At 56.6% G+C, this 57,671-nt stretch carries 52 protein-coding genes, 1 rRNA gene and 1 riboswitch (1 of these 54 running past the window's edge); of the genes, 33 read left to right on the forward strand and 20 right to left on the reverse strand.

Features of this window, described 5'->3' with window-relative positions:
• Positions 1 to 180: 180 nt before the first annotated feature.
• The 5 genes from rrf (at position 181) to BM205_RS10785 (ending at position 3,731) form a co-directional block, all read left to right on the forward strand.
• A 5S ribosomal RNA gene (gene rrf / locus BM205_RS10765) occupies positions 181 to 293 on the forward strand.
• Between the two features lie 167 nt (positions 294 to 460).
• Positions 461 to 1,039, forward strand: a complete 579-nt coding sequence (gene ruvA / locus BM205_RS10770; RefSeq protein WP_092414512.1) for a Holliday junction branch migration protein RuvA — start codon at positions 461 to 463, stop codon at positions 1,037 to 1,039.
• Between the two features lie 142 nt (positions 1,040 to 1,181).
• The gene (ruvB, locus tag BM205_RS10775; RefSeq protein WP_092414513.1) at positions 1,182 to 2,240 is read left to right on the forward strand and encodes a Holliday junction branch migration DNA helicase RuvB; all 1,059 of its coding nucleotides are present in this window, start codon (positions 1,182 to 1,184) and stop codon (positions 2,238 to 2,240) included.
• 55 nt (positions 2,241 to 2,295) lie between these two features.
• Positions 2,296 to 2,748 carry a YaiI/YqxD family protein gene (locus BM205_RS10780; RefSeq protein ID WP_092414689.1) on the forward strand — a complete coding sequence of 151 codons (453 nt, stop codon included), beginning with the start codon at positions 2,296 to 2,298 and terminating at the stop codon, positions 2,746 to 2,748.
• Positions 2,749 to 2,888: 140 nt separating this feature from the next.
• Positions 2,889 to 3,731 (forward strand): 2-keto-4-pentenoate hydratase, encoded by an 843-nt coding sequence (locus BM205_RS10785; protein ID WP_092414514.1) that lies wholly within the window; start codon positions 2,889 to 2,891, stop codon positions 3,729 to 3,731.
• A gap of 102 nt (positions 3,732 to 3,833) precedes the next feature.
• Here the strand turns inward: BM205_RS10785 and BM205_RS10790 are convergent, their stop codons facing one another.
• Both BM205_RS10790 and BM205_RS10795 read right to left on the reverse strand, forming a co-directional pair.
• The gene (locus BM205_RS10790) at positions 3,834 to 4,295 is read right to left on the reverse strand and encodes a DUF2147 domain-containing protein (protein WP_092414515.1); all 462 of its coding nucleotides are present in this window, start codon (positions 4,293 to 4,295) and stop codon (positions 3,834 to 3,836) included.
• A 68-nt stretch (positions 4,296 to 4,363) separates the two neighbouring features.
• Positions 4,364 to 7,198, reverse strand: a complete 2,835-nt coding sequence (locus BM205_RS10795; RefSeq protein ID WP_092414516.1) for a valine--tRNA ligase — start codon at positions 7,196 to 7,198, stop codon at positions 4,364 to 4,366.
• A 259-nt stretch (positions 7,199 to 7,457) separates the two neighbouring features.
• Positions 7,458 to 7,565, forward strand: a riboswitch (TPP riboswitch).
• A 100-nt stretch (positions 7,566 to 7,665) separates the two neighbouring features.
• Between BM205_RS10795 and thiC the strand changes: the two genes are divergently transcribed.
• The 5 genes from thiC (at position 7,666) to thiE (ending at position 12,473) form a co-directional block, all read left to right on the forward strand.
• Positions 7,666 to 9,579 carry a phosphomethylpyrimidine synthase ThiC gene (gene thiC, locus BM205_RS10800; protein ID WP_092414517.1) on the forward strand — a complete coding sequence of 638 codons (1,914 nt, stop codon included), beginning with the start codon at positions 7,666 to 7,668 and terminating at the stop codon, positions 9,577 to 9,579.
• Positions 9,580 to 9,824: 245 nt separating this feature from the next.
• Positions 9,825 to 10,025 carry a sulfur carrier protein ThiS gene (gene thiS / locus BM205_RS10810; protein WP_038485558.1) on the forward strand — a complete coding sequence of 67 codons (201 nt, stop codon included), beginning with the start codon at positions 9,825 to 9,827 and terminating at the stop codon, positions 10,023 to 10,025.
• A gap of 183 nt (positions 10,026 to 10,208) precedes the next feature.
• Positions 10,209 to 11,021: a thiazole synthase gene (locus tag BM205_RS10815; protein WP_092414519.1), complete on the forward strand. Its 813-nt coding sequence runs from the start codon at positions 10,209 to 10,211 to the stop codon at positions 11,019 to 11,021.
• Positions 11,022 to 11,035: 14 nt separating this feature from the next.
• Positions 11,036 to 11,854: a bifunctional hydroxymethylpyrimidine kinase/phosphomethylpyrimidine kinase gene (locus tag BM205_RS10820; RefSeq protein WP_092414690.1), complete on the forward strand. Its 819-nt coding sequence runs from the start codon at positions 11,036 to 11,038 to the stop codon at positions 11,852 to 11,854.
• Positions 11,855 to 11,858: 4 nt separating this feature from the next.
• Positions 11,859 to 12,473, forward strand: a complete 615-nt coding sequence (gene thiE, locus BM205_RS10825; RefSeq protein ID WP_092414520.1) for a thiamine phosphate synthase — start codon at positions 11,859 to 11,861, stop codon at positions 12,471 to 12,473.
• Between the two features lie 49 nt (positions 12,474 to 12,522).
• Here thiE and BM205_RS10830 read toward each other — a convergent pair whose 3' ends face one another.
• Both BM205_RS10830 and BM205_RS10835 read right to left on the reverse strand, forming a co-directional pair.
• Positions 12,523 to 13,011: a Dps family protein gene (locus BM205_RS10830; RefSeq protein ID WP_092414521.1), complete on the reverse strand. Its 489-nt coding sequence runs from the start codon at positions 13,009 to 13,011 to the stop codon at positions 12,523 to 12,525.
• Positions 13,012 to 13,119: 108 nt separating this feature from the next.
• Complete coding sequence (locus tag BM205_RS10835; protein WP_092414522.1) at positions 13,120 to 14,373, reverse strand: MFS transporter; 1,254 nt, start codon at positions 14,371 to 14,373, stop codon at positions 13,120 to 13,122.
• A 199-nt stretch (positions 14,374 to 14,572) separates the two neighbouring features.
• Between BM205_RS10835 and BM205_RS10840 the strand changes: the two genes are divergently transcribed.
• Complete coding sequence (locus BM205_RS10840) at positions 14,573 to 16,852, forward strand: UvrD-helicase domain-containing protein (protein ID WP_092414523.1); 2,280 nt, start codon at positions 14,573 to 14,575, stop codon at positions 16,850 to 16,852.
• Between the two features lie 34 nt (positions 16,853 to 16,886).
• Here BM205_RS10840 and BM205_RS10845 read toward each other — a convergent pair whose 3' ends face one another.
• From BM205_RS10845 to BM205_RS10860, 4 genes are all read right to left on the reverse strand, one after another.
• Entirely contained in the window at positions 16,887 to 17,687 is an 801-nt protein-coding gene (locus BM205_RS10845) for a BPSS1780 family membrane protein (RefSeq protein WP_092414524.1), read from the reverse strand.
• Positions 17,688 to 17,721: 34 nt separating this feature from the next.
• Positions 17,722 to 18,678, reverse strand: a complete 957-nt coding sequence (locus BM205_RS10850; RefSeq protein ID WP_092414525.1) for a homoserine kinase — start codon at positions 18,676 to 18,678, stop codon at positions 17,722 to 17,724.
• Between the two features lie 125 nt (positions 18,679 to 18,803).
• The gene (locus tag BM205_RS10855) at positions 18,804 to 19,241 is read right to left on the reverse strand and encodes a hypothetical protein (RefSeq protein WP_175511240.1); all 438 of its coding nucleotides are present in this window, start codon (positions 19,239 to 19,241) and stop codon (positions 18,804 to 18,806) included.
• Between the two features lie 114 nt (positions 19,242 to 19,355).
• On the reverse strand, positions 19,356 to 20,093 hold the full coding sequence (locus BM205_RS10860) for an LOG family protein (protein ID WP_092414526.1): 738 nt from the start codon (positions 20,091 to 20,093) through the stop codon (positions 19,356 to 19,358).
• On the opposite strand from BM205_RS10860, the gene polA reads away from it, so the two are divergent.
• On the forward strand, positions 20,094 to 22,889 hold the full coding sequence (gene polA / locus BM205_RS10865; protein ID WP_092414527.1) for a DNA polymerase I: 2,796 nt from the start codon (positions 20,094 to 20,096) through the stop codon (positions 22,887 to 22,889). It abuts the gene before it with no gap.
• A 64-nt stretch (positions 22,890 to 22,953) separates the two neighbouring features.
• Positions 22,954 to 23,838, forward strand: a complete 885-nt coding sequence (locus BM205_RS10870; protein WP_092414528.1) for a dienelactone hydrolase family protein — start codon at positions 22,954 to 22,956, stop codon at positions 23,836 to 23,838.
• A 26-nt stretch (positions 23,839 to 23,864) separates the two neighbouring features.
• On the opposite strand, the gene BM205_RS24555 is transcribed toward BM205_RS10870, so the two are convergent.
• Positions 23,865 to 24,095 (reverse strand): hypothetical protein, encoded by a 231-nt coding sequence (locus BM205_RS24555; protein WP_254783861.1) that lies wholly within the window; start codon positions 24,093 to 24,095, stop codon positions 23,865 to 23,867.
• On the opposite strand from BM205_RS24555, the gene BM205_RS10875 reads away from it, so the two are divergent.
• Entirely contained in the window at positions 23,998 to 24,741 is a 744-nt protein-coding gene (locus BM205_RS10875; protein WP_244544896.1) for a ZIP family metal transporter, read from the forward strand. The two genes, BM205_RS24555 and BM205_RS10875, sit on opposite strands and share 98 nt — an antisense overlap.
• Before the next feature lie 47 nt (positions 24,742 to 24,788).
• On the opposite strand, the gene BM205_RS10880 is transcribed toward BM205_RS10875, so the two are convergent.
• From BM205_RS10880 to BM205_RS10890, 3 genes are all read right to left on the reverse strand, one after another.
• On the reverse strand, positions 24,789 to 25,655 hold the full coding sequence (locus BM205_RS10880; RefSeq protein WP_092414529.1) for a sulfurtransferase: 867 nt from the start codon (positions 25,653 to 25,655) through the stop codon (positions 24,789 to 24,791).
• Between the two features lie 45 nt (positions 25,656 to 25,700).
• Positions 25,701 to 26,648: a DMT family transporter gene (locus BM205_RS10885; RefSeq protein WP_092414530.1), complete on the reverse strand. Its 948-nt coding sequence runs from the start codon at positions 26,646 to 26,648 to the stop codon at positions 25,701 to 25,703.
• A 186-nt stretch (positions 26,649 to 26,834) separates the two neighbouring features.
• Entirely contained in the window at positions 26,835 to 27,938 is a 1,104-nt protein-coding gene (locus tag BM205_RS10890) for an aromatic ring-hydroxylating oxygenase subunit alpha (RefSeq protein ID WP_092414531.1), read from the reverse strand.
• Positions 27,939 to 28,181: 243 nt separating this feature from the next.
• On the opposite strand from BM205_RS10890, the gene BM205_RS10895 reads away from it, so the two are divergent.
• From BM205_RS10895 to folE2, 4 genes are all read left to right on the forward strand, one after another.
• Positions 28,182 to 28,448 (forward strand): exodeoxyribonuclease VII small subunit, encoded by a 267-nt coding sequence (locus BM205_RS10895; protein ID WP_092414692.1) that lies wholly within the window; start codon positions 28,182 to 28,184, stop codon positions 28,446 to 28,448.
• Positions 28,445 to 29,380, forward strand: coding sequence for a polyprenyl synthetase family protein (locus tag BM205_RS10900; RefSeq protein WP_092414532.1), 936 nt, complete (start codon positions 28,445 to 28,447; stop codon positions 29,378 to 29,380). The genes BM205_RS10895 and BM205_RS10900 overlap by 4 nt, the downstream gene beginning before the upstream one ends.
• Positions 29,381 to 29,392: 12 nt before the next feature.
• Entirely contained in the window at positions 29,393 to 31,264 is a 1,872-nt protein-coding gene (gene dxs, locus BM205_RS10905) for a 1-deoxy-D-xylulose-5-phosphate synthase (protein ID WP_092414533.1), read from the forward strand.
• 117 nt (positions 31,265 to 31,381) lie between these two features.
• Complete coding sequence (gene folE2 / locus BM205_RS10910; RefSeq protein WP_092414534.1) at positions 31,382 to 32,185, forward strand: GTP cyclohydrolase FolE2; 804 nt, start codon at positions 31,382 to 31,384, stop codon at positions 32,183 to 32,185.
• A gap of 57 nt (positions 32,186 to 32,242) precedes the next feature.
• Here folE2 and BM205_RS10915 read toward each other — a convergent pair whose 3' ends face one another.
• Positions 32,243 to 32,800, reverse strand: a complete 558-nt coding sequence (locus BM205_RS10915) for a cob(I)yrinic acid a,c-diamide adenosyltransferase (RefSeq protein WP_092414535.1) — start codon at positions 32,798 to 32,800, stop codon at positions 32,243 to 32,245.
• A gap of 109 nt (positions 32,801 to 32,909) precedes the next feature.
• On the opposite strand from BM205_RS10915, the gene BM205_RS10920 reads away from it, so the two are divergent.
• The 9 genes from BM205_RS10920 to BM205_RS10960 all read left to right on the forward strand — a co-directional run bounded on the left by BM205_RS10920 (position 32,910) and on the right by BM205_RS10960 (position 44,731).
• Positions 32,910 to 34,319, forward strand: coding sequence for an FAD-binding oxidoreductase (locus BM205_RS10920; RefSeq protein WP_092414536.1), 1,410 nt, complete (start codon positions 32,910 to 32,912; stop codon positions 34,317 to 34,319).
• A gap of 51 nt (positions 34,320 to 34,370) precedes the next feature.
• Positions 34,371 to 35,258, forward strand: coding sequence for a LysR substrate-binding domain-containing protein (locus tag BM205_RS10925; RefSeq protein ID WP_092414693.1), 888 nt, complete (start codon positions 34,371 to 34,373; stop codon positions 35,256 to 35,258).
• 156 nt (positions 35,259 to 35,414) lie between these two features.
• Entirely contained in the window at positions 35,415 to 36,926 is a 1,512-nt protein-coding gene (locus BM205_RS10930) for an FAD-linked oxidase C-terminal domain-containing protein (RefSeq protein WP_092414537.1), read from the forward strand.
• A 19-nt stretch (positions 36,927 to 36,945) separates the two neighbouring features.
• Positions 36,946 to 38,028: a glycolate oxidase subunit GlcE gene (glcE, locus tag BM205_RS10935; RefSeq protein ID WP_092414538.1), complete on the forward strand. Its 1,083-nt coding sequence runs from the start codon at positions 36,946 to 36,948 to the stop codon at positions 38,026 to 38,028.
• Between the two features lie 22 nt (positions 38,029 to 38,050).
• Complete coding sequence (gene glcF / locus BM205_RS10940) at positions 38,051 to 39,286, forward strand: glycolate oxidase subunit GlcF (RefSeq protein WP_092414539.1); 1,236 nt, start codon at positions 38,051 to 38,053, stop codon at positions 39,284 to 39,286.
• A gap of 100 nt (positions 39,287 to 39,386) precedes the next feature.
• Positions 39,387 to 40,184, forward strand: coding sequence for a DeoR/GlpR family DNA-binding transcription regulator (locus BM205_RS10945; protein WP_092414540.1), 798 nt, complete (start codon positions 39,387 to 39,389; stop codon positions 40,182 to 40,184).
• 560 nt (positions 40,185 to 40,744) lie between these two features.
• A complete protein-coding gene (gene glpD / locus BM205_RS10950) occupies positions 40,745 to 42,274 on the forward strand; it encodes a glycerol-3-phosphate dehydrogenase (protein ID WP_254783850.1) in 1,530 nt (509 codons plus the stop codon).
• Between the two features lie 150 nt (positions 42,275 to 42,424).
• Positions 42,425 to 43,921, forward strand: a complete 1,497-nt coding sequence (gene glpK / locus BM205_RS10955; RefSeq protein WP_092414542.1) for a glycerol kinase GlpK — start codon at positions 42,425 to 42,427, stop codon at positions 43,919 to 43,921.
• A 96-nt stretch (positions 43,922 to 44,017) separates the two neighbouring features.
• The gene (locus BM205_RS10960) at positions 44,018 to 44,731 is read left to right on the forward strand and encodes an MIP/aquaporin family protein (RefSeq protein ID WP_092414543.1); all 714 of its coding nucleotides are present in this window, start codon (positions 44,018 to 44,020) and stop codon (positions 44,729 to 44,731) included.
• Between the two features lie 39 nt (positions 44,732 to 44,770).
• Here BM205_RS10960 and BM205_RS10965 read toward each other — a convergent pair whose 3' ends face one another.
• The 3 genes from BM205_RS10965 to BM205_RS10975 are packed head-to-tail and all read right to left on the reverse strand — an operon-like array spanning position 44,771 to position 47,474.
• Complete coding sequence (locus BM205_RS10965) at positions 44,771 to 45,265, reverse strand: glutathione peroxidase (RefSeq protein WP_092414544.1); 495 nt, start codon at positions 45,263 to 45,265, stop codon at positions 44,771 to 44,773.
• Positions 45,262 to 46,398, reverse strand: a complete 1,137-nt coding sequence (locus BM205_RS10970; RefSeq protein WP_092414545.1) for a PilT/PilU family type 4a pilus ATPase — start codon at positions 46,396 to 46,398, stop codon at positions 45,262 to 45,264. Before BM205_RS10970 ends, BM205_RS10965 begins: the two co-directional genes overlap by 4 nt.
• 32 nt (positions 46,399 to 46,430) lie before the next feature.
• Positions 46,431 to 47,474, reverse strand: coding sequence for a type IV pilus twitching motility protein PilT (locus BM205_RS10975; protein ID WP_092414546.1), 1,044 nt, complete (start codon positions 47,472 to 47,474; stop codon positions 46,431 to 46,433).
• Positions 47,475 to 47,598: 124 nt separating this feature from the next.
• Between BM205_RS10975 and BM205_RS10980 the strand changes: the two genes are divergently transcribed.
• Both BM205_RS10980 and proC read left to right on the forward strand, forming a co-directional pair.
• Complete coding sequence (locus BM205_RS10980; protein ID WP_092414547.1) at positions 47,599 to 48,336, forward strand: YggS family pyridoxal phosphate-dependent enzyme; 738 nt, start codon at positions 47,599 to 47,601, stop codon at positions 48,334 to 48,336.
• Positions 48,333 to 49,157 (forward strand): pyrroline-5-carboxylate reductase, encoded by an 825-nt coding sequence (gene proC / locus BM205_RS10985; protein ID WP_092414548.1) that lies wholly within the window; start codon positions 48,333 to 48,335, stop codon positions 49,155 to 49,157. The genes BM205_RS10980 and proC overlap by 4 nt, the downstream gene beginning before the upstream one ends.
• A gap of 92 nt (positions 49,158 to 49,249) precedes the next feature.
• Here the strand turns inward: proC and BM205_RS10990 are convergent, their stop codons facing one another.
• The 4 genes from BM205_RS10990 to recG all read right to left on the reverse strand — a co-directional run bounded on the left by BM205_RS10990 (position 49,250) and on the right by recG (position 53,816).
• Positions 49,250 to 49,573: an ElaB/YgaM/YqjD family protein gene (locus BM205_RS10990; protein WP_092414549.1), complete on the reverse strand. Its 324-nt coding sequence runs from the start codon at positions 49,571 to 49,573 to the stop codon at positions 49,250 to 49,252.
• Between the two features lie 78 nt (positions 49,574 to 49,651).
• Positions 49,652 to 50,506 carry a 4-hydroxybenzoate octaprenyltransferase gene (gene ubiA, locus BM205_RS10995; protein WP_092414550.1) on the reverse strand — a complete coding sequence of 285 codons (855 nt, stop codon included), beginning with the start codon at positions 50,504 to 50,506 and terminating at the stop codon, positions 49,652 to 49,654.
• A 146-nt stretch (positions 50,507 to 50,652) separates the two neighbouring features.
• Complete coding sequence (locus tag BM205_RS11000) at positions 50,653 to 51,600, reverse strand: LysR substrate-binding domain-containing protein (RefSeq protein ID WP_092414551.1); 948 nt, start codon at positions 51,598 to 51,600, stop codon at positions 50,653 to 50,655.
• A gap of 92 nt (positions 51,601 to 51,692) precedes the next feature.
• On the reverse strand, positions 51,693 to 53,816 hold the full coding sequence (gene recG / locus BM205_RS11005) for an ATP-dependent DNA helicase RecG (protein WP_092414552.1): 2,124 nt from the start codon (positions 53,814 to 53,816) through the stop codon (positions 51,693 to 51,695).
• Positions 53,817 to 54,012: 196 nt separating this feature from the next.
• On the opposite strand from recG, the gene queA reads away from it, so the two are divergent.
• From queA to secD, 4 genes are all read left to right on the forward strand, one after another.
• A complete protein-coding gene (gene queA, locus BM205_RS11010; RefSeq protein WP_092414694.1) occupies positions 54,013 to 55,032 on the forward strand; it encodes a tRNA preQ1(34) S-adenosylmethionine ribosyltransferase-isomerase QueA in 1,020 nt (339 codons plus the stop codon).
• A gap of 28 nt (positions 55,033 to 55,060) precedes the next feature.
• Complete coding sequence (tgt, locus tag BM205_RS11015) at positions 55,061 to 56,188, forward strand: tRNA guanosine(34) transglycosylase Tgt (protein ID WP_092414553.1); 1,128 nt, start codon at positions 55,061 to 55,063, stop codon at positions 56,186 to 56,188.
• Between the two features lie 260 nt (positions 56,189 to 56,448).
• Entirely contained in the window at positions 56,449 to 56,802 is a 354-nt protein-coding gene (yajC, locus tag BM205_RS11020; protein ID WP_092414554.1) for a preprotein translocase subunit YajC, read from the forward strand.
• A 176-nt stretch (positions 56,803 to 56,978) separates the two neighbouring features.
• A protein-coding gene (gene secD / locus BM205_RS11025; protein WP_092414555.1) for a protein translocase subunit SecD crosses the window boundary here: on the forward strand, positions 56,979 to 57,671 show its beginning. Its footprint extends 1,173 nt past the window's final position; only the first 693 of its 1,866 coding nucleotides appear in the window; it begins with the start codon at positions 56,979 to 56,981; its stop codon lies beyond the right edge, outside the window.

Here is a 57,671-nt window from a genome sequence, read left to right on the forward strand (position 1 = left end):
CCTATAACCTTAGCAGGTTATATGATGAGCTTATTTGTTTGCCAAGGTGTAACACACCATTTGGACATTCATACCCAACCGGGTTCACTCACCCTAGTGAACCCGGGTTAAAAAACTACTTCTTCTAGATTGCGTTGTGCGTTGCTCCACCTGGAGAACGAACAGCGGTTACAAGTTATGCCTGATGACCATAGCGATTTGGTACCACCCCTTCCCATCCCGAACAGGACCGTGAAACGAATTTGCGCCGATGATAGTGCTGCAACCAGTGTGAAAGTAGGTCATCGTCAGGCTTTTATTAAAAAACCCTCTGAGCTTATCCTCAGAGGGTTTTTGCTTTGCGTTTTCGATTCATGCAATAGCATCATTTCCTGCAATTTCAGCTTTGCGGCAACAAAACCACTGTGTTTTTAACCAGTTGTCCTGTATGATTCATTGATTCACATAAAGGCCAACTGCGATGATAGGTCGTCTTTCCGGAATTCTGCTTGAAAAAAATCCTCCCCAATTATTGATTGATTGCAACGGCGTCGGCTATGAAGTCGGTGTGCCGATGAGTACTTTCTATAATCTGCCTGGGCTGGGTGAAAAGGTGGCCTTGCTGACGCATCTGGCGATACGCGAAGATGCGCATGTTTTATATGGTTTTGGCACCGCTGAAGAGCGTAATGTATTCAAGCAGTTGATAAAGATCAGTGGCGTTGGCGCCCGTACCGCATTGTCCATCCTGTCCGGCATGTCGGTGCAAGATCTGGCGCAGGCGATCACCATGCAGGAAGCTGGACGGCTCACCAAGGTACCCGGTATCGGCAAGAAAACAGCCGAACGTCTGTTGCTCGAATTAAAAGGTAAGCTAGGTGCCGACCTGGGACCCGTCGGCAGCCATCATGCCAGCGATGTCAGCGGCGACATCCTGAATGCCCTGATTGCGCTTGGCTATTCGGACAAGGAAGCCATGTTGGCGCTCAAGCAGCTACCGCCAGATACCACCGTGTCAGATGGGATCAAATTGGCATTGAAAGCATTGTCCAAGCTATAAGTGAATTGCTGCAATAAGTTGCAGCAGCAAGTTGTGGCACTAAGTTGTTGCAGGACAGCACAAAGCTGATCATTATTGCTTTATTGGTGGGGCGGATGTCTTTTTTTATATCTAATCGCTGCAGTCTGGCTACAATCCGACCATGAGTATCCAAACCGACGATTTCACCGAGCAACGCATTATCGCTCCTACGCCTGCTTCGCCGAACGAAGAGGCGATCGAGCGCGCGTTACGGCCCAAGCAACTGGACGAATACGTCGGCCAGGAAAAAATACGCGACCAGCTGCAAATATTCATTACCGCCGCCAGGCAACGGCGCGAAGCATTGGATCACACTTTACTGTTCGGTCCGCCGGGCTTGGGCAAGACAACGCTGGCACATATCATTGCGCGCGAAATGGGCGTCAATCTGCGCCAGACTTCAGGCCCGGTGCTGGAACGCGCCGGAGATCTGGCCGCATTGCTGACCAATCTCGAAGCCAATGACGTGTTGTTCATAGATGAAATCCATCGTTTGTCGCCAGTGGTGGAAGAAATCCTGTATCCGGCGCTGGAGGATTATCAGATCGATATCATGATCGGCGAAGGTCCGGCAGCGCGCTCAGTGCGCCTGGATCTGCAACCGTTCACGCTGGTAGGTGCAACCACCAGGGCCGGAATGCTGACCAATCCGCTGCGTGACCGCTTCGGAATCGTCGCTCGCCTTGAATTTTATACGCCGCAACAGTTAGGCAAGATCGTGACCCGTAGCGCTTCCTTGCTGGGTGCGCCGATAGTGGATGATGGCGCCTTTGAAATTGCCAAGCGCAGCCGCGGTACGCCGCGTATCGCCAACCGCCTGTTACGCCGGGTGCGCGATTATGCCGAAGTCAAAGGCAATGGTGAAATCACCAAGGCGATGGCAGATGCTGCGCTGGTCATGCTGGATGTCGATCCGGTCGGTTTCGACGTCATGGATAGAAAATTGCTGGAAGCAGTGTTGTTCAAATTCGGTGGCGGCCCGGTCGGTCTGGACAATCTTGCCGCTGCTATCGGCGAAGAACGCGACACGATCGAAGATGTACTCGAACCGTACCTGATTCAGCAAGGATATTTGCAGCGTACGCCGCGCGGCCGTATTGCTACTCCGCTGGCCTATACGCATTTTGGCGTAGCACCGCCACGTACCGGTCCGAATGGTGAGTTATGGGGGCAAAATTAATCCGCCTGCAGGTGGCGATGCTGGTGCTGACGTGACACCGCAGCCGCCAGCAGCAATGCAAATCTGGGTTGATGCCGATGCATGTCCGAACGTCATCAAGGAAATTCTGTTTCGAGTCGCTGATCGATTGCAAATCGTTGTAGTTCTGGTGGCTAACAAGTTGTTGAGAGTGCCACCGTCCCGCTTCATCAAGGCAGTTCAAGTACCGTCCGGCTTTGATGTTGCCGACCGTGAAATTGTTCGATTGCTGCAAGCGGGAGATCTGGTGATCACCGCTGATATTCCACTTGCTGCCGATGTGCTTGAAAAGGGCGGCAAGGCATTGAATCCACGTGGTGAGTTTTATACCAATGACAACATCCAGCAGCATCTGACGATGCGTAATTTCATGGATGAGTTACGAGGTAGCGGTGTGGAAACCGGTGGTCCGGCAGCATTTAGCCAGAGCGACCGGCATTTGTTCGCATCACAGCTGGATCAGTTTTTACAAAAATCGCGCATGCGATGAATGTTTCTAATCAACGAAGAACCGCGGGCCCAGTGTCGTCCCGCAATATAAGTGTCTGAATGTCAATATTTCTGCGCTTGTGTAAAAATTAAACGTCACAGACAATACGATAGCCTTCACTAATAGTGTGCAAGCCAACCATGCTTATGTCTACCAAAGCTAACCGTTACGCCAACCAGCTTCTGGATGCGCGAGCGTGTGCCAAATTGATGCCGCTGTTGTCGGCTACTGACGTCCTGTCGCCGATGGATGGATACGACATCAGCAAACGCATTCTCGACGCCAGTATCGGACAAGGTGCTACGCCGATCGGCCGCAAGGTCGGATTCAGCAATCGCACCATCTGGCCAAAATACGGCATTACCGAAACGATCAACGCCCCTATCTGGGCGCATGTTTTCGACAATACCGTGCGCTACGCCGAAGATAACCGCGGGATTCAAAGCCTGGAGGGCGCGGTGCAGCCACGCATCGAACCCGAAGTGGTGTTCAGCCTGGGAAAAACGCCGGCGCCGGATGCGGATCTGGAAGAAATCGCCGAGTGCATCGAATGGATGGCGCACGCTTTCGAAATTGTCGTGTGTCCTTTCCCGGACTGGAAATTCGAAGCGGTCGATGCCATCGCGGCGTTCGGCCTGCACGGCACGCTGATTGTCGGCGAGCCGCATATGTTGTCGGCCGCTACCCGTCGCAACCTTGCCAGCATGCTGGCCAATGCTAGTGTCTCGTTATCGTGCTGCACCGAAGACTCGGTTACCTTGTGTGGCGCCGGTTTCGGTAGCGATGTACTGGACAGCCCGGTGCACGCTTTGTGGCATTTGCACCAGGTGCTGAATGCGCAGCAGCAGTTCGCGCCTCTGCAAGCCGGCGAGATCGTTACTACCGGTACCTGGACAGATGCCTATCCGGTGCAGGCAGGGCAGACCTGGGTCACTGCTTTTTCAGGGATTGCGTTACCGGGCCTGACTGTATCGTTCGTCTAAACTGCTAACGCTAACAAATAGCGCGGGCAAGAAAAATGCCGTTCAGCTAACAGCTTGAACGGCATTTTTTTTGCGAAACAGCTTGCATTGCCGGCAAACGAATTATTCTTCGCGTATCCAGGTCTGGGTACGGCCCAGCAAAGGTACGCCGATATAACCGCGCACATTCAATTTCTTGCCATCGTCGACCACCACCATTTTGCTTTTGTAGACCTTGCCGTTATCCGGATCAAGGATGGTGCCGCCATTGTATTCGTTACCATCTTTTTTCATGCCATTGATAATGGTCATGCCGAGGATAGGCTGGTCTTTCAGCTCACCTTCGCATTTGAGGCATTTCGGATTTTGATCCTGGCTCGGATCGCGTAACAGTTTCTCGATTTTGCCATGCAGGACACCATTGGCTTCGCTAATACGGATCAATGCCTTAGGTTTGCCGGTATGGTCATCGATATTTTTCCACAGGCCGACTGCTGAGCTTGTGTCTTGTGCGAACGCACCGCCAGCCAGCAAGGCGCTGCTGGCGATTGCCGCTGTCAAAAGTCGTATTAAAAGTTTATTCATGCTCTGTCTCCTGTTTCTGTCGTACCAGCCGCATTGCTGCCGACTGGCGCAACATTGTTATTGAGGAATCAAGATACTTTTAATTTTGCAAACTGTTCGCGCAACTTCTCAAGGGTACCCGAAAAGTTGGCCAGACGTTCCTGCTCCTGTGCAACCACCTGTGCCGGTGCTCTTGCCACAAAGCTCTCGTTGCCCAGCTTGGCCTGGGCTTTGACGATTTCACCCTCGATACGGGTGATTTCCTTGCCCAGCCGTTCACGCTCAGCTGCAACATCAATTTCTACTTTGAGCAGCAGCTTAGCATCACCGACTATCGATACCGGTGCTGGCGATTCGGGTAGAGTCTCTACTACTTGCACTTCTGATAATTTTGCCAGTGCCTGCAGATACGGTGCAAACGACAGCAGCGTGCTTTGCTGCTCTGCCGAACCGGCAATGATCAGCGGCACCCGCAATGCCGGCGACAGTTGCATCTCGCCGCGCAAATTGCGGCAGGCATCAGTCAGCGTCTTCAATTGCGTCATCCAGGCTTCAGCGCTTTCGTCGATCTTTTCCAGATTCGCTTCTGGATAAGGCTGGCGCATGATCGAATCGCCGGCTGCATCGAGTACCTTGCCGGTCAACGGCGCTACGCTTTGCCACAGGGCTTCGGTGACAAACGGGATAATCGGATGGGCCAGGCGCAACACCACTTCCAGTACACGTAGCAAGGTGCGGCGTGTAGCGCGTTGCTGCGCTTCGTTGCCTTGCTGGATCTGAACCTTGGCGACTTCCAGATACCAGTCGCAGTATTCATCCCATACAAACTTGTAGATGGCCGAGGCGATGTTGTCGAAACGGTAGTCGGCGAAACCCTTGGCGACGTCAGCTTCAGTACGCTGCAAGAGCGAAACGATCCAGCGGTCGGCTTGCGAGAACTGCAGGTTCTCCTTGTCGCAGACACCCGGTGTATGGCCTTCGAAACCGCAGTCTTTACCCTCTGTGTTCATCAACACGAAGCGGGTAGCGTTCCACAATTTGTTGCAGAAATTACGGTAGCCGTCGCAGCGGCCGAGATCGAAATTGATATTGCGGCCCAGCGTTGCCAGCGAGGCAAAGGTAAAGCGCAACGCATCGGTGCCAAAGGCAGGAATGCCATCGGCAAATTCCTTGCGGGTCGCTTTGGCGATACTGTCGGCTTGCTTCGGATTCATCAGGCCGACGGTGCGTTTTGCCACCAGCGTATCGAGATCGATACCATCGATCAGATCAATCGGATCGAGCGTATTACCCTTCGACTTCGACATTTTCTGGCCGTTGCCATCGCGTACCAGGCCGTGCACATAGACTGTCTTGAACGGCACCTTGCCGGTAAAGTGGGTGGTCATCATGACCATCCGTGCGACCCAGAAGAAGATGATGTCAAAACCGGTGACCAGCACCGACGATGGCAGGAACATCTTGTAGTCCGGCGTTTCTTCAGGCCAGCCCAGGGTCGAGAACGGCACCAGCGCCGACGAGAACCAGGTGTCGAGCACATCGTCGTCGCGTTTCAGTTCGCCGGTGTAACCAGCCGCTGCAGCTTGCGCGCGGGCTGCGGCTTCATCGCGGGCGACATAGATCTTGCCGTCGTCGGCATACCAGGCCGGAATCTGATGGCCCCACCACAGTTGGCGTGAAATGCACCAGTCCTGGATATTGTTGAGCCACTGGTTGTACGTATTGCTCCAGTTTTCCGGGATCATCTGGATTTCGCCGTTAGCGACTTTTTCCAGAGCGACTTCAGCAATTGATTTGCCCGGGAAGTGCGTGCCCTCTGGCGCCGGCTTGCTCATGGCGACAAACCACTGATCGGTCAGCATCGGTTCGATGACCACGCCGGTACGGTCGCCGCGCGGCACTACCAGCTTGTGCGGCTTGACCGATTCCAGCAAACCTTGTGCATCCAGGTCGGCAACGATTTGCTTGCGGGCCACGAAACGGTCCATGCCTTGATACTGGACAGGGCCGTTTTCATTGATCTTGGCATCCAGTGTCAGGATCGTAATCTGCGCCAGTTGATGGCGCTGGCCAACCGCGTAATCGTTGAAATCATGGGCGGGAGTGATCTTCACGCAGCCGGTACCGAATTCCTTGTCGACATAGCTGTCGGCGATGACCGGGATTTCACGACCGGTCAACGGCAGCTTGAGCATCTTGCCAACCAGGTGGCTGTAACGTTCGTCAGTCGGATCGACTGCAACGGCAACGTCGCCCAGCATGGTTTCCGGGCGTGTGGTGGCGACCGTAAGATGACCGCTGCCATCGGCGAACGGATAACGGATATGCCACATCGAACCGTCTTCTTCTTCCGACGCCACTTCCAATTCCGAGATGGCGGTACCCAGCACCGGATCCCAGTTCACCAGCCGCTTGCCGCGATAGATCAGGCCTTGTTCGAACAGCCGTACAAAAACTTCGACCACGGTGCCCGACAGTTTGTCGTCCATCGTGAAATATTCACGGCTCCAGTCGGTCGAAGCGCCCATGCGGCGCATCTGGCCGGTGATGGTCGATCCCGACTGTTCTTTCCATTCCCAGACTTTTTCAACGAATTTTTCACGGCCAAGATCGTGGCGCGAAATTTTCTGCGCATCAAGTTGCCGTTCGACCACAATTTGTGTGGCGATGCCGGCGTGATCGGTACCCGGAATCCATGCCGTGTTAAAACCGCGCATGCGGTGATAACGGGTCAAGCCATCCATGATGGTTTGATTGAAAGCATGGCCCATGTGTAGCGTGCCAGTCACGTTGGGCGGCGGCAACTGAATGCTGAAGGACGGTTTGTCCGCGTCGGTGGTGGCAGTGTAGTACCCGCGTTTTTCCCATTCCGTACGCCAGAATTGTTCAATCTCGGCAGGGTCGAAAGACTTGGCTAATTCCATGATTTGTTAGGGTTCTTTGCTAAAAGCGATCTAAAACGATGATTATAAAGTACGCAGCCGACTCGCTCCTAACAATGCTGTCCGGGGCGCATGGTTTTTTGGCGTAAACACAAATCGTGTAGACGAAATTGCCACGAATGCGGCTTCAATGCGGCTTCTATACTTGACCTGAGATAAGGAAGCCCGCATTTTCGATATACCGCGAGCCGATTGCGGGTGTAAAATCTTTTCCGTTGTCTCGAGCTTTGAACGTCGGGACAGCGAACGCTAGGGGTCCTGATTGCTGAAATGTTAATGCAATCGGGTGAGAAATACCCTCGAACCTGATCTGGGTAATGCCAGCGAAGGGAAGCTGTCGAGAATATTGTCGGCCGATTCACAAGATTTCACCGTGAGCCCGCGCCACTAGACTCGAAAACTCCTTTGCTGGCTCCAAGCCATATGAAATACAAGCAAAGGAGCCAAAATTGAACGCCAACCCAAAATTCCTGTCCGCCACTGCTACGGTGGATGAAGCCGCAATCCATCCTCTGCCGAATTCGCGCAAGATCTATATCACCGGTTCGCGTCCCGACATTCGCGTTCCAATGCGTCAGATCAGCCAGTCGGATACGCCAGCTTCGTTCGGCGCCGAAAAGAATCCGCCGATCTATGTCTATGACACTTCCGGACCGTACAGCGATCCTGACGTGAAGATCGATATCCGCTCCGGCCTGGCGACTCCGCGCCTGCCATGGATCATGGAACGCGACGACACTGAAGAATTGCCAGGCCCTAGCTCGGAATACGGCATCGAACGCCTGAACGATCCGAAACTTGCGGAATTGCGTTTCAACCTGCACCGCAAACCGCGCCGCGCCAAGACCGGCAAGAACGTCTCGCAAATGCACTATGCGCGCCAAGGCATCGTCACGCCGGAAATGGAATTCGTCGCGATCCGCGAAAACATGCGCCGCAAGGAATACCTGGAAGAGCTGAAAGCCTCCGGTCCGATGGGCAACAAGCTGGCCGACCTGATGGGCCGCCAGCATCCTGGTCAATCGTTCGGCGCTTCGCTGCCCGCAGAAATCACGCCGGAATTCGTGCGCGACGAAATCGCCCGCGGCCGCGCGATCATCCCCGCCAACATCAATCACCCGGAAATCGAACCGATGATCATCGGCCGTAATTTCCTGGTCAAGATCAACGCCAACATCGGCAACTCCGCAGTGACATCCTCGATCGGCGAAGAAGTCGAAAAGATGACCTGGGCGATCCGCTGGGGCGGCGACAACGTCATGGACCTGTCGACCGGCAAACACATCCACGAAACACGCGAATGGATCATCCGCAATTCGCCGGTGCCGATCGGTACCGTGCCAATTTACCAGGCGCTGGAAAAGGTCAACGGCAAAGCCGAAGACCTGACCTGGGAAATTTTCCGCGACACACTGATCGAGCAAGCCGAGCAGGGCGTCGATTATTTCACCATCCATGCCGGCGTCCGCCTGCAATACGTGCCGATGACTGCCAAGCGGCTGACCGGCATCGTCAGCCGTGGCGGTTCCATCATGGCTAAATGGTGCCTGGCGCATCATCGCGAATCGTTCCTGTACGACCATTTCGAAGACATCTGCGAAATCATGAAAGCCTATGACGTCAGCTTCAGCCTCGGTGATGGCTTGCGTCCGGGGTCGATCTATGATGCCAACGATGAAGCGCAACTGGGTGAACTGAAGACCCTGGGCGAACTGACCCAGATCGCCTGGAAGCACGACGTGCAAGTAATGATCGAAGGCCCGGGCCATGTACCGATGCACCTGATCAAGGAAAACATGGACCTGCAACTGGAACAGTGCCACGAAGCGCCGTTTTACACGCTGGGACCATTGACTACCGATATTGCACCGGGCTACGACCACATCACTTCCGGTATCGGCGCCGCCACCATCGGCTGGTACGGTACCGCGATGCTGTGCTATGTCACGCCGAAGGAACATCTCGGCTTGCCGAACAAGGTCGACGTCAAGGACGGCATCATCACCTACAAGATCGCAGCGCATGCAGCCGATCTGGCCAAGGGCCATCCCGGCGCGCAGATTCGCGATAACGCCTTGTCGAAAGCGCGTTTCGAATTCCGTTGGGAAGACCAGTTCAATATCGGTCTCGATCCGGATAAGGCGCGTGAATTCCACGATGAAACCTTGCCTAAGGATTCCGCCAAGGTGGCGCATTTCTGCTCGATGTGCGGGCCGCATTTTTGTTCCATGAAGATCACGCAGGAAGTGCGCGAATACGCTGCCGCGCAAGGCATTTCCGAAATCGCCGCGATCAAGAAGGGGATGGAGGTCAAGGCGATCGAGTTCGTCAAGAACGGCGCGGAAATCTACAGCAAGCAGTGAGGCTAATCCTAGAAACGGCAGTAGACCACTTGCTTATGTTTGGAGAGTTACATGGACACCGGAAATATGAGAAATCTAGTCGTGCATCTAAAGGGTGAGAGCGTTACGCGCCCGATTGCACTTTTGCCGCAGCGCCTGGCGGCGTTGCTCCTCCTTGCAGGGGAAAACCCTGCCGCGTCGTCGCGCCTTGCCACACACACCGGCAAAAGCACACTCGGGCGCGTTCTACTACCGTCTCTAGAATGATGGAAATCGTACTCAATGGCGCGCCGCATCCGCTGGCCGACGGCGAGAACCTGCAACAGCTGATCGTGGCGCTGGAACTGGCCGGGAAAGCTGTTGCGGTGGCAGTCAACCGGCAGGTGGTGCCGGCCAGTTTGTGGCCGCAACGCGTCTTACAGCCGGAAGACAAGGTCGATGTGGTGCGCGCTATCGGCGGTGGTTAATCCACCTCCATAAACCTACTGCGCGACTCAATCTCTGGGCTGCGATGCTCGCCGTACTTTCGTACGGCTGTGCTTCTTACCCAGACCTTGAGCCGCTCGCTACGGTTTCTGGAGGCGGCACAGAGTCATTTGGATGCAAACAAATACGTCGTGCAATAGTGTTTTATACCGAAAGGATTTGTCATGAATCTGAACTCAACCCCTGAGACGGGACAACCAGATACCGGCCTTACCATAGCCGGCAAAATCTACAGCTCACGGCTGCTGGTAGGCAGCGGCAAGTATCGTGACCTGGAGCAAACGCGCGCCGCCACCGAAGCCAGTGGCGCCGAAATCATCACGGTGGCGATTCGTCGGGTCAACATCGGCCAGGATCCGAAGGCGCCGAATTTGCTGGACGTTGTGCCGCCATCGCGTTACACCATCCTGCCCAACACTGCCGGCTGCTATACCGCGGCGGATGCGGTTTATACGCTGCAACTCGGACGTGAATTGCTGAACGGGCACAAGCTGGCCAAGCTGGAAGTACTGGGCGACGAGCGCACGCTGTTTCCCAATATGCCGGAGACGTTGAAAGCGGCCGAAGCCTTGGTCAAGGACGGTTTCGACGTCATGGTGTACTGCAGCGACGATCCGATCCAGGCACGCATACTGGAAGAAATCGGCTGCGTGGCGGTGATGCCGCTGGCGTCGCTGATCGGTTCCGGCATGGGCATTTTGAATCCATGGAATCTGTCGCTGATTATCGAGCAGGCCAAGGTGCCGGTACTGGTCGATGCCGGCGTCGGCACCGCGTCCGATGCGGCGATTGCAATGGAGCTGGGCTGCGACGGTGTGTTGATGAATACCGCGATTGCCGGCGCGCAGGATCCGATCCGCATGGCCAGGGCGATGCGGCTGGCGATCGAAGCCGGACGCGAAGCCTTTCTCGCCGGCCGGATTCCGAAGCGCTTTGCGGCATCGCCATCTTCTCCGATGGCCGGACGAGTCAAGTGAACGATTCGGTAAACATCGACACGGCCGGCACAGCAGAGCCGGCCTGCGTGCTGGTGTTTTCCGGTTCGGACCCGAGCGGCGGCGCTGGCATGCAAGCCGATATCACCGCGATTACGGCGCTCGGGGCGCATCCGTTGTCGGTAGTAACAGTGCTGACGGTTCAGGACAACGAGCGGGTGTTCGGCGTTTTTCCGGTCGCAGCAGATCTGGTGCGGCAGCAAGCCCAGGTGCTGCTCGACCGTATCGATATCTCCGCGGTCAAATTGGGTATCGTCGGTAATCGCGCCAATGCCGAGGCGATTGCAGCAATCATCCGTGATCTACGTGCACGGCAACCGGATTTGCCAGTGGTGTTTGATCCGGTGCTGGCGAATGGCCATGGAGATAGCCTGGCCAGCGAAGATCCGGTTGCAGCACTCGCTCCTTTGTTTGAACTTGCCACGGTGATTACGCCGAATCGGGTCGAGGCGGATCGCCTGTGCGGCGCCCAGGCAAGTCCGGAACAACAAGCCGCGATGCTGCTTGAACGCGGTTGCCAACATGTGTTGCTGAAGGGTGGCCATGGTCCGGAACGAGATGAGGTATTGAACCGCTGGGTCAGCAGGACACAGCATCGCAACTGGAGCTGGCCGCGCTTGCCGGGCGAGTTTCATGGCAGCGGTTGCACGCTGGCGGCGGCACTGTCAGCGCTGCTGGCGCAAGGCATGGATATCGAGCAGGCCATCGATGCCGCACAAATTTATTGCCAGCAGACTTTGACCGAATCCTATGCAATTGCTTCCGGCCAGCGCATACCGAGCCGGACTCTGCCATTTCTAAAATTACGAGGATAAAGCGATGAAAGGTTTATACATCGTCACACCCGATTGGGATGACACCGAGAAGCTGCTACGCGTAACCGAGCAAGCCTTGCAAGGCGGCGCGGCGCTGCTGCAGTATCGCCATAAAACCGCCGATGCAGTTTTGCGGAAGCAACAGGCAGAAGCGTTGCTGAGCCTGTGTCGCCGTTACCAGCGTCCGCTCATTATCAATGACTATGTTGATCTGTGCCTGGAGCTGGATGCGGATGGCATTCATGTCGGCGGCACCGATGCCAGCGTGGCGGAGGTGCGGGCGATGGTCGGTGCGGACAAGATCGTCGGCGCTTCCTGCTATGGCGATCTGGAACTGGCGCATGCCGCGTATCGTGCCGGCGCCAGTTATGTGGCGTTCGGCGGATTCTATCCATCGCGGGTCAAGAAATATCCGGTAACTACATCGCCCGATATAGTCACGCGGGCTAAGGCGGAAATCGCTGTGCCGAATGTGGTTATTGGCGGCATGACGCAAGAGAATGCGGTGCCTTTGATTGCTGCCGGCGCAGACATGGTTGCGGCTATCAGCAGTGTTTATCTGGCAGATGATCCGACTGCCGCCGCGCGCAGCTTTGTGACCCTGTTCGCAAACAAATAGGCGCCCATGACCGCGGTTATATAACCGCGATCACTTGTGCCGAAGCCAGTCAGGTTTCCAACAAACTACGCAGCATCCACGCATTTTTCTCATGCAGCTGCATGCGCTGCGTCAGCAAGTCTGCAGTCGGCTCATCGGCTGCTGCATCCACTACGGGGAAAATCGAACGCGCGGTGCGGGTCACGGCTTCCTGTCCCTGCACCAGTTGCTGGATCATGGCAGTCGCGGTCGGCACGCCTTCTTCTTCCGAAATCGAAGTCAGCTTGGCAAAGGCCTTGTAGGTAGCCGGCGCAGGATAGCCGAGCGCGCGTATACGTTCCGCAATCAAGTCCACCGCCAGCCACAGTTCGTTGTACTGGGTTTCAAACATCAGGTGCAATGTATTGAACATCGGCCCGGTCACGTTCCAGTGGAAGTTATGGGTTTTCAGGTACAGGGTGTAGGTATCGGCCAGCAGCTTGCTGAGTCCGTCGGCGATCTTCTTGCGATCCTTGTCGCTGATGCCGATGTCGATGACTGCGACGCTTTTCTTTACCATTGCGCTACTCCTTCTGACAGTGATGTATGAAGATATGCAGCTCGATTCTATGTCAATTTACAAGAGACAAAGAAAAGCGTGTGTTTTAGCGCCGCAGCAACGTGTTTTCTAGCCGGCGACAGGTGTGCCTGACGTCCGCTGCGAGCTCCGATACATGTTGACGGTCAACGCTACCGCCGCCAGCGACGCCACTGCGGCAAACAGGAATACCTCGGGATAGCCGAATTCGCTCACGATCAGTCCAGCCAGCGGACCGGTGACGCCCAGCGCCAGATCCAGGAACACCGAGTAAGCGCCCAAGGCGCTGCCGCGGTTATTGGCCGGCACCAGATTCACCGCTTCCACTCCGAGCGCAGGGAAGATCAACGCAAAACCGAAGCCGGTGAGCGCCGCGCCAACCAGCGCCAGCGTCGGCGATCCTGCTTGCCATAGCAACAGCAACCCGAGTGCCTCCACCGAAAAACAGATGATCGCGACCCGGAAGCCACCGAAGCGCGAGATGGTGTGGGCAAACAACAGGCGTGCACCGACAAAGAAGGTGCCGAACATGGTCAGTGCAAATGCTGCATTCGGCCACTGGTGGCTGGCATAAAACAAGGTGATGAAGGTGGCGATAGAACCGAACCCGATCGAGCCCAATGCGAGGCCCATGCCATGTGGAAATACTTTGCGTAATACATGTTGAAACGGCAAGTGCTCACCGCGCACCACGGCTGTCGCAGCCTTTATGCGGGCAAGGAAGAAACCGCCTAGCGATAACACTGTCACCGTAGCGCCGACTGCCGCCAAACCCCAGGTATGGGCGATCACCACGCCCAGCGGGGCGCCGATCGCCAACGCGCCATAGGTGGCGATGCCATTCCAGGAAATCATGCGAGCCGTGTGTTGGGCGCCAACCCGGCCTATGCCCCAGGTAATGGCGCCGGTGCCTACCATGCTCTCGCCGCAGCCAAGTACCAGGCGGCCTATCAGCAGGATGGCGAGGCTAAGTGCCGGTATATGGGTAAAAAACGCCGCTATCAGCAGGAATGCGCCGCTGAGGCTGCAACCGATCAAGCCACGTAACACGGCGGTTTTGGGGCCGACTGAATCGGCCATGCGGCCAGCCAGCGGGCGACTCAGCAAAGTTGCCAGATACTGCATGCTGATTGCCAGGCCAGCCAGCACGGAGCTGTAGCCGAGGTCGGTGTGGACGTAGCCGGGCAGTACTGCCAGCGGAATGCCGATGGCAAGATAGCAAATGAAAGTAAAAAATGCCGTAGAGACAATGTGGAAAGTAACTGCGGTCTCGGGGATTGCGGCGATTACGACGGTCTCGGATGGCGACTGGCTGGCGCGGTCGAGACGAACTTCTTCTGACATGATGGACGACTTGGTAGATGGGAGTTGATTGTTACGAAGGTGTAGACAATGATGCAATGCGGTATTTTACGCTTCTAGCCTGGATATTGCTGGCGCTGGCAATATTTGCCATAAGTTTAGGCCGAGTTCAATTAAGTTAAGCCAAGATCAATCATGATCTGGTCATCAGGCAGGTGCGCCCGCAGCTTATAATACGGAGATGCAAAATCTTCTTCACAACCTCAATCCAGAACAACTCGCGGCAGTTACCTTGCCTGCGCAATCGGCACTTATCCTGGCGGGCGCCGGCTCCGGCAAAACGCGTGTGCTGACCACCCGCATCGCCTGGCTGATCCAGACCGGCCAGGTATCGCCGGCCGGCGTGCTGGCGGTGACGTTTACCAATAAAGCCTCGAAAGAAATGATGACGCGCTTGTCGGCGATGTTGCCGATCAACACGCGCGGCATGTGGATCGGCACTTTCCACGGCTTGTGCAATCGGTTGCTGCGCGCGCATTATCGCGATGCAGGATTGCCGCAGACCTTCCAGATCCTGGATTCACAAGACCAGTTGTCGGCGATCAAACGCTTGCTGAAAGCGATGAATGTCGATGATGAAAAGTATCCGCCGCGGAATCTGATGTACTTCATCAACGGCGCCAAGGATCAAGGCCTGCGCGCCAATGAAGTCGAAGCTAACGACGATTACAACCGCAAGTTCGTCGAGCTGTACGATTTGTACGACCAGCAATGCCAGCGCGAAGGCGTGGTCGATTTTGCCGAACTGCTGTTGCGCACCTATGAACTGCTGAGCCGCAACCAGCCGTTGCGCGAGCACTATCAATCGCGTTTCCAGCACATCCTGGTGGACGAGTTCCAGGATACCAACGATCTGCAATACAAATGGCTCAAGCTGATGGCTGGCCAGCGCGGTGCGGTGTTTGCCGTCGGCGATGACGACCAGAGCATCTACGCTTTCCGCGGCGCCAATGTCGGCAACATGACCGCGTTCGAGCGCGAATTCAGGGTCGAAAACGTCATCAAGCTGGAGCAGAATTATCGTTCGCACGGTCATATCCTGGATAGCGCCAACACCCTGATTGCGAACAACACCAAACGTCTCGGCAAGAATTTGCGCACCGATGCCGGTCATGGCGAACCAGTCAGAATCTACGAATCCACCAGCGATTTGCAGGAAGCGCAGTGGATTATCGAAGAGACCAAGAGCCTGATCAACGAGGGCGCCACACGCAGCGAAATCGCTGTGCTGTACCGCTCCAATGCGCAATCGCGGGTGATTGAACATGCGTTGGTGGCGTCCGGTATCCCATATCGCGTCTACGGCGGCCAGCGTTATTTCGAGCGTGCCGAAGTCAAGCATGCGGTCGCCTATTTGCAGCTGATGGATAATCCGCACAATGATTCGGCGTTCTTGCGCGTGGTGAATTTCCCCGCACGCGGGATTGGCGCGCGCTCCCTGGAACAACTGCAGGACGCGGCCAGACAATATGGCATCTCCCTCTACGCAGCGGTACCGTATGTGGCCGGCAAGGCTGGCGCCACCCTCGGATCATTCCTCAAGCTGATCGAAGGCGGGCGCTTTGAAACCCAGCATTTGCCGTTGCCGGAAATGGTGCAGATCGTGCTCGACATGAGCGGGTTGATGCAACACTACCGCAATGAACGGGAAGGTGCGGATCGTATCGAGAATCTGGAGCAGCTAGTCAATGCTGCCGCCTTGTTTGTCTCGGAAGAAGGGTTTGGCGCCGATGCGCCTGCTCTGCTCGGCCCCAAGGCTCAGGCGGTGTCAGGTGCTGCCATCACGACAGCCGACGGCATTGAAATTTTCGATGCCGACGCACCGTTGGCGGCGGTGATGTCGCCGTTGTCGGCATTCCTCTCGCATGCGTCGCTGGAGGCTGGAAACAATCAGGCTCAAGCCGGCGAGGACGCCTTGCAACTGATGACCGTGCACTCAGCCAAAGGCCTGGAGTTTGATGCGGTATTCATCACCGGCCTGGAAGAGGGGTTGTTCCCGCACGAGAATTCACAGAAAGAAGATGCGGGTGTCGAAGAAGAACGGCGTCTGATGTACGTCGCCATCACGCGTGCCAAGAAACGTCTTTACATGAGTTTTTCACAAACCCGGATGCTGCACGGCCAGACACGTTACAACATGCGTTCACGCTTTTTCGACGAGTTGCCGGAAGATGCTTTGAAATGGCTGTCGCCGAAAGTGCAGCAGCATAGCTGGTTCGCGAATTCGAAATCGGCTTGGGATGAGGCGCCCGAGAAGGCAGCCAACAGCATCGCCAAGAATTTCGGCAAGCGCGATATCGGCTGGCGCATCGGTGAAAATGTGGAGCACCTGAAATTCGGTGAAGGCGTGATCGTCAATATTGAAGGCAGCGGCGGTAACGCCCGCGCCCATATCAATTTCGGCAAGCACGGTATGAAGCTGCTGGATCTGAGTGTGGCGAAGCTGGAGAAGGTCGCCTAGGAAGGCAGGGTGGGCACTTGTGCCCACCCTGCGTTTACTCTTGCACAGGAGGAGCGTCCTGCGACGGCGGCAAGTCGGCTCCCGGCTTGCCAAAGATGTGGGTATATGTCGGGTAGAAAGAGCAATACATCACCACTGTCAGCGCAATCGATAACGGTAACAGGATCATGAGCGTGACAGCCTGGTTACCGACCAGCACTGCAATCAATACGCTGATGATCGCCGGCAGCACAACGCCGATGGCGGCCCAGGCCAGCCCGTAGACGGTAAAGGCTTTCATCTCGCGCGATACCGCGAAGAAGCTGTAGAAAACGGCTTTCATTACCCCCATTTTTTGCCACATGATGAGCGGCGCCGCATACCAGAATGCCATTGCCGCCGGGACGTAGACCGCGGCAGAAAAAAGCATCGCCAGCGACATGTTGGACTGTTGGATATCTTTGGCGTCGAGCGCGGCCTGGCCGGTTACCGCGGTCCAGAACACGCCGCCGTCAATCAGGGTCGAGGCGGCAAGCGCGATGACCGCCGCCACCAGGTAGAGGGCGCCCAGTGTCAGCAGGTTCTTCAAGGCCGGTGAGCGAAAGCCGATCAGCAACAGATTGGGATAGACGCGTTTGCCTTGTTCGATATTCACGCAAGCCTGCATGAAGGACATGGCAAATACCGGGACCAGAACCAGCGGCAGCACCTGCCCCAACAGCGGGACGATATTAAGCGCCAGCATCAAGAACATATAGGCCAGGAATAGTGTGGAGATTTCGGCAGGTTGTTTGCGGAACAACGCAAACCCTTCCTTTATCCATATCCATCCGGTTTTTGCAGGCAATTTTTCCATTATTTCAATCAAGAATTTCGTTTAAGAATTCCACTTAATACAGCGCCGGGGCCGGATGAGACACACGTTGTCGCAAAATCCGTTCGAAGTGAGTCGGATCGTGCGGCGTCAACATTTCTGCCTCGCGCGGTAAATAAAAATCGTAGAGTCGTGACAACCAGAAACGCAGTGCACCGGCGCGTAATGTTGCTTGCCATGCATCTTGCTCTGCAGCGCTGAACGGCCGCACCGCGTGGTATGCATCCAGCATCGCTCTCACCCTGATAACGTCAAGCTGGCCGTCGGCCAGGTTGATGCACCAGTCATTCACCGTCACTGCCAGGTCAAACAGCCAGGTATCGCAACCGGCGAAGTAGAAATCAAAAAATCCTGTCAGCCGGTCGCCGTCGAACATCACATTGTTGCGGAACAGGTCGGCGTGGACCGGGCCGTTCGGTAACTGGCGATAAGTCTCCGAGGCGGCGAATGTCTCCTGGAACGCCATCTCGCTGCGCAACAGCTGTTGCCCGTCTTCTGGCAGGTACGGCAATACCACCGGAGTGGTTTCGCGCCACCAGGGCAGACCGCGCAAATTGGGTTGGCGAATTGGAAAGTCTTGTGCCGCCAGATGCATTTTTGCCAGCATCGCGCCTACTTCAGCGCAATGTACCGCTGCCGGAGCCAGTTGGCAATCGCCCTCCAGCTTGGTGACGATGGCAGCCGGCTTGCCGTGCAGGGGATTAAGGATCTGGCCCTGCAGGTTGGCGACAGGCTCGGGCACCAGTACGCCGCGCTGCGCCAGATGGCGCATCAATTCCAGGTAAAACGGCAATTGTTCGAAACTCAGCTTTTCAAACACCGTCAGCACATATTCCCCGCGCTCGGTATTGATGAAAAAATTACTGTTTTCGATGCCGGAGGAAATCCCCCTGATTGCCAGTGCCTTGCCTAAGGAAAAGGGAGGGATCCACTGTGTGAGATCGTCTAGCGTGACGGGGGTAAATACTGCCATGGGAAAAATCGGAGATCGTAGAAGGGACAGGGGCAATGCCGTGTCGGGATAATGTCGGAATAAATACGCGGCGCAAAGGCGGTGGTAACCGCTCGCGCCGCGTGGCTACGGTTGCTTTTGCTTAATTAGTTCTTGGGTGTCGCCACGGTCGGTGGCGGCAAGCCGGCGTCGGCGTCGGCCTGTGCCGCCTCGCCTTCCTTGCGTTGCTTGTGGCCCATATCGAATTCCTTGATCTGCCATTGCGCCCCGCGCACAGGCCCGTCGCCCGGCTGCAAAGTACCCGCCGTCGACTGCGGCTTCACGTAGTACGTACTGTTGCCGCTATTGACCTTGATCTCGGTAACCCGGCCTTGCTCCGTCTTTTGCGTGATGTCGCCTGGCGCTTCACCCGGCTTGCGCACGGTGACGGACGGCGCTTCGCCTTCCTCCAGCTTTTGCAGCTCAGGCGGCGGCGGTGCGACGGTCTTGGGCGACTGACTTGTTTGCTGCGCAGCAACAATTAAAGGCGTTGCCAATGAGGCAACACATACGATCAGCAACTGCCAGACTTTAGATTTATTCATGAGAATTTGGCTACCTTGAGTAAAGCAAGATGGAAGTCTTCATTGTAACAAACCACCGGCTCCGATAGGCGATAAGGAAGCCGGTAATCTGTTTGACGGCGCTGTTTTGCTGTACTACAACAACACGCTCGCATGACGGTCCGATTCCGCCATGACGGTTTCACCCGCCTCGTAGAATTCCACCACGGCAGCGAGAATCTCGGCCGGATCATCCAGCACCTGGATCAGATCCATATCCTTGGCTGCAATCATGCCGTCGGTTACCAGCTGGGTGCGGAACCAGTCCAGCAAGCCGCTCCAGAAACTGCTGCCGACCAGGATGATAGGGATGTGGCGGCACTTGCCGGTCTGGATCAGCGTCAATACCTCGGTCAGCTCGTCCAGCGTGCCAAAACCGCCGGGCAGCACGATGTAGGCATCGGCGTAGCGTACGAAGGCAACCTTGCGGGCAAAGAAATGACGGAAACTGAGGGAGATGTCCTGCCATTTATTACCGCTCTGTTCATGCGGCAATTCGATATTCAAGCCGACCGAAGGTGATTTGCCTTCGAAAGCACCTTTGTTGGCTGCTTCCATCAAGCCCGGGCCGCCGCCTGAAATCACCGCAAAACCTTCGTCGGAAAAGCGTCGTGCGATATCCATGCATAAGGGGTAATAAGGATTGTCTGGCTTGATCCGCGCCGAGCCGAAGATCGATACTGCGGGATGCAACTCGGAAAGGCGTTCGGTCGACTCGATAAATTCTGCCATAATCGTGAACATATGCCACGATTCGCGTGCCTTCTTGGAAGTTGCGCGTTCGACGTCCGTCACTTGCCGCAAACGCGGCACATTTTTTCCGTTCAATTCCATATGCAAAAAACCCTGCTGTTAGTTGATGGTTCCAGTTATCTCTATCGCGCCTTTCATGCATTGCCTGATATGCGCAATGCTGCCAATGAGCCGACCGGCGCGATGTACGGAATCATAAATATGTTACGCCGTTTGCGTACCGATTACCCTGCAGCTTACCTTGCCTGCGTGTTCGATGCAAAAGGTAAAACTTTTCGCGACGACATGTACGCAGACTATAAGGCCACCCGGGCATCAATGCCGGAAGACCTGGTTAAACAGATTACGCCAATTCACGCCGCCGTGCGCGCCATGGGCTGGCCGATCCTGATGGTTGAAGGAGTGGAAGCCGACGATGTGATCGGCACACTCACGGTGCAAGCAGTGCGCCATGGCATGCAAGCCGTGGTCTCGACTGGCGATAAAGATCTGGCGCAACTGGTCAACGAACATGTGACGCTGATCAACACCATGAGCAACGAGACCCTGGATCCTGCCGGCGTGGTCGCTAAATTCGGCGTGCCGCCGGAGCGCATTGTCGATTACCTGACATTGATCGGCGACACCGTCGACAACATACCCGGAGTCGCCAAAGTCGGGCCCAAGACAGCGGTTAAATGGCTGGCGCAATATGACACTGTCGACCAGGTGATGGCCAACGCTGCCAATATCGGTGGCGCCGTCGGCGAGAACCTGCGGGCGGTGCTGGACTGGCTGCCCAAGGCCAAGGAACTGGTGACGGTAAAGACCGATTGCGATCTGAGCGCGCACATGGGAGCGTTCCCGGAATCCCTGCGGCCGCCGGAGCAAGACAACGAGACGTTGATCGAACTGTACACCCGCTATAACTTCAAGACCTGGCTGCGCGATCTGAGCGGTGCCGGCAACGCTGCCAGTGCGGCGGATAGCGCAGGGAAAGCCAGCGCGGGGAAAACCGCCTCGGCAGAGAGTGTCGCGGATCACAAACCCGGTGCCGGCGAACCGGCGCAGAGCAGCCTGTTTGCTGCGGTAGAACGGCATTATGAAACTGTGCTGACTGAAGCTCAGCTGGATGTGTGGCTGCAACGTATCGACAAGGCGACATTGACTGCAGTCGATACCGAGACTACCTCGCTTGATCCGATGACCGCTCAGCTGGTCGGGATATCGCTGTGTTGCGAGGTCGGCGTTGCCGCCTATATTCCGGTTGCACACCGTTACCAGGATGTACCGGCGCAATTGTCGCGTGAGTTCGTACTCGAAAAAATGCGCTCCTGGCTTGAGGACGACAGCAAGCCAAAGGTCGGCCAGAACCTGAAATACGACAGCCACATATTTGCCAACCAGGGCGTCAGCCTGCGTGGCATCGTACACGACACCTTGCTCGAATCCTATGTGTTCGAATCGCATCGTAGCCATGATATGGATAGCCTGGCCATGCGTCACCTGAATCACCAGACCATCACATTCCAGGAAGTGTGCGGTAAAGGAGCTTCGCAGATCGGTTTCGACGAAGTTGAAATCGGCCGCGCTACTGAATATGCTGCAGAGGACGCCGACATCACCTTGCAGTTGCATCTGACCATGTGGCCGCATATTGCCGACGACGCCAAACTCAGGTTCATCTACGAAAAAATCGAAGTGCCGACTTCGGTTGTGTTGCAAAAGATCGAACGCAATGGCGTGCTGATCGATGCCAGCCGTCTGGCTACCCAATCGAATGAATTGGGCAAGCGCATGCTGGAGATCGAACAGCAAGCCTATGAACTGGCCGGCCAGCCTTTCAACCTGAGCTCACCTAAGCAACTGGGTGAAATCCTGTTCGAAAAACTCAAGCTGCCGGTGGTCAAGAAAACGCCATCCGGATCGCCGTCGACGGATGAAGAAGTGCTGCAGAAACTGGCAGAAGATTATCCGCTGCCGAAGGTGCTGCTCGATTACCGTAGTTTGTCCAAACTGAAATCGACCTACACCGACAAACTGCCGAAGATGGTCAATGCGGAAACCGGTCGCGTGCATACCAATTACGCGCAGGCGGTCGCCGTTACCGGACGGCTGGCGTCGAACGATCCGAACTTGCAGAATATCCCGATTCGCACTACCGAAGGCCGGCGGATCCGTGAAGCGTTTGTGGCCCCCGCAAATAGCGTGATTGTTTCAGCCGACTATTCGCAAATCGAATTGCGCATCATGGCCCACATCTCTGGCGATGAGAACATGCTGCGTGCATTTGCCGAAGGCGTGGATATTCATCGCGCCACTGCTGCTGAAATTTTCGGCACAACGGCGGCGGAAGTCACCAGCGAGCAGCGCCGTTATGCCAAGGTGATCAACTTCGGCCTGATTTACGGCATGAGTGCGTTCGGTCTGGCCGGCAACCTCGGCATCGAGCGCGCCGCCGCGCAAATGTATATTGAAAAATATTTCATGCGCTTTGCCGGCGTCAAGCAGTTCATGGACATGACGCGGGTGCAAGCCAAGGCGCAAGGCTATGTCGAGACTGTATTCGGGCGTCGTTTGTGGCTGCCGGAAATCAATTCGCCCAACGGCCAGCGCCGCCAGGGTGCAGAGCGGGCGGCGATCAATGCACCGATGCAGGGTACCGCCGCCGATTTGATCAAGTTATCGATGATCGCCGTGCAAAACTGGATTGAAACAGAAAAATTAAAATCCAAGATGGTGATGCAGGTGCACGATGAGCTGGTGCTGGAAGTACCGCAAGACGAACTGGTGCTGGTGCGGGAAAAGCTGCCGCAGCTGATGGCTGGCGTGGCTGAACTAAAAGTGCCGCTGATTGCCGAAGTCGGAGTGGGTAAGAATTGGGATGAGGCGCATTGAACCGGTAATGTGCCCAAGCCTGCATGATTGGATAATTGATGGTCAATTTTGAAGGAGAGCTTTGATGCCGAATTTGAAAGAGGATTTCGATAGCCTGGTGGCAAAAACCAGTTTGTCAGACAGTGTCGATCGCCGTACTTTTTTGAAAACCACCCTGGGCACTGGATTTGCCGCAGCGGTCATGCCTGTGTGTGCGCAGACCATGATCAAGACCGATACCGTCGGTCTCACCGCCGGTCCGCTTGAGGTCCAGGCCAATGGCCTGAGCGTGCCGATCTACCGTGCCCAGCCTGAGGGAAAAACCAATTTGCCGGTGGTGCTGGTGATCTCGGAAATTTTTGGTGTGCACGAACACATAGCCGATATCGCGCGCCGCTTTGCCAAGCTTGGCTACCTGGCGATCGCACCGGACTTGTTCAAGCGCCAGGGCAATCCCGCTGCCTTCGCATCGATTGCAGAGTTGCAGGCGGCTGTGATTTCAAAAGTGCCTGACGATCAGGTGCTGGGCGATATCGATGCTTGTGTCGCCTGGGCCAAGGAAAATGGCGGCAATGTCGACAAGCTGGCGATCACCGGCTTTTGCTGGGGCGGTCGCATCACCTGGCTGTATGCCGCCCACAATCCCAAGGTAAAGGCTGCCGCGGCATGGTATGGCCGCCTGGTCGGAGACAAGAACGAGCTGACGCCGAAGCAGCCGGTCGACATCGCAGCGACGCTGAAAGTGCCGGTGCTGGGCTTGTATGGCGGTAAGGACGATGGCATTCCACAAGATACCTTGGCGCAGATGAAGGCCGCGCTCGCCAAAGGTAGCAGCAAATGCGAGTTCGTGGTGTATCCGAACTCCGGCCATGCGTTTAATGCCGACTATCGCCCTAGTTATGTGGAAGCGGATGCCAGGGACGGTTGGAAACGTACCCTGGCCTGGTTTAAAGCGCATGGGGTGAGTTAAATCCGGATCGGGTGCCGGGCGGGCAATTAGCGGTTAAAGCAGTTAAATTTGCTGAAATGCAGCAGCTGTGTTCTAATTTGCAACCATGTTGCATTTAACCTCTGATTGCCGGAGCCAAAAATTAATTCCACACTCGTTTCAATTCTCCTGGCGACCACGATCGCCGGGCTTTTCAGCATAACCGCCGCGGCTATTTTTTCGTTCGCGCTGCTGTCGAAGGTGGTCGAGCGCATGGTCAGCCTGTCGGTCGGCATCATGCTGGCGACTTCCTTGCTGCACGCGCTGCCGGAAGCTTTCGAATCGCAGGCCGATAGCCACACGCTGTTTGCCGTGTTGCTAGGCGGGTTGCTGGCATTCTTCGTGCTGGAAAAATTTGCCATCCTGCGCCATTCGCATCATCACGAAGACGACGGCCATGGACATCATCACGGGCATGACAAGAAAGAGGCGGGTAAAGCCGGCTGGATGATCCTGGTTGGTGATGGCTTGCACAACTTTACCGACGGTATCCTGATTGCAGCCGCGTTCCTGGCAGATCCGCATCTCGGCCTGATCACTGGCCTGGCCATCATCGTGCATGAGATTCCGCAGGAAATCGGCGATTTCATCGTGTTGCTCAACGCCGGCTTTTCACGGACCCGGGCTTATGTGTACAACCTGATCTGCAGCCTGATGGCGGTGCTTGGCGGTTTACTGGGTTACTTTACCCTCGAGCGCGGCATGGAATGGATTCCTTACGTGCTGGTATTTGCTTCTTCGGGATTTATCTATATCGCCGTCAGCGATTTGATGCCGCAAATGCAGCGCCGGGCCACACTGCGTGAAACGATTCCGCAGATCCTGTTGATCGGCGCCGGCGTAGCCATCGTTCTATTCCTGACCCGCCACGCCCATCATCATTAAACAGTAGTAGGGTGGGCACGCATTTGTGCCCACCCTGCGACTGCAACTTATACGCCCTTGGCCATCGGCCGTGTCGCGTCGGAACACCACTCGCTCCACGATCCCGGATACAAGGCAGCGCCATGCAAACCGGCGATTTCCAGTGCCAGCAAATTATGGCAGGCAGTGACGCCTGAACCGCACTGCATCACGGCCGTCTTGGGTTCACTGATCAATGCGCCGAATTCCTCATGCAGTTGATGGCCTGGCTTGAAACGGCCATCGGCTTGCAGATTGTCCTTGAAGAAACGATTCTTGGCGCCGGGAATATGGCCGCCGACCGGGTCTATCGTTTCATTTTCCCCGCGGAAGCGATCCGGTGCACGCGCATCGACGATGGTGCGCCTCTGGTTGGTCAGGTTGACCAGCACGTCGTGGGCGTTGACGCTGTTGGTCAGCGGCGGCTTGGCGCTGATGTTGCCGCTAGCCGGCACCGGTTCCGCAGTCGATAAGCCTCCGCCGGCAGCTTGCCAGGCTGCCAGTCCGCCGTCCAGCACTACCACCGAGTTATGACCGATAGAGCGCAACAGCCACCACAGACGGGCAGCATACATGCCACCCTGGGCGTCGTACGCGACGACCTGAGTGTCGTCATTGATGCCCCATGCTCGCAGCGTGGCGAGCAACGCATCTTTTTCCGGCAGGGGATGGCGGCCTTTGAAGCTGCCGTCGGCCGCTTGTTTGGCGCCGGAAAGATCGCGGTCCAGATTGGCGAAGCGGGCTTCAGGAATGTGGCCTGCATCGTAAGCCGTCCTGCCGGCCGCGGCATCCATCAAATCGTGGCGGCAGTCGACAATGACCCAGTTGGGATTTTGCGCATTCTGCAACAAGTTAGAGGCAGAAATCAGCGTCGTATAAGGATGGGCGTGAGACATGGCATTCCTTCTATCTAAGTGTGTATCAGGTGATGCGGGGCAACCTCACAAGCTGCGAGTTTCGGTAGTCTGGTTAATTTTGTTATCCAGCGGCTTTTCCGAATGTAGCGGCTTGAGCGGGCGCGCCTTCTTTTGATTATAAAACGTTGCCAGCAAACCGCCGATAAGGATTACCGCGGTACCAAGCCAGCCACGCCAGCCAAGCTGGTCGTTCCAGATCAGAATGCCCCAGATGCTGGAAAACACGATGCCGGTGTATTGCAGGTTTGCAGTCAGCAGCGGATTGCCAAGACGGTAGGCGCGCGTCATGGCCATCTGGGCGATGGTGGCCGATAGACTCAGTGTAATCAATAAGGCCACACCTTGCACATCATGCGCATGCCAGAACGGGATGCCGCCGCCGGGCAACATGGTGCTGCCGACCAGGCCGGCGACGGCGCTGGTCATCGAAAAATAAAAGACCACGCGATATTCCGGTTCACCCATCGTGCCCAGGCGCCGTACCTGGAGATACGCGACGGCAGAAATCAGACCGGATGCCAGGGCGATCATGCCGCCCATCGTCTGATTGCTGTCGAGCGACGGTTTCAGCAGCAGCATCACGCCGATGAAGCTGATCATGATGGTCGCTGCCATGCCCCATTCAAAGCGTGTATTGCCGCGCCACCATGCGCTGCCGAACAAGATCGCGGCAAGCCATATCGATGAGGTGTAGTTGAGCGTGGTGGCGGTAGCGACCGGCAGCAAGCTGAAAGAATAGAACCACATCGACAAGGCAATCACGCCGATCACGCCGCGCCACATGTGTTGGCGCGGCATGGGTGTCTTCAGGGTACCGCCCTTCAGCAAAATCAGGACGACAATGAACAGCATGCCGATCAGGCCGCGGCTCAGCACGACTTCAGCGATGGAGTAATGATCGGAAGCAAGCTTGACGCAAACTCCCATGATCGAAAACATGAGGCTAGCGAACAACATCCAGAGTGATTGCATGGGGAAGGGGCGAAGGAAGCGAAGGGAGATTGTTGCTATTTTGACTGATTCCGGCGGCAGCGCATGCTTACTATGCTAAATAAAGACAAAGGGCCGGGGTTTGTGCGTTTGCGCAAACTCCGGCCCTTGTTTTCGGATGCGGGACTCTCCGAAGGACTCTCCGGAGGATTGTCCTTGTAAGCCCGCTCAGGTCAAACCGTTCTGACTCCGGTACCACTCGTGGAAATGCTGCATGCCGTCTTCCATCGGCGACTGGTACGGGCCAACCTCGCTGACGCCGCGCTCCATCAAAATGCGGCGTCCGGCATCCATGCGCAATGCAATTTCGTCATCTTCCACGCAGGTTTCCATGTAAGCGGCACGTTCCGCTTCGACCATTTCGCGTTCAAACAGCGCAATTTCTTCGGGGTAATAAAACTCGACCACATTGGTGGTTTTTTGCGGGCCGCGCGGCCACAGCGTCGACACCACCAGCACATGGGGATACCACTCCACCATGATGTTGGGATATAAGGTCAGCCAGATTGCACCGAACTTCGGCGGTTCGCCATTGCTGAACTTGAGAACTTGCTCCTGCCATTTCTTGTAGGCAGGCGAGCCGGATTTCGCCAGTCCGTGGTTGACGCCCACGGTCTGCACGCTGTAATCCTTGCCAAACTGCCATTCCAGGTCATCGCAGCTGACAAAACTGCCGAGGCCGGGATGAAACGGCTCGACGTGGTAATCCTCCAGGTAGACCTCGATAAAGGTTTTCCAGTTGTAGTCGCACTCGTGGACTTCGACGTGGTCGAACAGGTAGCCGCTGAAATCGAGATCCTTGGCGACGCCGAGCTGCGCCAGTTTTTCGCCGACATGGAAGGCATTTTGCTCGAATAGCAAGCCGTTCCAGTTTTGCAGCGGTGTTTTGGACAGGTTCATGCATGGCGTTTCACCGAAATGCGGTGCGCCAATCAGTTCGCCCTTGAGGTCGTAAGTCCAGCGATGCAGCGGGCAGACGATATTGCGCGCATTGCCGTGACCGTCGAGCATTTTTGCCTGACGATGGCGACAGACGTTGGAAATCAGCTCAATCCCCTGAGGATTGCGCACCAGCATACGGCCTTCGTTTTCAGACGCCAGCGTGGCGTAATCGCCGACGTTGGGCACCATCAGCTCATGGCCGACGTAACGCGGGCCATTCTGAAAGAGTTGCTGGATTTCACGCTTTAACAGCGCTTCGTCAAAGTAGACGTTGACCGGAAGTTGCGCATCGGAGCGCGCGAGCTTGGAAATAGAAGCCAGATCGGACATCCCTCCACCCCCAAATGTGTTGTATCAACCTAAGAGAGAAAGAATCCGCAAAAACCTGTGTTCAAATAATATGAAACGGAAATTTTGGACAGAACCGAGGATTATCCCATAAAAAGCGGAAATTGGGCTGTTTTACGCTAGTTATCCAGCCCTATTTTCTAAATCAACTCCTCTAAATACAACGAGTTATGGATGTTTGCTCTAAAATAGCGGACTAAACTATTTATAGCCAATATGGCCACTATGCCAAAAAATCCGATTTCCACCAGCAGCCCGGCCTCGTTTGAGCAAGCAATGTCCGAGCTGGAGCAGCTGGTAGCCCAAATGGAGGCTGGCGAGTTGCCGCTGGAAGCGTCCGTTGCCGCCTATAAACGCGGTTCGGAGCTGGTCAAGTTTTGCGCTTTGCAACTCGAAAAAGTCGACAGCCAGGTCAAGGTGCTGGAAGGCGACATGCTCAAGCCCTTTGCCGGTGAAGCGCTTAATGATCACAGTGGCGGAGCTGAAGAATGATTGCTGCCGCACAATTGTCTAGCCCGATCGATCAACCGGCGTCCGATTTCAGTACATGGATGCGCCAGGTACAGGCCGACATGGAGACCGCTCTCGGGCAGTTCCTGCCGTCGGCAGCCAGCACCCCGGCCAAGCTTCACCAGGCCATGCATTATGCTGTGCTGGATGGCGGCAAGCGGGTCCGGCCCTTGCTGGTGTTTGCCGCGGGGGAATTGTTTTCAACGCCAGCCGCGGTTGCACAACGCGCCGCTGCGGCAGTCGAAATGATTCATGCGTATTCCCTGGTGCATGACGATATGCCGTGCATGGATGACGATGCCCTGCGCCGCGGCAAACCGACCGTGCATGTGAAATACGATGAAGCGACCGCGTTGCTGGTAGGCGATGCCTTGCAGGCACAGGCTTTCGTAGTGCTGGCTGAGATTGATGCTGTAGGCCTCGACCCGGCGCGCCAGATCGTCATGCTGCGCTTGCTGGCCCAGGCTTCCGGTTCGCTAGGCATGTGCGGCGGTCAGGCAATTGATCTGGCGAGCGTCGGCCTGAGTCTGTCGCTGGCTGAGCTGGAGCAGATGCACAAGCTGAAAACCGGCGCCTTGCTGCGCGCTTCGGTATTGCTGGGAGCATGGGGTGGCAAGGCTCTGGCGCAGAATGAAATCCAGGCGCTGGAAGCTTACGGCACAGCGATAGGTCTGGCATTCCAGGTGGTCGACGATATTCTGGATGCGACTGCCGATTCCGCCACGCTGGGTAAAACCGCCGGCAAGGATGCAGCAGACAACAAACCGACTTACGTCTCGATTCTGGGTTTGTCCGAATCGCAGGCTTTGGCAGAAAAATTACGCAACGACGCCCATCAGGCGCTTGCGATCTTTGGGGATAAGGCACGTCGCCTGCGCGAGCTGGCGGATTTGATCGTGCAACGGAAAGCTTAGGGTTTAGCGCATATGGAAATACTCAACACAATCGACAGCCCGGCAGATCTGCGCAAGTTGACGCGGGCGCAGCTCAAGCCGCTGGCCGATGAACTGCGCGAATTCGTCATCGAGTCGGTGGCGCAGACCGGCGGCCATCTGTCGTCCAACCTGGGCACGGTCGAATTGACGATCGCCCTGCATTACGTCTTCAATACACCTGAGGACCGGATCGTCTGGGACGTCGGTCATCAGACTTACCCGCACAAGATACTCACCGGTCGCCGCGAGCGCATGAACACGCTGCGCCAGCTTAACGGCATCTCGGGATTCCCGCGCCGTTGCGAAAGCGAGTACGACACCTTCGGCACTGCCCATTCGTCGACCTCGATTTCGGCTGCGCTGGGGATGGCTCTGGCCGCCAAGACCAAAGGCGAGGCCGATCGCCACGCGATTGCCGTGATCGGCGATGGCGCCATGACCGCCGGCATGGTATTCGAAGCGATGAATAACGCCGGTGTCTACGACGACATCAACATGCTGGTGATCCTGAACGATAACGACATGTCGATCTCGCCGCCGGTAGGCGCCTTGAACCGTTACCTGGCGCGGCTGATGTCGGGCCAGTTCTATGCGCAAGCCAAGAATGTCGGCAAGTCGATCCTGCCGGCGCCGATGCGGCAACTGGCCAAGCGCTTTGAAGAGCATGCCAAAGGCATGGTGGTGCCGGCCACCATGTTTGAAGAATTCGGTTTCAACTACATCGGCCCGATCGACGGTCACGACCTGGAATCGCTGATTCCAACCTTGCAAAACCTGAAGCACCTGAAGGGCCCGCAGTTCCTGCACGTGGTGACCAAGAAGGGCCAGGGCTACAAGCTGGCGGAGGCCGACCCGGTGTTGTATCACGGCCCGGGCAAGTTCAATCCGGCTGAAGGCATCAAGCCGGCTGCGGTCAGCAAAATGACCTACACCCAGGTTTTCGGCGACTGGCTGTGCGACATGGCGGCGCAAGACGACAAGCTGATCGGCATCACCCCGGCCATGTCGGGCGGATCAGGCCTGGATACCTTCGCCAAGCGCTTTCCGCAACGGTTCTACGATGTCGGCATCGCCGAGCAGCATGCAGTCACCTTTGCCGCGGGCCTGGCCTGCGAAGGCTTGAAACCGGTAGTGGCGATCTATTCGACTTTCCTGCAACGCGCCTACGATCAATTGATCCATGACGTAGCTTTACAAAACCTGGACGTGACCTTCGCACTCGATCGTTCCGGCCTGGTCGGCGCCGATGGCGCAACACACGCCGGCAATTACGATATGGCGTACCTGCGCTGCATTCCCAACATGGTAGTGATGGCTGCATCGGACGAAAACGAATGCCGCCAGATGCTGTCCACCGCGTATCACTACAATGGCCCGGCGGCGGTGCGCTATCCGCGCGGCGCCGGCATCGGCGCTGCGATAGCGCCGGAGCTGACTACTTTGCCTTTGGGTAAAGGTGAAATCAAACGTCAAGGCAAGAGCGTGGCGATCCTCGCATTCGGCTCGATGCTGGCGCCAAGCGTGGCCGCCGGTGAGTTGCTGGACGCCACAGTCGCCAATATGCGTTTCATCAAGCCGCTGGACGTGGAACTGGTGCTGGAGCTGGCAAAAACGCACGATGCGCTGGTCACGGTGGAAGAAGGTTCCATCATGGGTGGTGCGGGCTCTGCAGTGGCAGAAGCGCTGGCGGCGGCAGGATGCGTCAAGCCGCTCTTGAATCTGGGGCTGCCGGACCAATTTATCGACCATGGCGACGTCACCCTGTTACTGGCGCAATGCGGCCTGAATGCGGAAGGTATCGCGGCATCGATACGCCAGCGTTTTGGCAAGGATCAGCCGCGCCTGGTCGTCAATCAAAATTAATAGAGTAGGGTGGGCATTAAATGCCCATGCGGCCCACGCGGCCACGCGGTAGCTGCGTAGTTGGTCTCCGCGTGGGCACGTTGTGCCCACCCTACGTTCATTCAAAGGTAAATATCAATGAACACGCGTGATCCCAATCTGACTATTCCAGACGTGCAAAGCAGCGTCGACACCCGCCGTCTGGCGATTCAGCGCGTGGGTGTGAAAGGCGTACGCTATCCGGTGACGGTGCGAACCGAGACCGGCGCACAACCGACCATCGGCAGCTGGAACATGTATGTGCATTTGCCGGAACAGCAGAAGGGCACCCACATGTCGCGTTTCATCGCGCTGCTGGAAGGACTGGAAGGGCCGCTCGACGTCGCCTCGTTTGGCGATCTGATGCGCAAGATGGTCAGCCTGCTGGATGCCGGGCGCGGCCGTATCGAAGTGACTTTCCCGTATTTCATCAACAAGACGGCACCGGTCTCAGGCGTGCAAAGCTTGATGGATTACGAAGTGGGCCTGACCGGCGAGATCAATCAAGGTGTGCTGGAAGTGACTTTGAAAGTCTTGGTGCCGGTGACCAGCCTGTGCCCTTGCTCGAAACAGATTTCAGCCTACGGTGCGCACAACCAGCGTTCGCACATTACCGTCAATGCAGTGCTGGACGGCGAAATCCGGGTGGATGAATTGATTGCCCGTATCGAAGCGCAAGCGTCGTGCGAATTGTTCGGTTTGCTGAAACGTCCGGATGAAAAATACGTTACCGAACGTGCTTACGAAAATCCGAAGTTTGTTGAAGACCTGGTACGCGACGTAGCGGTGGCATTAAACAATGAACCGCGCGTGCTGGCCTATGTGCTGGAAGCGGAAAACTTCGAGTCGATCCACAATCACTCGGCGTATGCATTGATCGAGCACGATAAACGGTGTAAATAATATAAGGTGGTCCCAAAAAAAGGCCGGATGACGTTGCATCATCCGGCCTGTTTCGTTTCAGGCATCCCGCATTCGATCTTTCTGCCACAACACATCGCTGCCGCCATCCGCCCGGTTCAGCACGCGTGACAACACGAACAGCAAATCCGACAAGCGGTTCACATACTGCCGCAACGCTTCACTCACCGTTTCACTCTTGCCCAAGCTGACTATGCTGCGTTCCGCACGCCGGCAAACGGTACGGCAGACGTGCGCCAGCGCCGCGGCATGGCTGCCGCCCGGCAGGATGAAATCCTTCAGTGGCGGCAAGTCGGCATTGTATTTTTCCAGCAGGCGATCGAGCTGCGCCACCTGTGCGTCGCTGATCGAGGTATAGCCGGGAATGCATAGCTCACCGCCGAGGTCGAACAAGTCGTGTTGTATCGACAGCAATGTTTCGCGCAGCGCAGCATCCAGTTTGTCGCATAACAAAAGGCCAAGCTGTGAATTGAGCTCGTCGATATCGCCGATAGCCTGGATCCTCAAGCTATCCTTGTCCGTGCGGCTGCCGTCGCCGAGGCCGGTACTGCCGTTGTCGCCGGTGCGCGTGGCGATCTTGGAGAGTCGATTACCCATGATTTTCTGATTTCTTCTGTTTATTTAGCGTGGAATACAAGTGCTTGTACTTTACACCAGCACGCAGCAGTGTCGCGGAGTAAAATTCATGGGAAAAGGAGACCTTCCAATGAATCACATAACCGACCTCGCGGCCTTGAAAAAGCCGCTGCCGGACGCTTTGCTTGCCACCCTCGGTACACTGTTTGGCGAACGTTTCTCGACCACCATCGCGATGCGCGAGCATCATGGCCGCGATGCATCTTCGTATGACCCGATGCTGCCGGATGCGGTCGTGTTTGTTGAATCGACCGAGGAGGTCGCGGCGCTGGTCAAGCTGTGCAGCGAATATCAGATCCCGGTAATCCCGTTCGGCAGCGGCACCTCGCTGGAAGGCCATGTGCTGGCATTGCAGGGCGGGATTTCGATTGATCTGTCGCGCATGAACCGGTTGCTGGCGATCCACGCCGAAGATCTGACGGCAACGGTGCAAACCGGTGTCACCCGCAAACAGCTGAACCATGAAATCAAGGATAGCGGCCTGTTCTTCCCGATCGATCCCGGCGCCGATGCTTCGATCGGCGGCATGGCCGCAACCCGTGCTTCCGGGACCAACGCCGTGCGCTACGGGAGCATGCGCGAGAACACGCTGGCGCTGACGGTGGTAACCGCCGATGGCCGGATCATCAAGACCGGCACGCGCGCCAAGAAATCGGCGGCAGGTTACGACCTGACGCGTATTTTTGTCGGCAGCGAAGGCACGCTGGGCGTGATTACCGAAGTAACCGTCAAGCTCTATCCGCAACCGGAAGCCATTTCAGCAGCGGTATGTTCGTTCCAGAATATCGCCGATGCGGTCAATGCCGTGATCCAGACGATTCAGCTCGGCGTGCCGGTGGCAAGGGTAGAGCTGCTGGATGAAAACGGCGTCAAAGCCATCAATGCACATTCGAAACTGGCATTACCGGAACAACCGTTGCTGCTGTTTGAATTCCATGGCAGCGAGAACGGCGTCAAGGAGCAGGCAGAGATCGTGCAGGCGGTGGTGGCCGACCATCACGCTACCGGTTTCGAATGGGCGACGCGGCCGGAAGACCGTTCGCGCTTATGGACCGCACGCCACAACGCCTATTTCGCCCTGCTGCAATTGCGTCCCGGCAGCCGTGCGATTTCAACCGATTGCTGCGTGCCGATTTCACGTCTGGCGGAATGCATCCTCGAGACCAAGGCCGATTGCGAAGCGAACGGCATGGTGTATTCGATTATCGGCCACGTCGGCGATGGCAATTTCCATGTGCAGATGCTGGTCGATCCTGACGATGCCGCCGACATCGCGCGCGCCGAGGGCGTAAACGCGCGCATGGTCAGCCGCGCCATCGGCATGGACGGTACTTGCACCGGCGAACATGGTGTCGGATTGCACAAGATCGACTTCCTGATTGAAGAGCATGGCGTCGAAGCGATAGCCACCATGCGCGCACTGAAGCATGCTTTCGATCCCAAGAACATCATGAATCCGGGAAAGATAATCCGTTGGTGAGCCCGCTGCATTTTCTGAATTTACCCGCCAGCCATGTCGAATAAAACTCCCTTGGTCAACCGGCTGCCGCCGGTGCATGCCTTGTCCGCATTTGAAGCTGCCGCACGCCATCATTCGTTCGCGCTGGCAGCGGATGAGCTATGCATCACGCCGTCGGCACTGTCGCACCGCATACGCTTGCTGGAAGATTTCGTCGGTGAGCGTTTGTTTTCGCGCGAAGGACGCACTGTCGCCTTGTCGGAATTCGGTCACCGTTATCTGGATGTGGTGCGCAGTGCCTTGCGCACCCTGACTGAATTTCCGCTACCGCAACGTAACGCCCAGGCGCAGCCAAGAATCAAGATCACCGCGCCGCCGACGTTTGCACGCCATTTGCTGATCCCTCATTTGCACGGGTTTGCCAGCCGGCACCCGGAGATCGTGGTCGAGATATTCCTGTCGGTGCCGCTGTATGACCTGAGCTTGACCGAGAGCGATCTCGAAGTACGTTTCGGCGCCGGCAAGTACCCCAACACCACCACAGAGAAACTTTTCGAAGAACCAACCTTTGCTGTCGCAAGCCCAGCGTATCTGAAGAAGATCGGTCCGCTCGACAAGCCCGGCGATTTGCGCAAAGCCAGCTTGTTGCGCTCCGCGCTCGAACCCTGGCAGCCTTGGTTCCAGGAAGCCGGCCTGGATTGGCCCGAGCCTTCCGTCGGCTTGCGCGCCGATGATCTGGGTTTGTTGCTGGAACTGGTGCGCCATGGCCATGGTGTAGGCCTGACCCGCAAGCATTTTGCCCAGCAGATGATTGCGCAAGGAGAAGTGGTGCAACTGTTCGACATCAGCCTGACCTCGCCGCCCCACGCTTATTATCTGGTCTACCAGCAAAAGCCGCAGGAGAGGCCGGAAGTGACAACCTTTATCGAATGGATGAAAGAGACTTTCAGCCGTATTTGAGCGGGATGGAGGGATGGCGCCTGGCGGCCTGAAAACATTTCATCTGCCCGGTGCAAGCTTTTCAGCAGAAAATCATCCTGCAAAAAACACAATATCGTTATACTCGCCGGCAGATGTCAATCGCTTTGAATGTTCGTCAGTTAATGGAAAAACAGCATGAATTCGCTCGCCTCAACTGCCACTGCCACCGCCGCTGAACCCGCCTTTAGCCCTGCTCGTCAACAGCAAGTCGTCAGCGCATTGCGGACGCTGTTGCCGGAGCATGCGTTGTTATCCAACCTGGAAGATACCCGGCCCTACGAATGCGACGGCCTGGCAGCCTATCGGCAGACGCCGATGGTGGTCGCGCTGCCGGAGAACGAGGCGCAGGTGGTCGCTATCCTCAAGGCTTGCCGCGATCTCAAGGTGCCTATCGTGCCACGCGGCGCCGGTACCGGCTTGTCCGGTGGCGCCATGCCGATCGCTGACGGCGTGGTCTTGTCCACCGCTAAATTTACCCGCATCGTCAAGCTCGACCCCTATGCGCGGACTGCCGTGGTGCAGCCGGGCGTACGCAACCTGGCCATTTCGGAGGCGGCAGCTGCGCATGACCTGTACTACGCACCGGATCCGTCTTCGCAGATTGCATGCACCATCGGCGGCAATGTGGCGGAGAACTCTGGCGGCGTGCACTGCCTGAAATACGGCCTGACAGTGCACAACGTGCTGCGGGTGCGGATGGTCACCATAGAAGGCGAAGTGATCGAACTCGGCAACGGTGCGCTGGATGCGCCGGGTCTCGATTTGCTGGCGGTCTTTGTCGGCTCGGAAGGCATGCTGGGCGTGGTCACTGAAGTTACCGTCAAGCTGATTCCCAAGCCGCAGGCAGCGCGCGTGATCATGGCGTCGTTCGACGACGTCGTGAAGAGCGGCAATGCGGTGGCCAATGTGATTGCCGCCGGCATCATCCCGGCTGGCCTGGAGATGATGGACCGCACCAGCTCGCGCATGGTGGAACCCTTCGTCAAGGCTGGCTACGACATCGACGCCGCTGCCATCCTGTTATGCGAATCGGATGGCACTATCGAAGAAGTGGAAGAAGAAATCGGTCGCATGAGTGACGTACTGAGTGCCAGCGGCGCAACCCGTATCGAAGTATCTACTTCGGAAGCGGAGCGCCTGCGCTTCTGGTCGGGCCGCAAGAATGCCTTCCCCGCCGCCGGCCGCATTTCTCCTGATTACTACTGCATGGACGGCACCATTCCACGCAAGAACCTGGCGCAGGTATTGCTCGGGATCGAGCAGATGGAAAAAAAATACGGCCTGCGTTGCGCCAACGTATTCCATGCCGGCGACGGTAATCTGCACCCTCTGATTTTGTTCGATGCCAATGTGGCGGGCGAATTTCATCGGGCCGAAGAATTCGGCGCCGAGATTCTTGAACTGTGCGTTGCTGTCGGCGGTACCATCACCGGCGAGCACGGTGTCGGTATCGAAAAAATCAACTCGATGTGCGTGCAGTTTTCACCGCTCGAACGCGAGGCGTTCTTCAACGTCAAGCGCGCTTTCGATACCGCATTCCTGTTGAATCCGGATAAAGCGATTCCGACTTTGCAACGCTGTGCCGAGTACGGCAAGATGCACGTTCAGCGCGGGCAGTTGAAGTTTGCAGATCTGCCGCGCTTCTAATCAAAAGACACAAGAAAATATGGACGCAGAGTTATTCAAACAGCAGGCCAAGGCGCAAATTCTCGCCGCCGGTGCAGAGCGTTGTCCTCTGGAAATTCGCGGTGGCGGCAGCAAGAGCTGGTATGGCCAGCAAGTACAAGGCGACTTGCTCGATACGCGCGCCTACAGCGGCGTCATCGACTACGAGCCGACCGAACTGGTGATTACCGCGCGTTGCGGCACGCCGCTGGCTGAGGTCGAGGCATTGCTGGCGCAGCACAATCAAATGCTGGCATTCGAGCCGCCGCATTTTGGCAGCGCTGCCACGCTGGGCGGCACGGTCGCCAGCGGTTTGTCCGGTCCGTCGCGGCAGGCGGTTGGCGCCTTGCGCGACTTTGTGCTGGGTGCGGTGCTGATGGATGGTAAGGGTGATATTTTGCATTTCGGCGGCCAGGTCATGAAGAACGTTGCGGGATACGATGTGTCGCGTTTGCTGGCCGGGTCGCTCGGCACGCTCGGCTTGATTCTCGAAGTTTCGTTGAAGGTCTTGCCGATCTCTGTCGCCAGCAGCAGCCGTCGTTTTGCCATGACAGAAGCCGATGCGATCCGCAGCCTGAATCAATGGAGTGGTTTGCCCTTGCCGATTTCCGCCAGTTGCTGGCAGGACGGCATGCTGACGCTACGCTTGTCCGGCGCGCAGGCGGCGGTGAGCGCAGCCGAAAAAAATCTTGGCGGCGAAGTGGTTGCCGACGCTGATAATTTTTGGCAAGCAATCCGTGAGCAGACACATTGTTTTTTTGCCGCGGCAACTTCACAGAAGTTTTTGTGGCGACTGTCGCTGCCATCGACGACAGCATCGCTGGCATTACCCGGCGAGACTTTGATCGAATGGGGTGGGGCGCAACGCTGGCTAATCACCGATGTCGATGCTGCGCAAATCCGCGAAGCGGTTGCTGCTGTCGGCGGCCACGCAACCCTGTATCGTACCAACGGTGCTATTGACAAGAGTGCCGGCGTGTTCCATCCGCTGGCACCTGCGGTGGCGCAAATTCATCGGCGTTTGAAAGCCAGCTTCGATCCTTCGGCGATCTTCAACATCGGCCGCATGTATCCGGACTTCTAACCAATCATTAACGAAGCAAGCCATGCAAACCAATCTAGCCGATTTCATCAAGAATACTCGCGCCGGCAAGGAGGCCGATGCGATTTTGCGCGCCTGCGTGCATTGCGGATTTTGTACGGCCACTTGCCCCACTTATCAATTGCTGGGCGACGAGCTGGACGGTCCGCGCGGACGCATCTATCTGATCAAGCAGGTGCTGGAAGGTGCGCCGGCAACCGCCAAGACGCAGTCTCATCTGGATCGCTGCCTGACTTGCCGCAATTGTGAGTCGACTTGTCCATCCGGTGTCGAATACGGCCGCCTGCTCGATATCGGACGTAAGGTAGTGGAAGATCAGGTGCCGCGGCCGATCGCGCAGCAATTGACGCGCAAGCTGCTGAAAGAATTCTTGCCGCGGCCGTGGCTGTTCAAGCCAGCCATGGCGGCGGGACAATTACTGCGGCCTTTGCTGCCGCGCAAATTGAAAAACAAGATTCCGGAAAAGCAGGAGGCGGGTGTGCTGCCGCAACGTCAGCATACCCGCAAGATGTTATTGCTGGACGGCTGTGTACAGCCTGCGATGTCACCCAATATCAATCGCGCTGCCGCGCGGGTTTTCGACGCACTCGAGGTGCAATTGGTGGTGGCGCCCAAGGCCGGTTGCTGCGGCGCGATTCGTTATCACCTGAACGACCAGGTCGGCGGCCTGGATGACATGCGGCGCAATATCGATGCATGGTGGCCGTATGTAATCGGCAGCAATGGAGATGGCGTCGAAGCGATCGTCATGACCGCTTCCGGTTGCGGTGTCACGGTCAAGGAGTACGGCCATTTGCTAGCTGCGGATCCTCTCTATGCGGTGAAGGCAAAAGCTATTTCTGCCTTGACCAAGGATTTGAGCGAAATCCTGCCAGAGTTTGAAATTGAACTGCAGCAAAAACTACGCGGGAAATTTTCTCAGCGGGTGGTTTATCATCCGCCATGCACCTTGCAGCACGGCCAACAAATCCGCGGCAAGGTGGAAGGCCTGCTGCGCGGCGTCGGCGTCGATGTACAGTTATGCGCGGACAGTCATTTGTGCTGCGGTTCGGCGGGTACTTATTCGGTATTGCAGCCGGAACTGTCATACAGGCTGCGCGATAACAAGCTGGAAAAATTGCAGGCAAGCCGGCCCGACATGATCGTCTCTGCCAATATCGGTTGCCTGACGCACTTGCAATCGGGTACGCAGACGCCGGTCAGACATTGGATAGAGCTGCTCGACCAGGCCCTGTCCTGAACTGCTTGTGCGATGTGATGGCGAACTGACGAAATTGGATGTCGGCCCAAAGATGATTCATAATAAAAATCTTTTATAAAAATCGCACGGGACAGGGTTCATGCCAGAGATATCAACGCTAAAGCTAAATGCGCGTCAGCAGGAGTTGTTGAGTTATGTGCAACGTGACGGTTTCGTCACGGTAGAACATCTGGCCACACGTTTCCAGATCACGCAGCAGACGATCCGGCGCGACATCAATTTGCTGGCGGAAATGAACCTGTTGCAGCGCTACCACGGCGGTGTAGGGTTGCCTTCCAGCGCCGAGAATATCGCCTACGGTGCAAGACAGGGCTTGTATTCGGAAGAAAAGCGCCGCATCGCCGCCCTGGTGGTGGAACATATCCCGGATCAGGCAACACTCTTCATCAACCTCGGCACCACCAATGAAGAAGTGGCCAAGGCCCTGAGCCGGCGCCGCAATCTGCGCGTGATCACCAATAACCTGAACGTGGCTGCGATCATGAGCGGCTACCCGGGCTGCGAGGTGATCATCACCGGTGGCGTAGTGCGCGCCCGCGACCTGGGAATTACCGGCGAAGAAACTATCGATTTCATCCGCCGCTTCAAAGTCGATTTCGGCATCATCGGCATCTCCAGCATCGAAGCCGATGGCACCCTGCGCGATTTCGATTATCGCGAAGTGCGGGTTTCCGAAGCGATCATCGAACATTCGCGCACTGTATTCCTGGTCGCCGATCATTCGAAATTCTGGCGGCCTGCACTGGTGCGGCTTGGCGATATTTCGAAGGTCAATGCGCTGTTTACCGACCGGCCGGTGCCGGAGGAAATGGCGGCCATTTTCGAAGAAGCGAAAATCGACGTGTTTGTTGCGGAGAGCGGTTCGGCGGCGGCTTAGCCCGTATGTATCCCAACTGTAAGCCTTACTGACGTATTTACCCGCCCGTAGCGCCATTCGTGCGCAGCATCGCTGCCCCTACCATGGGGTCTTCAAAGATCAGAGCTCTCCATTCCGTTACGAATCGACGACGTAGTGATCTGGGGGCAGAGTCAACTTTCGCAGGTTTGTTTCTTTGCGTTTTGACTGCTTCTGCTCCGTGCTCCACTAAGCGGGGTCAGAGTGAAGTTTTGGCGGTAAAGCATACCGAAAGTTCACTCTGACCCCGGTTAGTTAGTTTTGCTTGTCGCTAAAACACCCTGCCGACTAACTTTGATGGGCATTTTCCGATTGCGGGTTTGAGAAGGTGGACATAGAAATTGTCTATAGACAATTAAGTCTATTGCTATCGAAAAATTTCTTTTGATAAATATAAACGATTATCAATGTTCGAATTCGAACAATATACTTTCGAATATAAATATTTTATGATGTGCAGTGACATTGCAGACATGCTATTTTGCTAATTGGCAACAATGGGATTTGTCTGATAAGCGTGTTACGGACACAAGGAGATAGCTGTGGCATCAAGTGAAGTTGTTGATTTATTGGTGGTGGGCGGCGGCGTTAACGGCGCGGGGATTGCGCGTGACGCTGCAGGGCGCGGACTGAGCGTGTTGCTTTGCGAACAGGACGATCTGGCGTCGCATACCTCATCGGCTAGTACCAAATTGATCCACGGTGGCCTGCGCTATCTGGAACACTACGAATTCAGCCTGGTGCGCAAAGCGTTGCAGGAGCGTGAGCGCTTACTGCGACTGGCGCCTCATATCATTGCGCCGTTGCGTTTCGTGATGCCGCATGTGTCGCACTTGCGGCCGGCCTGGATGATACGCGCCGGCATGTTCTTATACGACAACCTGGCCAAGCGCGAATTGCTGGCGGGCTCTCGCGTCATTGATTTCCGCAAGCATGTCGCCGGCGCGCCGCTGAAAAAAACGTTGACCAAAGGTTTTGTCTATTCCGACGCCGCGGTGCAAGATGCGCGTCTGGTGGTTCTCAACGCGATGGACGCCAGGGAACGTGGCGCCACCATCCTGACTAAAACCCGCCTGATCGAAGCCAAACGTGGCAAGCAATACTGGGATGCCACCTTACAGTCGACCTTGACTGGCGAGACCACGGAAATCAAGGCGCGTTGTGTCGTCAATGCCGCGGGACCCTGGGTCGCCAGCTTGTTGAGTGGCGCCTTGCATACCTCAGCGCAGCACCATATCCGCCTGGTCAAAGGCAGTCATATCGTCACCAGGCGTTTGTTCGATCACGATCACGCGTACATCTTCCAGAACCCCGACAAGCGCATCGTCTTTGCGATTCCTTATGAATCCGATTTCACCTTGATCGGCACCACCGATGTCGAGTACAGCGGCGATCCGAGCAAGGTTGCAATTTCAGATGAAGAGACCGCTTACCTGTGTGAATCGGTCAGCCGCTATTTCGAGACAGCGGTAACGCCGTCGCAGGTGGTCTGGTCTTATGCCGGCGTGCGGCCGTTGTTGGAAGAAGAAATCGCCAATCCGTCCGCAGTTACGCGCGACTATCGCCTGGAGTTGAAAGCCGAAGAAGGACAGGCGCCTGTGCTGTCAGTATTCGGCGGAAAAATAACCACTTACCGGCGCCTGGCGGAAGAAGCCATGGAGCATTTGCAACCGCTGTTCGGATATATGAAAGCGCATTGGACCGCCGACGAAGCACTGCCCGGCGGCGATATCGCCAATGCCGATTTTGCAGAGTTCCGGCGCATTTTCCAACAACGCCACGCATGGCTGCCGACCGCTTTGGCGGCGCGTTACGCGCGCACCTATGGCACCCGTGCCTCACGCCTGCTGGCCGGAATTCACGACGTCGCCGGACTGGGTGAGTTGTTCGGCGCGGATCTATACGAAGCGGAAGTGCGCTATCTGATGCAGAACGAATGGGCGCTGACTGCGGACGATATCCTGTGGCGCCGTTCCAAGCTGGGATTACGGTTTGACGCAGCTGCCGTCGATCGTTTGAACAGCTGGCTGGAGCAGCAGCAAGTGCCAGCGCCGGCCGCCATGCTCGCATGAAATTTTTTCCCGATCGGGTTTGAGTGCAGTTGTTCAGTAGTGACGTTCAGTAGTTACGTCGGAAGATAAAAAAGACGGATCCGGAATCATCTCCGGGTCAAAGTCACCCCGGTCCGCGCAAGCGGATTCACCAACCTTGGAGTAGACAAGTTGAAAGACAAATATATTTTAGCCCTGGATCAAGGGACTACCAGTTCGCGCGCCATCCTGTTTGACCGTCAAGGCAATATCGTTTCTTCAGCGCAGAAAGAATTCCGCCAGATCTATCCGCAGCCGGGCTGGGTTGAACATGATCCGCAGGAAATCTGGTCGACCCAGGTCGGGGTTGCGGCCGAGGCCTCGACCAACATCGGTTTGAACGGCACTTCGATTGCCGCCATCGGCATTACCAACCAACGCGAAACTACCGTGGTCTGGGATCGCGAAACCGGCAAGGCTGTGTATAACGCTATCGTCTGGCAAGACCGTCGCACCGCCGCATTTTGCGATCAGCTGAAAGCCGACGGCCTGGGAGAAACCATCCGCGCCAAAACCGGCTTGCTGGTCGATTCCTATTTTTCTGCTACCAAGATCCGCTGGATACTGAAGAACGTCGAAGGCGCGCAGCAACTGGCCGATCAAGGGCGTCTGGCATTCGGCACCATCGATACCTGGCTGGTTTGGAATATGACGCGCGGTAAATTGCATCTGACCGATGTGTCGAACGCTTCACGCACCATGCTGTTCAATATCCACACCATGCAGTGGGACGACGAACTGCTTGAGATCATGGGCGTACCGCGCAGCATGCTGCCGGAAGTACGTTCCTCCAGCGAAGTTTACGGTCATACCGAAGTTTCCGGTTTCGGCTCTGAAATTCCTCTGGCCGGGATTGCGGGCGACCAACAGGCTGCATTGTTCGGGCAAATGTGCACCCAACCCGGCATGGTCAAGAATACTTACGGTACCGGTTGCTTCATGGTGATGAATACCGGCACCAAGCCAATCATCTCGAAAAACAATTTGCTGACTACGGTCGCCTGGAAAATCGGCAACGAGGTTAACTACGCGCTGGAAGGCAGTATCTTCATCGGCGGCGCAGTGGTGCAATGGTTGCGCGATGGTCTCGGCATCATCAAGACTTCCACTGAAATCGAAGCCCTGGCGCGCAGCGTCAAGAGCAGCGACGGCGTGTACCTGGTGCCGGCCTTCGCCGGCCTTGGCGCACCGCATTGGAATCCGCATGCACGCGGCACCATCTTTGGCATCACCCGTGGCACCACGTCTGCACATTACGCGCGGGCGGCGCTCGACAGCATCGCCTACCAAACCATGGACGTGTTGAAAGCGATGGAGGCCGATGCCGGCATCGTGATTCCGGAACTGCGGGTCGACGGTGGCGCCACTGCCAACAATCTGCTGATGCAATTCCAGTCCGATATCCTGGGCGTCGATGTGGTGCGGCCGAAAGTGACGGAAACCACAGCACTGGGCGCGGCGTATCTGGCTGGCCTGGCGGTCGGCTACTGGAGCAGCACCGACGACGTGCAAGGCCAGTGGCAACTCGACCAGCGTTTCAAGCCGGCGCTGCCGGCGGCAGAAGTGCAGGCCAGCATCAAAGGCTGGCAGCGGGCGATTGCAGCAGCGACGGTCTGGGCAGATTCCTGACCATCAGCCAGTAGCAGACACCGTTAGATAAAAACAGAACGGAGCGCGGATCAGAATCTGCGTTCCTCTCGCTTCCTATTTCCGAAAGAGTTTTTCATGACTCCCTTTTTAGCTGAATTCGTGGGCACTGCCCTGATTGTCTTGCTTGGCAACGGTGTGGTTGCCAACGTTCTCTTGAGTAAAACCCACGGCAACGGCAGCGGCCTGATTGTGATTACCGTCGGCTGGGCGATGGCGGTATTTGTCGGGGTTTTCGTTGCCGCCTCATCCAGCGGCGCGCATCTTAATCCGGCGGTAACGCTGGCGCTGGCAGTGGCCGGCAAGTTCGCCTGGGCCAGCGTGCCGGGCTACATTCTGTCGCAAATGCTGGGCGGGATGATGGGTGCTTTCCTGGTGTGGCTGGTGTATCGCAACCACTTTGCGGAGACCTCGGACGGTAATCTTAAGCTGGCAGCGTTTTGCACAGCGCCAGCGATTCGCAATACCTTCGGCAATGTGGTTTCCGAAGTGGTCGGTACTTTCGTGCTGGTCTATTGCGTATTGAATATTGCTTCGCCGACGATGGGACTGGGCGCACTGGATGCCTTGCCTGTCGCCTTGCTGGTGATGAGTATCGGCGTCTCTTTAGGCGGCACCACCGGCTACGCGATCAATCCGGCGCGCGACCTGGGGCCGCGCCTGATGCACGCATTGCTGCCGATCCCGGGTAAACGCGATAGCGACTGGGGTTATGCATTGGTACCGGTGATCGGTTCGATAACAGGCGGCGTGTTGGCGGCGCTGGTGTATGGCCTGCAAATGGCGCACTGACAAGGTCTTCGATGCCGCCTGCTGGCGGCATCGACATGTTTATTTCGCCAGCAATTTCTCAATATCCGCAACCAGGCCTTCCGGCTTGGTCTGTGGTGCAAAACGGTCGACCACGGCACCGTCCTTACCCACCAGGAATTTGGTGAAATTCCATTTGATGCCTTCGCTGCCAAGCAAGCCCGGCGCCGCGTTTTTCAGGTATTGGTAAAGTGGGGCTGCGTGATCGCCGTTGACGTCGATCTTCTCGAACAAGGGAAACGTGACGCCGTAGTTCTTCTCGCAGAAAGCGCCGATTTCGTCAGCGGTTCCCGGTTCCTGGGCGCCGAACTGATTGCACGGAAAGCCTAGCACTTCGAAACCTTGATCATGGTACTTCTGGTAAATCTCTTCCAGTCCCTTGTACTGCGGCGTGAAACCGCAATTGCTGGCGGTGTTGACGATCAGTAACACCTTGCCGCGGAAGGCTGCCAGTGAGCTGGGCGCACCGTCTAGTTGATTGACGGTGAAATCATAAATGCTGGTGTCGGTACTCATATAATCCCCAGATGTTCAGTGCCGGCAGCCAGGTCGCGGTCTTTCGAGTCCTTGCTGCGCAGCTTGATGGAAAGTCGCAAATCGTTAACCGAATCGGCGTTACGCAAAGCGTCTTCGTAACTGACTTTATCCTCTTCATACAAATCGAACAGCGCCTGGTCGAAAGTCTGCATGCCGAGCTCGCGCGACTTCTTCATGATTTCCTTGATTTCATGGACGTCGCCCTTGAAAATCAGGTCTGAAATCAGAGGCGAATTCAGCAAGATTTCCACTGCCACACAGCGTCCCTTGACGGTTTTCAGCGGAATCAGCCGTTGCGAGATGATGCCCTTCAGATTCAGCGACAGATCCATCAGCAATTGCGGCCGGCGTTCTTCCGGGAAGAAGTTGATGATGCGGTCCAGCGCCTGGTTGGCGCTGTTGGCATGCAAGGTGGCCAGGCACAGGTGGCCGGTTTCGGCAAAGGCGATAGCGTAGTCCATGGTTTCGCGATCGCGGATTTCGCCGATCAGGATGACGTCGGGGGCCTGGCGCAGGGTGTTTTTCAAGGCCACGCCCCAGCTATCCGTATCGACCCCGACTTCACGCTGGGTGACGATGCAATTCTTGTGCGGGTGAATGTATTCGACCGGATCCTCGATGGTGATGATATGGCCGTAGCTGTTTTCATTACGATAACCGACCATCGCCGCCAGCGTGGTCGATTTGCCCGAACCGGTCGCGCCAACCATGATCACCAGGCCGCGCTTGGTCATGGCGACATCTTTTAGCGTAGGCGGCAAGCCGAGGTCTTCGAATTTCGGGATATCGGTGGTGATGGTGCGCAGTACCATGCCGACCCGGCCTTGCTGGATGAAGGCCGAGGCGCGGAACCGTCCCAGTCCGGCCGGGCTGATGGCGAAATTGCATTCCTTGGTTTCTTCGAAATCGGCCGCCTGCTTGTCGCTCATGATGGCGCGCGCCAGTTCCAGCGTATGGATGGATGTCAGCGCCTGGTTCGACACCGGCGTGATTTTGCCGTCGATCTTGAACGCGGGCGGGAAGTCTGCCGTAATGAACAGATCGGAGCCACGCTTGCTGACCATCAGGCGCAGCAAGTCGTGCATGAATTTGGTCGCTTGATCTCTTTCCATGATTCTTATCCTAATGTATTTGAAGATTAAGCTTAGCCTGGGAAATTATCTGGTGTCTTGGCCGCTGCACGTGCGCTAGCCAGCGAGATCACGTTGCGCTTGACCAGTTCGGTCAGGTTGCTGTCGAGGGTTTGCATGCCCATGTTGCTGCCAGTCTGGATCGCCGAATACATCTGCGCAATCTTGCTTTCGCGGATCAGGTTGCGGATCGCCGGCGTGCCCAGCATGATTTCATGGGCGGCTACGCGGCCGGAACCGTCTTTGGTCTTGAGCAAGCTTTGGGAGATCACCGCTTGCAGCGATTCCGACAGCATGGCGCGCACCATTTCTTTTTCTTCGCCCGGGAACACGTCGACGATACGGTCGATGGTTTTGGCGGCAGAAGAGGTGTGCAGCGTGCCGAATACCAGATGGCCGGTTTCGGCGGCTGTCAGTGCCAGCCGGATGGTTTCCAGGTCGCGTAATTCGCCGACCAGGATGACATCGGGATCTTCCCGCAATGCTGAGCGCAGCGCATTACTGAACGAATGGGTGTGCGGCCCGACTTCGCGTTGGTTGATCAGGCACTTGTTCGATTGATGGACGAATTCGATAGGGTCTTCGATGGTCAGGATATGCGCGTATTCATTTTCATTGACGTGATTGACCATGGCCGCCAGCGTGGTCGATTTGCCGGAACCGGTCGGGCCGGTGACCAGCACCAGGCCACGCGGCTTCAGCGCCAACTCGGCAAAGATGCGCGGCGCGTTCAGTTGTTCCAGCGTCAGGACTGTCGACGGAATGGTCCGCAACACGGCCGCAGCGCCGCGATCCTGGTTGAATGCATTCACGCGGAATCGCGCCAGGCCAGGGATTTCAAACGAAAAATCGACTTCCAGATGTTCTTCGTATGCCTTGCGCTGGCCATCGTTCATGATGTCATAGATCATTGAATGCACATCCTTGTGCTCCAACGGCGGCAAGTTGATACGGCGCACATCTCCATGAACCCGGATCATCGGCGGCAAGCCTGCGGATAGATGCAAATCGGATGCCTTATTCTTCACCGAAAAAGCCAGAAGTTCGGAAATGTCCATTTATAATCCCTGTGCTGTATTTTGTTTGTTGAAAGGCATTTTTTTTCTGCCCAGGCACTGCTTGTCAGACCGCCTGGCCATGCAAGTAGGTAGTTCTTTACGGCAATTTTCAAACTCTCCGATTATGTCCTTAATGTCCCACAAGTTGCAAGCCGTCCATAGCAGTATTCAGGCTGCGGCTACTGCGGTGTCGCGCCGGCCTGACAGTGTCGCATTGCTGGCGGTGTCCAAAACCTTTGGCGCCGAGATGGTGCTGGAAGCGATTGCTGCCGGCCAGCGTGCTTTCGGTGAAAACTACCTGCAGGAGGCGCTGGCGAAAATGGCAGCGGTCGACCTGGCGCTCAAGTCAGGGTCGGATGCCGGCGCTGATGTCTTGTTGGAATGGCATTTTATCGGGCCGATTCAAAGCAACAAGACGCGCGCCATCGCCGAGCATTTCGACTGGGCGCATACGGTCGATCGCGAAAAAATCGCCCAACGCCTGTCGCAGCAACGGCCGCCACACCTGGCGCCGTTGAATATCTGCCTGCAGGTGAATATCAGCGGCGAGGCGAGCAAGAGCGGCATGGCGCCGTCGGAAGTGCTGGATGTGGCGCGCGCAGTTGTGGGATTGCCCGGGCTGACCTTACGCGGCTTGATGGCGATACCGGAGCCAACCGAGGATCAACAGAAACAACGTGCGGCATTTCGCCAGACCAGGGAATTGCTGACGCAGCTGCAACAGGAATTAGCGGCACCGCAACTGGATACCTTGTCGATGGGAATGTCGGCAGACATGGCGGTGGCGATTGAAGAAGGCGCTACTATCGTGCGCGTGGGCAGCGCAATTTTTGGACAACGGGAACGGATGCGGGAATTATGAAAAGTCAATTGAATATCAGTTTCATCGGCGGCGGCAACATGGCAGCGGCCTTGATCGGCGGCTTGGCCGGCAAGGTTACTGACGGCGCCAACATCCATGTGATCGACCTGAACCCGGAAGCCTTGCAGAATCTGGCGCAACGGTTTGGCGTCAGCACGGCAACCGAAATCGATGCAGCGGTAAGCGCCAGCGAAGTGATCGTGCTGGCGGTCAAGCCTCAGCAAATGAAGGAAGTGGTGGCCAAATTGCGGCCGCACGTCACGACGCAGCTGGTGTTGTCGATTGCGGCCGGGATTCGCGCCGTCGATCTGGCGCGTTGGCTCGGCGGCCACGATGCCATCGTGCGCTGCATGCCGAATACACCGGCGCTGATCGGCCAGGGAATTACCGGGATGGTCGCTACCGCCGGCGTATCGGACGGCCAACGCGAAACCGCCGATCTTATCTTGCGCGCGGTGGGAAGCACGGTGTGGCTGGATGACGAGGCGAAGATCGACGCGGTAACCGCGGTATCGGGCAGCGGCCCGGCGTATGTATTTTATTTTATCGAAGCGATGCAGCAGGCGGCCCAGGAACTGGGTTTGACTGCGCAGCAGGGTATTGAACTGGCCAAGGCCACCTTTGTCGGCGCAGCGCAGCTTGCGGCGCAATCGTCAGAACCGGTGTCCTTATTGCGCGAGCGTGTCACTTCCAAGGGCGGCACCACTTATGCTGCGTTGACCAGCATGGAGATTGCTGACGTCAAAGGCGCAATCATCACCGCCATTAAGGCAGCGGCAGCGCGTGGACAGGAATTGGGCGACGAGTTCGGCCGCGACTAACTTGCCCACCCTACAAAAAACAGCGGCAATCGCATCGCGACTGCCGCTGTTTTTTTGCCGCCGACAAGCCGGATTCCGGCTCGCGTCAGATTTTATTTGCTACGGCCAATCACCAGCCCAGCCAGCAAACCGATGGCGGCTGCCACGCTGACGGCTTTCCACGGATTGTCGCCGACATATTCATCGGTCACATGCGCCGCGTGCTTAGTGTGCGCCACCGCTTTTTTAGTGGCTTTCGGCAGCTCTGTTTTAGCAGTTTCCAGTGCCGCTTTCAATTTTTCACGCGCCGAATTGTATTTTTTTTCAGCATGATCATGGGTATCGTCGAGCAGGGTTTCTGCTTCCTTGATCACGGATTTGAGTTCGCCTGCCAGGTTGTCGCGCATCTCTTTTACGTTGTCGTTGGTAGTAGCCATGTTTGCCTCTTCAATGTGGATTGCGGGGAAAGATGTTGTCTAATATACCATCATAAGTTGCATCTTATTGTTATGCGGTTATCTTAATGCGTAGTCCAGAGCAATCCCGCCAAATACTGCCGCCCCCAGCCAGTTATTGTGGCGAAAGGCGGCAAAGCAGCCGGCGCGCTCGCGCGTGCGGATCAAACGGTAGTGGTAAACGGCGCAACCGGCCGCCAGCAGCATGCCGGCGCTAAACCAGCCGCGTAAGCCGAATTGCCAGCCTACAGCAAATACTAATCCCAAACTGAGCGCATAACAAAGCATGATTGCCAGCACATCGTAACGGCCGAAGGTAATCGCCGAAGTCCGGATGCCGATCTTGAGGTCGTCGTCGCGGTCGACCATGGCGTATTCGGTGTCGTAGGCGACGGCCCAGAATACGTTGGCGAGCAATAGCAGCCAGGCGGCCGCTGGCACCGTGCCTTGTGTGGCGGCGAATCCCATTGGTATACCGAAGCCGAAGGCGATGCCGAGATAGGCCTGTGGAATGGCGAAGAAACGCTTGAAGTAGGGATAGCTGCCGGCCACGATCACTGCGATCACGGACAATTCCTTGGTCAGCGTATTCAGCGGCAGGATCAACAACAGCGACAGCAGCGTCAGTACCACGGCAACCATCACCGCTTCCCAGGCGGCGATTTTGCCGCTGGTTAGAGGACGGTCGGCGGTACGCTTGACGTGTTTGTCAAAATCCCTGTCGGCGAAATCGTTGATCGCGCACCCGGCTGAGCGCATCAATGCTGTGCCAAGGCAAAAAATAACGACCAGGGTCCAGGCCGGTTTGCCGTCGGCCGCCAGCCATAAGGCGGCCAGGGTCGGCCAAAGCAGTAGCAGGATGCCGATCGGTTTGTTGGCGCGGATCAGCAGGAAATAGAGTTTGAGACGATTCATTGCAGTTTGTGCGATTGGCGTTGCCGTCAGGCGGCAGCGGGTAAGACATGAGCGGGAAAAGTCACAGGATCGGACACGGGATTGAAGAATGCCTTGGGCGGAAGCGTTGCTCGACCCAAGGCATCAGATGCTTACTTCTTCTTTGATTAACCCTCGACAGCAAGTGCGTCATGCAGCAAGGTCACGCCTTTCAGGCCGCAATCCAGCACTGCCTTTTGCACCGCTTCGATGGCGGCATGGCGGGTGAAGCTTTTGCGCCAGACAATCACCACCCGGCGCGATGGCCCCGGCGCGGTAAACGGTACGTAGCGCAGCATGCCGTCCTTGGCGCCGATATCGGGCACCGAGGCTTGCGGCAGCACTGTAATGCCGATGCCGGACGCCACCATATGACGGATTGTTTCCAGCGACGAACCTTCGAAGGTGCGCGCAATGCCATCGCCGGCAGTCGAAAAGCGCGACATTTCAGGACATACTTCCAGCACCTGGTCGCGGAAACAATGGCCATTGCCAAGCAACAGCATGGTTTCCGATTTGAGATCCTGGGCGCTGATACTGGCGCGGTCAGCCCAGGCATGATGCTTGGGTAACGCTACCACGAACGGCTCGTCGTACAGAGGTTGCACCATGAGGCCATGTTCTGGAAACGGCAGGGCGATGATGGCGGCATCCAACTCACCTTGACGCAGCAGTTCCAGCAGGCGCACGGTGAAATTTTCCTGCAGTACCAGCGGCATTTGCGGCACTTGCTCGATCATGGTTTTCACCAGCGGCGGCAGCAGGTACGGGCCGACGGTATAGATGATGCCCAGCCGCAGAGGGCCGGCCAGGGGATCTTTGTTCTGGTTGGCGATTTCGCGGATAGTGGCGGTTTGCTCCAGCACCCGTTCGGCCTGTGCCACGATCTGCGAACCCAGAGGCGTCACTGAAATTTCCGTGCCGCCCCGTTCGAAAATCACGACACCCAGTTCGTCTTCCAGTTTCTTGATCGCTACTGAGAGAGTGGGTTGCGCCACGAAACATGCTTCTGCAGCATGGCCAAAATGCTTGACGCGGGCAACCGCGACGATATATTTGAGTTCGGTCAGTGTCATGTTGTTATCTTCGCATATTTTTTGATGGAGATTGTATCTCCATGTTTCAGTAGCATTTTTACATGCTCGGCACCGTTTGCTGCCAGTACTGGTCAAACTTTCAAAAAATCTTCCCGCCCGCCCAGCCAGCGCGCCAGATGGGCGCTGACAGTGGCCTGCTTGGCCGGTGTCGGATCTTGCAGCAGCGTCTGCGCCAGATCACGGGCACGGTCAACCAGCCACTGGTCGGTGGTCAGGTCGGCGAAGCGCAACATGGCCTGGCCAGACTGGCGCGCTCCCAGGAATTCACCGGGGCCGCGGATTTCCAGGTCGCGCCGGGCTATTTCAAAGCCATCCGTGGTCTCGCGCATGGTCATCAGGCGCTGCTTGGCGATATGACCGAGCGGGCTTTGGTATAACAGCAAGCATACGCTGGCTGCAGAACCGCGTCCAACCCGCCCGCGTAGCTGATGCAGTTGCGATAATCCGAAGCGTTCCGCATGCTCGATCACCATCAGCGAAGCGTTGGGAACGTCGACTCCGACTTCAATCACGGTGGTGGCCACCAGCACATGGCAGGCGCCAGCGCTGAAGGCATCCATCACTTCCTGTTTCTCGGCTTGCTTGAGGCGGCCGTGGACCAGGCCGATCCGCAAGTCGGACAGGGCTTCCACCAGCATCGCATAGGTCTCGGTCGCGGTTTGCAGCTGCAAGGCTTCCGATTCTTCGATTAGCGGACAGACCCAGTAAGCCTGCCTGCCGTCCTGCACCGCCGCATGCACCCTTTCGATCACTTCGTCGCGCCGCATCTGGTTGACCGCGCGGGTGACGATCGGGGTGCGGCCGGGCGGCAGTTCGTCGATCACCGAGATTTCCAGGTCGGCGTAATAAGTCATCGCCAAGGTCCGCGGGATAGGCGTGGCGCTCATCATCAATTGATGTGGTACGACTGCAACCGCGCTTTTTTCGGCGGCCTCGTTGCCGCCATTCTCGGAGGTGGTTTTATTGCGTAGCGCCAGTCGCTGGCCAACGCCAAAACGATGCTGTTCGTCGACGATCACCAGGCCAAGCCTGGCAAATTGTACGCTGTCCTGGATCAAGGCATGGGTGCCGATCACCAGTTGTGCTTCGCCTGATTCGATCATGGCCAGGGACGCCAGCTTTTCTTTCTTTTTCAGGCTGCCGGTGAGCCACGCCACGCGCACGCCAAGCGGCTCCATCCAGGCCGCAATCTTGCGGAAATGCTGGTCTGCAAGGATTTCAGTCGGGGCCATCAACACGGCTTGATAACCGCTGTCGATGGCTTGCGCAGCGGCCAGCGCGGCAACCACGGTTTTGCCACTGCCGACATCGCCCTGTAGCAAGCGCTGCATGGGAAATGAAGCGCGCAGGTCGACACTGATTTCGGCCACGACCCGTTGTTGCGCCTTGGTCAGGCTGAACGGCAGCGTGGCTAGAAACGCTGCCGACAATTGTCCGACCACCGGCAACGCACGGGCATTCTTGGCGCGGCGTGCAACCTGGGCCCGTTTCAATGACAGCTGCTGGGCCAGCAACTCGTCGAATTTCATGCGTACCCAGGCCGGATGGGAACGATCCTCCAGCGCATGCTCGTCGACTTCCGGCGGCGGGTTGTGCAGCAGGCGCACTGCCGTTTCGAAGGGCATCAATTGCTGGGCTGCCAGTTGTGCCGGAGATAAGGTGTCGCGCCATTCGATGTGCTGCATGGCATCGGCGATGGCTTTGCGCAGGAAAACCTGCGACAAACCTTCACCGGCAGGGTAGACCGGGGTCAGGACGTCCGGCAGCGGAGCGCCTTCCAGCACCACTTTATAATTGGGATGGACCACCTCGGCGCCGAAAAAGCCGTGGCGGATCTCGCCGCGTGCGCGGACCCGAGTGCCAACTGCCAGCTGTTTGGTCTGGCTACCGTAAAAATTCAGGAAACGCATCACCAGTTGGCCGCTGTCGTCGGCAATGGTGACGATCAGTTGCCGCCGCGGCCGGTACTGGATATCGCAGGCTGTGACGACGCCTTCAACTTGCGCTACGCTAGTGCCCATCATGCCGGCTTGCTGGATCGCGATAATCTCGGTTTCGTCCTCATAGCGCAGCGGCAGGTGCAAAACCAGGTCCATGTCCGTGCGCAGCCCCAGCTTTTCCAGCTTGCTGGCACGCGTATTGGCGACCGGTGCAGAAGGGGCGGGTGTGGCAGGTTTTCGCTTCGGAGCGGGCATATCGGACTGTTATTGGGTGGCAGGGAGCTACAGGGCGTAAAATAGCGGGTTTGCTTATGCAAAGGTAGCAAACCAGGCATCAAGTTGCTGCATCCCTGTCTAGGGTGGATTTCAGCGTTTGCCATTGTAAAGCCTATAGCCGTATTGGCAACCGGGTGTGAGCCGCCCCGACTGTTATTTCATTATTTATCCGAACATGCATTCTCTTTCCGATTACGATTTCGACCTGCCGCCAGAACTGATCGCGCAAACGCCGCTATCCGAGCGCAGTGCCTCGCGCCTGCTGCATATAGACGGCGAACAATTCATTGACCGTCAGTTTGCCGACATTGTCGATCTCCTGAATCCAGGCGATCTGCTGGTGTTTAACGATACCCGGGTGCTCAAGGCGCGCTTCTTCGGCGTCAAGGAAACCGGCGGCAAGGTTGAAGTACTGGTCGAGCGCGTAGTCGATAACCGTACCGTGCATGCCCAGGTGCGCGCCTCGAAATCCCCGTCGGCCGGCACCAGGATCTGCCTGGCCGAGGCGTTTGAGGTGGTCGTGGGTGAGCGCGTCGGCGAATTTTATACGTTAGTGTTCCCGGCCGATGTATTCGAACTGATCGAGACCCATGGCCGTTTGCCTCTGCCGCCATATATCGAGCACGATGCCGATGCTTTCGACGAAACCCGTTATCAAACAGTCTATGCCAAGCATGCCGGCGCCGTGGCTGCGCCCACTGCCGGCCTGCATTTCGACCAGGCTTTGCTGGAACGCCTGCAGCAAAAGGGCATCGGGTTTGCTTATGTCACGCTGCATGTCGGCGCTGGCACTTTCCAGCCGGTGCGCAGCGAGAATCTGGCCGAACACAAGATGCATAGCGAGTGGTATACGATCACTGAAGCTACGGTTGATGCCGTGCGGGCGACCAGGGCTGCCGGCGGCAAAGTGGTCGCGGTAGGAACTACCAGCTTGCGCGCGCTGGAGTCAGCCTCGCAATCCGGTGCTTTGCAGGCCGGCAGTGCGGATACCGCATTGTTCATCACGCCCGGCTATACCTTTAAGACGGTTGACCGCCTGATCACCAATTTTCATTTGCCGAAATCGACCTTGCTGATGCTGGTATCCGCCTTTGCCGGTTACGACTGCATCCGCTCTGCTTACGCCCATGCCATTGCACAGCGCTATCGCTTCTTCAGTTACGGCGACGCGATGCTGCTTACTAATAACGTTTGATCCTGATTATTGAAGATTGCCACTACCCATGCTTGAATTCACGCTGCTAAAAACCGAAGGAAAGGCCCGTCGCGGCCGTCTCAAACTCAACCACGGCGTTGTCGAAACGCCGATTTTCATGCCGGTCGGCACCTATGGTTCGGTGAAGGCGATGTCGCCGCTGGAGCTGGTCGAGATCGAGGCCCAGATCATTCTCGGCAATACCTTCCATCTATGGCTGCGGCCGGGCAACGACGTCATCGAAAAATTCGGCGGCCTGCACAAGTTCATGGGTTGGGACAAGCCGATCCTGACCGATTCGGGCGGTTTCCAGGTGTTTTCGCTGGGCGCCATGCGCAAGATTACCGAAGAGGGCGTCAAGTTCTCTTCGCCGATCAATGGCGACAAACTGTTCCTCTCGCCTGAAGTGTCGATGCAGATCCAGAAAATCCTGAATTCCGACATCGTGATGCAGTTCGATGAATGCACACCGTATGAAATCGACGGCCGGCCGGCTACCAGCGACGAGGCAGCACAATCGATGCGGATGTCGCTGCGCTGGGCCAAGCGTTCAAAGAGCGAGTTCGACCAGCTGGAAAATCCGAATGCGCTGTTTGGCATCGTCCAGGGCGGCATGTACGAGCATTTGCGCGATGAGTCGCTGGCCGGCTTGCAGGACGTCGGTTTCAACGGTATCGCCATAGGCGGCCTGTCGGTGGGTGAGCCGAAAGAAGAAATGATGCGCGTGCTGGCGCATATCGGGCCGCAACTGCCGGCCGATAAGCCGCACTATCTGATGGGTGTCGGCACGCCGGAGGATCTGGTGGCCGGGGTTGAGAACGGCGTTGACATGTTCGACTGTGTGATGCCTACCCGCAACGCGCGCAACGGCTGGTTGTTTACCCGTTTCGGCGATCTGAAGATCAAGAATGCCCGCTACAAGGAAGATGAAAAGCCGCTGGACGAGACTTGCGGCTGCTATGCATGCCGCAATTTCTCGCGCGCTTACTTGCATCATCTGCATCGCACCGGCGAAATCCTTGGCGCGCGGCTGAATACGATTCACAATCTTCACTATTACCTGGATCTGATGAAAAATATCAGAAATGCCCTGGATGTCGGCCAATTCAGCGTGTTTGTGAAGCAATTCCATGTGGACCGGGCGCGCGGCGTATAAGGTTGCCAGTGAGGGGCGCAGGTGGAAGTGCTAATAAGTAAATTGTTGGTAAAACATCTTAAAAATATCTATTTTTGCAACTATTTTTAGGTAAAAGAGTCTATGACAGCTGGTTCCAGCTGCCTCGGGATAGTGCGCCGCGGCAGGCTGAGCTGATTTTCCCGGCAATAAATGGCAACGGGCGACATACCGGGCGGTTGTACGCCGCTACCCAATGCTAGAATGCTGGGCTATTTTCAAACTACTACTTGGAGCAACTCGTGTTCATTATTTCCAATGCATATGCGCAAGCTGCACCTGCAGCTACCGCTGCCACCGGCCCACTGGGCCTGAGCGGCAACCTGACCAGCTTCTTGCCGATCATCCTGATGTTCGTAGTGTTGTACTTCTTGATGATTCGCCCGCAAATGAAGCGTCAGAAGGAGCAAAAAGCCATGATGGAAGCACTCGGCAAGGGCGATGAAGTCGTCACGGCCGGCGGCATGCTGGGCAAGATCACTAAAGTTGCCGACGGCTACATCACCCTGGAAATCGCCAGCGGTACTGAAGTTGTAGTGCAAAAGGGTTCGGTCACCACCTTGCTGCCAAAGGGCACAATCAAGACGGCACTGTAAAATTTGCCCTGATTGATGGAATGAGAGCATCCGGATGGGTGCTCTCGTTACTTGTCAGGTATGTTGTCAAATACAGAAAAGAGCCCCGCAGCGAAATCCGCTCAGGGCATCGGCAGCCTCACACACAAGCAAGAGACTCATCTGATCTTGAGACTCGCACAGAACGCTGAATCACTATGAATCGCTATCCTCTCTGGAAATATATTCTGATCGTCATCGCGCTGCTGTTTGGCGTGCTGTACACCATACCGAATCTCTTTGGCGAATCGCCTGCGGTACAGGTGAGCAGCGGCAAATCGACCTTGAAGGTCGACAGCTCGCTGGCTGACCAGGTTTCGCAGGTGCTGCAACAAGGTAATCTGGCGACGGACAGTGTCACTTTCGAGACCGCCGGCGCCCAAGGCACGGTGCGCGCCCGTTTCCACGATACCGATACCCAGTTCAAGGCCAAGGCTTTGCTGGAGCAAAACCTGAATACCGACCCGACCGATCCGGTCTACGTGGTCGCCTTCAACCTGGTGCCGAATACGCCGCACTGGCTGCAAGCCATCCACGCATTCCCGATGTATCTGGGCCTCGATTTGCGCGGCGGCGTGCACTTCCTGATGCAGGTCGATACCAAGGCGGTCATCAACAAGCGCTTGCAGGGTTTGCAAGCCAGCGCCCGTAGTGAATTGCGCGACAAGGATATTCGCTACAGCGGCATCAACCGCAATGGCGACGCCATCGAAATCAGTTTCCGCGACCAGGCTATCTTGGAAAAGGCGCGCAACATATTGGTGCCGCAACTGTCTGAAATGCTGATCCAGGTGGCGCCGGCGGTTGCCGGCTCCGACCCGATGCTGACCGCATCGCTGAAGCCGGAAGCG

The organism is Collimonas sp. OK307, assembly GCF_900113705.1.
In the GTDB taxonomy this organism is placed as follows: Bacteria; Pseudomonadota; Gammaproteobacteria; order Burkholderiales; family Burkholderiaceae_D; genus Collimonas.

Excerpts from the sequence above, each read along its gene's own strand:
- ruvA (WP_092414512.1), top strand. The coding sequence starts at position 461 with ATGATAGGTCGTCTTTCCGGAATTCTGCTTGAAAAAAATCCTCCCCAA.
- ruvB (WP_092414513.1), top strand. The coding sequence starts at position 1,182 with ATGAGTATCCAAACCGACGATTTCACCGAGCAACGCATTATCGCTCCT.
- BM205_RS10780 (WP_092414689.1), top strand. The coding sequence starts at position 2,296 with ATGCAAATCTGGGTTGATGCCGATGCATGTCCGAACGTCATCAAGGAA.
- BM205_RS10785 (WP_092414514.1), top strand. The coding sequence starts at position 2,889 with ATGCTTATGTCTACCAAAGCTAACCGTTACGCCAACCAGCTTCTGGAT.
- BM205_RS10790 (WP_092414515.1), bottom strand. The coding sequence starts at position 4,295 with ATGAATAAACTTTTAATACGACTTTTGACAGCGGCAATCGCCAGCAGC.
- BM205_RS10795 (WP_092414516.1), bottom strand. The coding sequence starts at position 7,198 with ATGGAATTAGCCAAGTCTTTCGACCCTGCCGAGATTGAACAATTCTGG.
- thiS (WP_038485558.1), top strand. The coding sequence starts at position 9,825 with ATGGAAATCGTACTCAATGGCGCGCCGCATCCGCTGGCCGACGGCGAG.
- BM205_RS10815 (WP_092414519.1), top strand. The coding sequence starts at position 10,209 with ATGAATCTGAACTCAACCCCTGAGACGGGACAACCAGATACCGGCCTT.
- thiE (WP_092414520.1), top strand. The coding sequence starts at position 11,859 with ATGAAAGGTTTATACATCGTCACACCCGATTGGGATGACACCGAGAAG.
- BM205_RS10830 (WP_092414521.1), bottom strand. The coding sequence starts at position 13,011 with ATGGTAAAGAAAAGCGTCGCAGTCATCGACATCGGCATCAGCGACAAG.
- BM205_RS10835 (WP_092414522.1), bottom strand. The coding sequence starts at position 14,373 with ATGTCAGAAGAAGTTCGTCTCGACCGCGCCAGCCAGTCGCCATCCGAG.
- BM205_RS10840 (WP_092414523.1), top strand. The coding sequence starts at position 14,573 with ATGCAAAATCTTCTTCACAACCTCAATCCAGAACAACTCGCGGCAGTT.
- BM205_RS10845 (WP_092414524.1), bottom strand. The coding sequence starts at position 17,687 with ATGGAAAAATTGCCTGCAAAAACCGGATGGATATGGATAAAGGAAGGG.
- BM205_RS10850 (WP_092414525.1), bottom strand. The coding sequence starts at position 18,678 with ATGGCAGTATTTACCCCCGTCACGCTAGACGATCTCACACAGTGGATC.
- BM205_RS10855 (WP_175511240.1), bottom strand. The coding sequence starts at position 19,241 with ATGAATAAATCTAAAGTCTGGCAGTTGCTGATCGTATGTGTTGCCTCA.
- BM205_RS10860 (WP_092414526.1), bottom strand. The coding sequence starts at position 20,093 with ATGGAATTGAACGGAAAAAATGTGCCGCGTTTGCGGCAAGTGACGGAC.
- polA (WP_092414527.1), top strand. The coding sequence starts at position 20,094 with ATGCAAAAAACCCTGCTGTTAGTTGATGGTTCCAGTTATCTCTATCGC.
- BM205_RS10870 (WP_092414528.1), top strand. The coding sequence starts at position 22,954 with ATGCCGAATTTGAAAGAGGATTTCGATAGCCTGGTGGCAAAAACCAGT.
- BM205_RS24555 (WP_254783861.1), bottom strand. The coding sequence starts at position 24,095 with ATGATGCCGACCGACAGGCTGACCATGCGCTCGACCACCTTCGACAGC.
- BM205_RS10880 (WP_092414529.1), bottom strand. The coding sequence starts at position 25,655 with ATGTCTCACGCCCATCCTTATACGACGCTGATTTCTGCCTCTAACTTG.
- BM205_RS10885 (WP_092414530.1), bottom strand. The coding sequence starts at position 26,648 with ATGCAATCACTCTGGATGTTGTTCGCTAGCCTCATGTTTTCGATCATG.
- BM205_RS10890 (WP_092414531.1), bottom strand. The coding sequence starts at position 27,938 with ATGTCCGATCTGGCTTCTATTTCCAAGCTCGCGCGCTCCGATGCGCAA.
- BM205_RS10895 (WP_092414692.1), top strand. The coding sequence starts at position 28,182 with ATGCCAAAAAATCCGATTTCCACCAGCAGCCCGGCCTCGTTTGAGCAA.
- BM205_RS10900 (WP_092414532.1), top strand. The coding sequence starts at position 28,445 with ATGATTGCTGCCGCACAATTGTCTAGCCCGATCGATCAACCGGCGTCC.
- dxs (WP_092414533.1), top strand. The coding sequence starts at position 29,393 with ATGGAAATACTCAACACAATCGACAGCCCGGCAGATCTGCGCAAGTTG.
- folE2 (WP_092414534.1), top strand. The coding sequence starts at position 31,382 with ATGAACACGCGTGATCCCAATCTGACTATTCCAGACGTGCAAAGCAGC.
- BM205_RS10915 (WP_092414535.1), bottom strand. The coding sequence starts at position 32,800 with ATGGGTAATCGACTCTCCAAGATCGCCACGCGCACCGGCGACAACGGC.
- BM205_RS10920 (WP_092414536.1), top strand. The coding sequence starts at position 32,910 with ATGAATCACATAACCGACCTCGCGGCCTTGAAAAAGCCGCTGCCGGAC.
- BM205_RS10930 (WP_092414537.1), top strand. The coding sequence starts at position 35,415 with ATGAATTCGCTCGCCTCAACTGCCACTGCCACCGCCGCTGAACCCGCC.
- glcE (WP_092414538.1), top strand. The coding sequence starts at position 36,946 with ATGGACGCAGAGTTATTCAAACAGCAGGCCAAGGCGCAAATTCTCGCC.
- glcF (WP_092414539.1), top strand. The coding sequence starts at position 38,051 with ATGCAAACCAATCTAGCCGATTTCATCAAGAATACTCGCGCCGGCAAG.
- BM205_RS10945 (WP_092414540.1), top strand. The coding sequence starts at position 39,387 with ATGCCAGAGATATCAACGCTAAAGCTAAATGCGCGTCAGCAGGAGTTG.
- BM205_RS10960 (WP_092414543.1), top strand. The coding sequence starts at position 44,018 with ATGACTCCCTTTTTAGCTGAATTCGTGGGCACTGCCCTGATTGTCTTG.
- BM205_RS10965 (WP_092414544.1), bottom strand. The coding sequence starts at position 45,265 with ATGAGTACCGACACCAGCATTTATGATTTCACCGTCAATCAACTAGAC.
- BM205_RS10970 (WP_092414545.1), bottom strand. The coding sequence starts at position 46,398 with ATGGAAAGAGATCAAGCGACCAAATTCATGCACGACTTGCTGCGCCTG.
- BM205_RS10975 (WP_092414546.1), bottom strand. The coding sequence starts at position 47,474 with ATGGACATTTCCGAACTTCTGGCTTTTTCGGTGAAGAATAAGGCATCC.
- BM205_RS10980 (WP_092414547.1), top strand. The coding sequence starts at position 47,599 with ATGTCCTTAATGTCCCACAAGTTGCAAGCCGTCCATAGCAGTATTCAG.
- proC (WP_092414548.1), top strand. The coding sequence starts at position 48,333 with ATGAAAAGTCAATTGAATATCAGTTTCATCGGCGGCGGCAACATGGCA.
- BM205_RS10990 (WP_092414549.1), bottom strand. The coding sequence starts at position 49,573 with ATGGCTACTACCAACGACAACGTAAAAGAGATGCGCGACAACCTGGCA.
- ubiA (WP_092414550.1), bottom strand. The coding sequence starts at position 50,506 with ATGAATCGTCTCAAACTCTATTTCCTGCTGATCCGCGCCAACAAACCG.
- BM205_RS11000 (WP_092414551.1), bottom strand. The coding sequence starts at position 51,600 with ATGACACTGACCGAACTCAAATATATCGTCGCGGTTGCCCGCGTCAAG.
- recG (WP_092414552.1), bottom strand. The coding sequence starts at position 53,816 with ATGCCCGCTCCGAAGCGAAAACCTGCCACACCCGCCCCTTCTGCACCG.
- queA (WP_092414694.1), top strand. The coding sequence starts at position 54,013 with ATGCATTCTCTTTCCGATTACGATTTCGACCTGCCGCCAGAACTGATC.
- tgt (WP_092414553.1), top strand. The coding sequence starts at position 55,061 with ATGCTTGAATTCACGCTGCTAAAAACCGAAGGAAAGGCCCGTCGCGGC.